Below are 40,564 nucleotides of genomic sequence, written 5' to 3' on the forward strand. Positions count from 1 at the left end.
CCGAGGCGCTGGCGCATGCCGAGCGAGTAGTGGCGCACGCGGCGCCTGGCCTCGGTCGTGGTGAGGCTGACCAGCTCCAGCATCTCGTCGACGCGAGAGCCGGGCAGGCCTATCGTGGCGGCGGCGACCGCGAGGATCTCGCGGCCGGTGCGACCGGCGTGCTGGGCGGAGGCGTCCAGCAGGACGCCCACCTCGAGGCCGGGGTTGGGGAGGTCCGCGAACCGTTCTCCCTTGATGGTCGCGGAGCCGGATGTCGGGACGGTCAGACCGACCATCGCGCGCATCGTGGTGGACTTGCCGGCGCCGTTCGGACCGAGGAAACCGGTGACGCGGCCGGGCTGGGCGGTGAAGGAGACGTTGTCGACGGCGGTGAAGCCGGCGTACCTCCGGGTCAGTGACTCAACAGTGATCATGGGGTCAACCCTCGCGGCGGCGACGTGAGGGCACATCAGGTGCCGACCCCGGCTGGGCCCCCGTGCAACCCCACCCCAACCCTGAGCCACTTCGGGGGCACCCTGAGGGTCAGGCAACCTTCAGGGGTCAGGCAACCTCCGAGCGTGGGGTCAGCGGAACCTTGATTCGGCCGAGCACGTAGCGGTCGCCGGCCCTCGACGTCAGCGCCAAGGACATCGGGGCGAGGTAGCCGCCGATCGAGTGCACGCTCAGCGCCAGCGTGTAGCGCCCGGCTGCCAGGCCCGGGACGGCGACCTTCGCCGCATGCGAGCGGGTACCGGGCAGCACCCGGCGCAGGTCGATCCCGAGTGGGGCGTGGCCCGCGACCGAGCCGTCACGGCGGCGGAACTCGAGTCGCGCCTGCCACGCGTCGTACGTCGGGGCGGAACCCAGGTTCGTCCAGACCGAGCTGACCTTCACGGTGCTCCGCCCGTGGACCACGCGAGGCAGGGTGAGGCTGCGGAGGGTGTAGCGGTAACCACTGCGCTTCACCGCGTCGCGCCAACCGGCGGCCTCTCGGGGCGTCATGAGGGCATATGAGACCTGGCGGTTGCCGCTCGAGATCTGCGACACGTGGAACTGCCGGACCTGCTGAGCGCCGAGACTGGGGCTCGTGGTGGTGGTGCCGCACCACTCGCTGATGACGGGCGCACGCTTCCACACCTGCTGGAGCTCGGAGCTCGACGGGATCAGCGAGAACATGTTGTGCTCGCCGAGGCAGTCGGTACGAAGACCGATCCGCCTGCTCAGGCCCAGCGCCGCCTCCACGAACGTGGGGTTCATCGTGTTCACCACCACGTGCTTTGTTCCGAACGCCTTCAGGACCTCTCCGATGACGCGCTTGCTGCTGGCGCTGGTGATGTCGGCCCCCTGGTGGTTGGTGTGTCCCTCACTTCAGGCGCCGTAGCCGCCGACGTCGACCCAGCCCAGCCGCGGGTCGTCGCCGTAGCGGGCGCCGAGTTCGGCCATCAGCTGTTCCCACTGCGCCAGGAACGCCTCGCTGTTCCAGTCCGGGATGTCGGTGCCGGGCTGGAGGGGGACGAAGCTCGGGGTGACTGCGGGGAGGTCGTCGCGGAGGTGCATCCAGCAGCCCGGGCAGCAGGCCATGACGCGGAAGCCGAACCTGCCTCCTCGGGCCTCGGCCGCGGCCAGACCGGCCTCGAACCACGAGAAGTCGTAGGCACCGTCGCTAACCTCGATCCGCCCCCAGTAGACCTGGTCGCGGTAGTGGACGTCCGGCGTGGCCCAACCCTCGGGGCCGTCGGCACCCAGCCAGGCATAGGGACCGCGCAACGAGTTGGGCAGGTGGGGTGCGCTCCACGGCAACGGCTCAGGGGTGAATGTCCTGTCCTCGGCGGTCGCGCTGCCCGGCATCGCCGGTGCGCTGAGGACCGCAGGGCGACGGTGAGGAGACGGACGACTGCCCGGTTGAGAGCACGACTGTCTGCACGCGGCATCGGGGGACCTTGTCACGAGGAGGGGGAGCTCCGACGTTACGCGGGTCGGGTCCGACGCGAAGCAGATCGGCCGAACGTGCATCATGTCTCCATGAGCCACACCGTGCCCGCCAGCTCCGGCACCCAGACGACCCGCCGCCTGGGGGTCGAGCACACCGGGATCGAGATCATCGACGAGGCCGACCGGACGGCCCGCCCACGCGACCTCTTCTGGCCGTGGTTCGCGGCCAACGTGAGCGTCTTCGGGCTCAGCTATGCCTCGTTCGTCCTCTACTTCGGGATCTCCTTCGCCCAAGGCGTGCTGGTGACGGTGGTGGGCATCGTCATCTCCTTCGTCCTGTGCGGGGTGATCGCCATCGCCGGCAAGCGCGGCTCGGCGCCGACGATGATCCTCAGTCGGGCCGCCTTCGGCGTACGCGGCCAGAAGGTGCCGGGCGTCATCTCCTGGCTGGTCTCGATCGGTTGGGAGACCTTCCTGGCCATCCTGGCCGTGCTTGCGACCGCGACGATCTTCACCAGGCTGGGCTGGGGCGGCGGCACCGGCACGAAGGTCGTGGCCGCCGTGGTCGTGGCTGCGCTCATCGTCGCCGCCAGCGTCGCGGGCTACCACGTCATCATGAAGATGCAGTCCGTGCTGACGTGGGTCACCGGCGTGGTCACGGTGCTCTACATGGTGCTCACGATCGACGACATCAACTGGGCGGCCGTCCAGGACATCCCGTCCGGGTCGACGCAAGCGGTGATCGGCGCGTTCGTGATGGTGATGACCGGCTTCGGCCTGGGCTGGATCAACATCGCGGCCGACTGGTCGCGCTACCAGAAGCGCACCGCCTCGGGATCGTCCATCGTGGCGTGGAACACCTTCGGCGGCGCGCTCGCACCCGTCATCCTGGTCGTCTTCGGCCTGGCGCTGGCCGGCTCCTCCACCGAGATCCTCGACGGCGTCGCCGGCGACCCCATCGGCACGCTCGCCACGTTGCTGCCGACCTGGGCGCTCGTGCCGTTCCTCCTCGCCGCCATCCTGTCGCTCGTCAGCGGAGCCGTGCTGGGCATCTACTCCTCGGGGCTCACGCTGCTCTCGCTCGGAGTGAAGCTCGAGCGCCCTCACGCAGCAGGCATCGACGGCGTTCTCCTCACCCTGGGCACGATCTACGTCGTCTTCTTCGCCGAGAGCTTCGTCGGTCCCTTCACCAGCTTCCTGATCACGCTCGGTGTCCCGCTGGCCGCATGGGCCGGGATCATGATCGCGGACCTCACGCTGCGCAAGCGCGACTACGACGACGCCGCCCTCTTCGACGCCAGCGGTCGGTACGGCGACGTCGACTGGGTCGCGATCGGCACCCTGGTCGGCGCGTCGGCCGTCGGCTGGGGCCTCGTGATCAACACCATCGAGGGAACGACCTGGAACAACTGGCAGGGCTACCTCCTCGGACCGCTCGGCCTCGGCGGCAAGGACGGGGCGTGGGCCTTTGCCAACCTGGGGGTCCTCGCGGCCCTCGTGATCGGCTTCGTGATCACCCTGGTCGCTCGCCGCTCCACGGTCGCCCGCCAGGAGGCCGCCGCTCCAGCAGCACCCTGAGGCGGTCTCGGGAACACCGGTCCGTCGCGCGCGGTTGTGGCAGGTATGCGCATCGACATCTGGTCCGACGTGGTCTGTCCGTGGTGCTACATCGGCAAGCGCCGGCTCGAGGCTGCGCTCAGCACCTTCGAGCACGCCGAGGACGTCGAGGTCGTCTGGCACTCCTTCCAGCTCGATCCCGGTGCGCCCACGAGCCCGACCGAGTCGACCAGCGTGATGCTGGCCCGGAAGTACGGGCAGAGCCCTGCAGGTGCTCGACAGATGCAGGACCAGGTGACGTCGGTGGCGGCCGAGGACGGCTTGGCGTTCCGGCTCCCGGAGACCCTCCACGTCAACACCCTCGACGCCCACCGCTTGATCCACCTCGCCCTCGACCAGGGCGGTCCGGAGCTGCAGGGAGTGATGAAGGAGGCGCTGCTGTCGGCGTACTTCATCGAGGCCCGCAACGTCGCCGACCACGACGTGCTCCGTGAGGTGGCGACCTCGGCCGGGCTCGACAGTGCTGCGGTCGACCGGATGCTCGCGAGCGACGAACACGCCAACGACGTCATCGCCGACATCGAGCAGGCACGTTCCCTCGGTGCCAACGGGGTGCCGTTCTTCGTGATCGACAGCGCGTTCGGTGTCTCGGGTGCCCAGCCAGCCGAGGTGTTCAGCCAGGTCCTGGAGCGGGCCTGGCAGCAGTCGCACCCGTCGCTGCAGCTGGTCGGCGACGGCGATGCCTGCGGACCGGACGGGTGCGCCGTCTGAGCCGGCGCACCTTGTACGCTGGGCCGAGCACAGCGTCGTGCAGACCTCGATCATCCGACATCGAAGGAACCCGCTGTGAGCAAGCCTGTCGTCCTCATCGCCGAAGAACTGAGCCCCGCCACCGTCGAGGCCCTCGGCCCCGACTTCGAGATCCGCACCTGCAACGGCGCCGATCGTGGGGAGCTTCTGTCTGCCATCACCGACGTCGATGCCATCCTCGTGCGCTCGGCCACCAAGGTCGACGCCGAGGCACTCGCTGCTGCCAAGAAACTCAAGGTCGTGGCCCGCGCCGGTGTCGGCCTCGACAACGTCGACGTCAAGGCGGCCACCCAGGCAGGGGTCATGGTCGTCAACGCGCCCACGTCCAACATCGTCTCCGCCGCCGAGCTGGCCGTCGCGCTGATGCTCGCCGCCGCGCGACACGTCAGCCCGGCTCACGCAGCGCTCAAGGGCGGGGAGTGGAAGCGCTCGAAGTACACCGGCATCGAGCTCTACGAGAAGACCGTCGGCATCGTCGGTCTCGGGCGCATCGGCGTGCTCGTGGCGCAGCGGTTGAGCGCCTTCGGGATGAAGGTCATCGCCTACGACCCCTACGTGCAGGCCGGCCGGGCCGCTCAGATGGGCGTGCGCCTCGTCGACCTCGACACCCTGCTCGCCGAGGCCGACTTCATGAGCGTGCACCTGCCCAAGACCCCCGAGACCGTGGGCCTGATCGGCGCCGAGCAGCTCACCAAGGCCAAGAGCTCCCTCGTGCTGGTCAACGCCGCCCGCGGTGGCATCGTCGACGAGGCGGCGCTCTACGACGCACTCAAGACCGGCCAGATCGCGGCCGCCGGGATCGACGTCTTCGCCAAGGAGCCGTGCACCGACAGCCCCCTCTTCGAGCTCGAGAACGTCGTCGCCACGCCGCACCTCGGGGCGTCCACCGACGAGGCCCAGGAGAAGGCCGGAATCGCCGTCGCGAAGTCGGTGCGCCTGGCACTCGACGGTGAGCTCGTCCCGGACGCGGTCAACGTCCAGGGCGGCGTGATCGCCGAGGACGTCCGTCCCGGCATCCCGCTCACCGAGAAGCTCGGTCGCGTCTTCACCGCCCTTGCCGGCGAGGTCGCCCAGCAGCTCGATGTCGAGGTCCGCGGTGAGATCACCGAGTTCGACGTCAAGGTGCTCGAGCTGGCGGCGCTCAAGGGCGTCTTCTCCGACGTCGTGGAGGACCAGGTCTCCTACGTCAACGCGCCACTTCTCGCGGCCGAGCGCGGCACCGCGGTGCGCCTGGTGACCGACTCGGAGAGTGCCGACCACCGCAACCTGATCACGATCCGCGGCACCCTCGCCGACGGCTCGCAGGTCTCGGTCAGCGGCACGCTGGTCGGCATCAGCCAGAAGGAGCGGCTGGTCGAGGTCAACGGGTTCGAGATCGACATCGAGCCCACCGACCACCTGGCGTTCTTCACCTATGCGGACCGACCCGGCATGGTCGGCACCGTCGGGGTCATTCTGGGCGACGCCGGCGTCAACATCGCCGGCATGCAGGTCTCGCGTCAGGACAAGGGCGGCGAGGCCCTGGTGGCGCTGTCGGTCGACTCCGCCATCCCGAGCGAGACGCTGGCCGAGATCGAGGCGGCCATCGACGCCGTCTCGGTGCGGGCCGCCGACCTCGTCTGAGGTCGCCGGCCGACCTCCGGCGATCAGGCAACGGTGAGGCGGTCGGGGAGCTCCCCGACCGCCGCACCCGACCTCGAGGAACCCTGGGCCGCTACTTGTGCCCAGGCCCGCGCAAGTCGGCTGACAGCCAGCTCGAGCTCGTCGGCCGATCGAGTCCACGGCAGCCGCACGAACTGCTCCAGGCCGCCTTCGACGGCGAAGACGCGTCCGGCCGCGACCACCACTCCGAGCCGCTCCGCCTCGACCACCAGCGCGCTGGCCCTGGGGGCGGGGAGCCGGCACCAGACCGCCAGCCCACCCGTGGGTCGGTGGAACGTCCAGTCGGGCAGCTGCGCGTCGAGGGCGTCGAGCAGCACGTCGCGCTGGCGACGCAGGCGCTCTCGGTTGGCCGCCCACACCGCGTGCCGGTCCTCGATCAGGTGCACGAGGGCGAGCTGCTCGAGCAGCGGCGCACCGAGGTCCAGGCTCATCCTCGCCTGGAGCAACGTCGGCATCATCGGCTCCGGCACCCGGAGCCAGCCGAGGCGCAGCCCGCCCCAGAACTGCTTGCTGGCGCTCCCGATGGTGATCGCTGCAGGGGAGTGGGCCGCGAACGGCGCCGGCATGTGCTGGCCGTCGAGGGCCAGGGACTGGTGGGCCTCGTCCACCACCGGCGTCACGCGGGCGGCCTTCAAGGCGGCGGCGTACTCCGCTCGCTGCTCGTCGCCCATGACCAGCCCGGTGGGGTTCTGGAAGTCAGGGATCAGGTAGGCGAGCCGGGGCGCCGCCTGGCGCACGATGGCAGCAGTGGCCGCGACGTCCCATCCGTCGGGGTCCACCGGCGCCGGGACCAGCCGGGCGCTGCGGTGTCCCAAGGCTTGGGTGGCGTTGGGGTAGACCGGGTCCTCCACGACCACGCGGTCGCCGGGTGCGGTCAGCGCCTGGGCCAGCACGGCCGCGCCCGCCAGGGCGCCGCTGGTCACCATGATCTGCTCGGGGGTCGTGGGCAGGCCTCGTTCGACGTACGTCGCGGCCAGGACCTCCCGCAGCCGGGCCAGCCCGGCGGGGTAATAGCCGTGGCTGGAGAGGTACGGCGGCAGGTCGGCCAGCGCCGCGGCGTACGCCGCCGACACGCCGGCCGGCGCGCTCGGGGCCGCGCAGTTGAGGTCGATGACGTCGGGGTCCTGCGACCACGGGGCGAAGATCCGGTCCGTGACGGACTGCGCGCGCAGCGGCAGCCGGGTCACCGTGCCGGAGCCGCGGCGGGACTCGGCGTACTCCCGATCGCGCAGCTCGTCGTAGGCCCGTGTCACCGTGGTCCGACTGACCCCGAGGGCGGCGGTGAGCTCGCGCTCGCTCGGCAGACGGGTGGCCGCAGGGATCCGTCCCTCACCGATGAGAAGCCGGAGGTGCTCAGCCAGGTCGACGTAGAGAGGGCGCTCGGCGCCGCTCAGTGGACCGACCAGAGTGGCCACTCGTCGTGCAGTGATCGTGCGCGTCATGCAGGCCACTCTCCCACGATTGGCTATCGGAGAGAAGGCCAATTGCTGTCAGACTTCCCGCATGAGTGCAACCGTTCATGCCCCCCGCGTCCTCGTCGACCTCGGCCCCGTCGCCCAGCTGCGCGCCGGTCGGCTGGGTCGCCGGATCCCCCAGCTCCTCATCGGTCTCGTCCTGTACGGCGTCTCGCTGGCCATGATGGTCCGCGGGACGCTCGGGCTGGCCCCGTGGGACGTCCTGCACTCAGGCTTCATCCGGCACGTGCCCATCACCTTGGGCCAGGCGGTGGTGCTGCTCAGTTTCGTGGTGCTCCTGCTCTGGATCCCGCTGCGGGAGAAGCCCGGCATTGGCACCATCGCCAACGCGGTCATCGTGGGCCTGGCGGCGGACGCAGGCCTGGCCGTGCTGGTCGAGCCCGACGCCCTGTGGATGCGAGTGGTCCTGCTCGTCGCGGGCGTGGTGCTCAACGCCTTGGCGACCGCGCTCTACATCGGCTCGCAATTCGGCCGCGGGCCGCGCGACGGCCTGATGACCGGTCTGGCACGCCGGACGGGCTTGTCCCTGCGCCTGGTGCGCACGGCTCTGGAGGTGTCGGTGGTCCTGGTCGGGCTGCTGCTTGGAGGCGTCCTCGGGGTGGGCACCGTCATCTACGCGCTGGCCATCGGGCCGCTGGCGCAGCTGATGCTGCCGCGGTGCACGGTCGAGGTCACGGTCAGGGCGTAGGTGCAGGTCAGCGCGCGTTCCAGTGCGCAGTGACTCGAGCCGCTGAGAGCGCAGTGCCATAGGTGGAGACGTTGTCGATGGATCCGCTGAACGCGCCAGTCCCCGTGCCGCCGCCCACGCGCACGTAGCCGTTGTAGGTGTCGACCCTGGAGGTCTGGCCACTGACCCGGGCAGAGCCATCGACGTAGATGACGGTGTTCTGACGCCCGCCGGTCGACGCCGTGGACACGACGACGACGTGGTGCCAGACGTTGTTGTTGTAGGAGAGCGGGGTCGCGATGATGCGCTGCTGATTGGTGGGCCAGTTGCCGTAGGTAATCTTCCCGGTCGAGCTCATCCACACGACGCGGTCCTCGACCGACTGGGCGCCGCCGTCGGAGCCGGCCGCGAACCCGGTCAGATAGCCGCCGTCGGCGTCTCCGGACCTGAACCAGAACTCGGTGGTGTGGGTGGCCGACGAGGGCAGCGGGTTGGCGCTGGTGAGGGCAAGTGCTCCGGTTGTGCGGACCGACGTGCCGGGATTGTTCAGGAGACCGCCGGCCTCGCCGCGGATCGTCGTGGGCTTGTAGGTGCCGAGGACGTTGGAGCCGGACCGGTCCTGGGCCGTGATGGCGGAGGCTGGCTCGTCGAGGAGCCAGAAGGTGGACGGGGAGTCCGTGAGCACCGCACCGACGTAGGGCTGCGTCCACGGACCGGGGGACCAGGTCATGCTCGAGTTCCTGGTGTTGCCGGTGAAGCCGGCGTTCGCGGTGGCCGTGAGCGTACCTAGCAGCACGGTGCACGCCGCGACGACCACGGGGGAGCACCGCAGGACGTGGTCGGGAGACCTGGGCGGAGGCGTCGGCGTGTTCTCGTCGCGGTGGGTGGTCGGCGGGGTGTCGTCGGGGTCGGACGGGCCGTCGCGCGTGAACAGGTCGCGGATCAGGCGCAGCAGGCCCCACTTCGGTGGTTCGCCCGCCAGGTTGCGCGTGGCGAGACCGAACGCGGCCATCGAGAACAGCAGCCACAGGACCAGGTTCAGCCACTGACCTGACTGGGCCCACGTGACGGGCAGCCCAACGTAGGGAGCCAGGATGACGGCGGTGGCGACCACGTCGGTGCGTGGCAGGGGTGTGATGTCGGTGACCTCGTTGGCGTCCCCGGCGGTGGTGTAGTCGCCGTCGTCGCGCCGCTCCACGATGCGGTGCACGATCAGGTCCGGCTCGGCCGCGTCAGAGGCGGGATCGTCGAAGACGAACACGCGACCGACCCGGATGGTCTGGTCGGGGGTGTACGGCTTGGCGACGACGACGTCGCCCACCTGGACGGAGGGCTCCATCGAGCCGGACTTGATGACGTAGGAACCCCACCCGAAGAGCACGGGCGCCAGGGCGATCGCGACGAGGACGAGCAGGTACGCGCGGTAGATGCGGGCCGCGAGCACGGAGAGGAGGTGAGCCCAGTCGCGCAACGGATGGCTCGCTACCGAGCTGGACTCGGTGGCGGCGTCGTCGACGTCGGGGGACGCGAGTGTGGCGGTCACGTGCTCACCTCCTGGCTGGCCTTCGGCGCGACCCAAGGTCGCGCGCGGAGGTCAGGGCCGGGTCAGTTGGACTGCATCTCCCACTGCATGTCGATGCCGGTCTTGGCGCCCTGCATCGCGTCGATCTGGGCCTGGGTCATGCCGGTGGTGTCGAAGCGCCAGGAGATCTGGTAGGTCTTCGAGGACACCCCGGCCGGGACGACCCAGCCACCGAAGCCGCCGGCGAAGGAGTTCACCTGGGCGATCGCGGACAGCGGCGCATCCGACACGTGGGCAGCGCCGACCTGCGTGAAGCCCGTGCAGTCGTCGAACGACCCACCGGAGCCGGAGACGATGGTGACCATGACCTTGTTCTCCAGGCCCGACGTCGAGGTGACCGGGTTGATCGCGTAGCCCTTGACGGTGCTGGGCACGGACGCGTCGGCGGTGACAACGATGCACTTGGTCTGCGTGTCGTTCGGCAGCATGTTCGCGACCCGGAAGCGCGCGGCGCCCCCGTCGTCGTCGGTCAGCTTGACCGAGCCAGTGGCCCACTCGTTGCCCGAGTTGCGGGTCTGGCCGGTGAAGGCGGCGTACGACGCCTGGTAGACCATGCCGGCCGCGAGGACGACGGCGAGGGGGGTGGCCGCGCCGACCATGAGCTTCTGGGCGCGGAGTGAGAGCTTCGACATGTGTTCTCCAACGAAAAGCGTCGGCCGAGTCATCGGCCACGCGACGGGGGGTCGCCCCGAACAGTAGGCAACCTGGGCGCCGGTGTCCGGCGAATGACCGAAGGAGTGGTCTAGACGATTACTGACACGGGTCCGCCGCGCGTGCATCCGGGGGCCGGACGGCCCTCAGCGACGTGTCGCCACGACCGCCGACGCGTCGGGTGCGATCATGACCTCGACGGCCGTGAACCGCTCGTCGGTCAGCCATTCCTCGCGCAAGGTGTCCACGCGGCCGTAGGAGATCGGCGGCCACATCTCGCAGGGGGTGAAGTCATCGAGCACCACGATCCCCCCTGGCTCGAGGAGGTCCACGACGGCGTCGACCCGGACCGACTCGGGGTCGCCGGAGTCGAGGAAGAGCAAGGAGTAGGGGCCGCGGTCGTGCAGGGTGGACCAGTCAGCCTCGAGCACCTCGACGCTCTCGTCGTCCTCGAAGATCTCGGCGGCCGCGGTCGCCAGTCGCGGATCGAGCTCGGCCGTCACGATCCTTGCGCCGTTGCGCACGCCACTGCGCAACCAGGCCGTGCCGACGCCGCACCCGGTGCCGAACTCGGCCAGGGTGCCGGTGCGCGTGGCGGCCAGCGCGGCGAGGAGCCGCCCGGTCTCGTTGCGGCAGAAGGCGACGTACCCCGCCTTTCGAGAGACGTCGAAGGCGCGGTAGACGATGTCGGGGAGAACTGGCGGCGCACTCATGAGGCAGCGAGTCTCTCATGACAAGACCCGCGTCTCGCATCGTGAACACGTGCGGCAATGCGGCTGCGGCTGGCCGGCCCCCGTCGTAGGCTCAGCGCATCATGCGGAGCGTCTACGTACTTATTGACTGCCGCGGCGAGGCCTAACAGACAAGGCCCACTCGTCGCGGTGTTCGGCGTGGACGTGGCCTTGTCAGCAGTGGTGGTTCACACCCTGCAGTGCCGCCCCTGACGCCTCTGTTCGACGCCTCCGTCGACGCCTCGCGGCGGATCTCGCTCCGACCCACCTCGCGCGATCCGCAGGCCATCGGCCGACCTCGCTCGTGCGATCCATGAGCGGGGTCGAGTGACACCCGCCGCGCGGCGCACGGACACCACCTCACTCGACCCACCTCTTCATTGGAGACTCCCGTGTACGACCTGTATCCCGACTGGGGACCCGCCCAGCACCACCCCGACAACCCGCGCAGCATCGAAGCCACCGTGACCGCGGTCCAGGAGTCGCTTGACCTGCGAGACAACGGCGGACAACGCCCCGACGACAACTAGGTTCGTCGCTATGACACTTGCACCAGACCTCGCCAGCCGCGGCGGCACCGTCCAGCTCGCCGTCATCCCGGGCGACGGCATCGGCCGGGAGGTCACCCCCGAGGCCCTCAAGGTCCTGGAGGCGGTGGACGCTCCGGTCAAGTTCGAGCAGACCCACTACGTGCTCGGCGCGGAGCACTACCTCGCCACGGGCGACGTGCTCCCCACCTCCGTGCTTGCCGAGATCCGGCAGCACGACGCGATCCTGCTCGGCGCGGTCGGCGGCAAGCCCAACGACCCCAACCTGCCCCCCGGCATCCTCGAGCGCGGCCTGCTGCTCAAGCTCCGCTTCGAGCTCGACCACTACGTCAACCTGCGGCCGAGCAGGCTCTTCCCGGGGATCCCGTCCCCACTGGCGGCCCCCGGCGAGGTCGACTTCGTCGTCGTACGCGAGGGCACCGAAGGTCCCTACACCGGCAACGGCGGCTCGCTACGGGTCGGCACGCCCGCCGAGGTCGCCACCGAGGTGTCGGTCAACACCGCCTTCGGCGTGGAACGCGTGGTCCGCGACGCCTTCGCCCGCGCCGAGCGCCGCCCCCGCAAGCATCTGACCCTGGTCCACAAGACCAACGTCCTGGTGCATGCAGGCTCGGTGTGGTGGCGTGTCTTCGAGCAGGTCGCCGCGGAGCATCCCGCCGTGACGACCGACTACATGCACGTCGATGCGGCCATGATCCACCTGACGACCAACCCGTCGCGGTTCGACGTGATCGTGACCGACAACCTGTTCGGCGACATCATCACCGACCTGGCCGCCGCCATCACGGGTGGCATCGGGCTCGCGGCGAGCGGCAACATCAACCCCGACCGCACCGCGCCCTCGATGTTCGAGCCCGTGCACGGTTCTGCCCCCGACATCGCCGGCCAGCAGCTGGCCGACCCGACCGCAGCGATCCTGTCGGTCGCGCTGCTGCTCGACCACCTCTGCCACCGGGAGGCGTCGGCCGCCGTGGAGGCGACCGTGCTGGCGGACCTGGTCGCTCGCGAGCCCGGCACGACGCGCCGTACCTCCGAGGTCGGCGACGCGATCGCGGCTCGTCTCAACCGTTAGCCTGACGCCATGGACATCAGCACCACCGCCAACCCGCACCCGGTCGACGACGCCCGGCTGGCCGAGATCCTGGCAAGCCCCGGCTTCGGCATCCACTTCACCGATCACATGGTGACGATCGAGTGGACGCCCGAACGCGGCTGGCACGACGCCCGCGTGACGCCGTACGGCCCGTTGACCCTCGACCCCGCGACGGCCGTCCTGCACTACGCGCAGGAGACCTTTGAGGGGATGAAGGCCTACCGGCACCCCGACGGCTCTGTGCACCTGTTCCGTCCCGAGGAGAACGGCAAGCGGATGATCCGCTCCTCACAGCGACTCGCGCTGCCAAAGCTACCTGTCGAGGACTTCGTCGCCGCCGTCGAGGCCCTGGTGAAGGTCGACGAGCGCTGGGTGCCGGACAACGCTGACGGTGGGGGAGAGAAGAGCCTCTACCTGCGACCCTTCATGTTCGCCAGTGAGGCCTTCCTCGGGGTGCGTCCGGCCCAGCACGTCACCTTCATGGTGATCGCGTCCCCCGCAGGCGCCTACTTCAAGGGCGGGGTCAAGCCGGTCACCCTCTGGCTGACCGAGGACTACACCCGCGCCGGTCGCGGCGGCATGGGCGCGGCGAAGACCGGTGGCAACTACGCCAGCTCGCTCGTGGCCCAGCAGGAGGCCACCACCCACGGGTGCGACCAAGTCGTCTTCCTCGACGCGCAGGACGGGACCTACGTCGAGGAGCTCGGCGGCATGAACATGTACTACGTCTTCGACGACGGTCGCATCGTCACCCCGGCGACCGGGACGATCCTCGAGGGCATCACCCGCGCCTCGATCATCGAGCTCGCCGGCAAGCTCGGCCACCAGGTCGAGGAGCGGAGGTTCTCGATCGACGAGTGGCGTGAGGGCGTCAGCAGCGGCGCGATCACCGAGATCTTCGCGTGCGGCACGGCTGCGGTCGTGACCCCCGTCGGGTCGTTGAAGTGGGCCGGCGGCGAGGTGCCCGCGCCGGCGTCCACCGAGCTCACGATGCGGATCCGCCAGGCGCTCGTCGACGTCCAGTTCGGCCGGGCCGACGACACCTTCGGCTGGATGCACCCGGTCGGCTGACGAGTTCCGCGTGCTGGGAGCGGTAATCTCGCTCCCGTGACGACCTCCCGCCCCGAGCAGGTCCCTCCGGGTCTGCGCGTCGGCGACTACGAGCTCCTGACCCGCCTCGGCGAGGGCGGGATGGGCGTGGTCCACCTGGCCCGCAAGCCCGGCGGGCAACGGGTCGCGCTCAAGGTGCTGCGACCGCACATCGTCGGGGACGACGAGGCACGCCGACGGCTGGCACGCGAGGTGTCGTCGCTGACCCGGGTGAAGTCGCGGCGGGTCGCGGAGATCGTCGACGCCGACCCCTGGGGCGACATTCCCTACGTCGCCACCCGCTACGTCCCCGGACTCTCGCTGCACGACCACGTCCACGAAGAGGGCAGCATCGGCGGCGACGACCTTGTCTGGTTCGCGAGCTGCCTGGCAGAAGCGCTGGCGGCGGTGCACGAGGTGGGCGTCCTCCACCGCGACATCAAGCCCTCCAACATCCTGATGGAGGGCCGGACCCCGATCCTGATCGACTTCGGGCTCGCTCGGGTCGCCGACGACCCCAAGCTCACCCACACCGGCTGGCTCCTCGGCACCCCTGGCTACCTCGCGCCTGAGATCCTCTTCGGCAAGGACGCGACGGCTGCCTCGGACGTGCACTCGTGGGGCGCCACCGTCGCCTTCGCCGGCACCGGTCGGGCGCCGTTCGGTCGCGGACCCTCGATGGCGATCATGGATCGCGTCCGTCGCGGCGAGCACGAGCTGTCCGGGCTCGACCCGGCCATCCGGCGTGTGGTCGAGGACACCCTGGAGCCCGTGCCCCGCAACCGGCCCTCCCTGGACGAGCTGCGCGACTGGTTCGCCACGCTCGGACCCGACCGTCCCAAGGCCCTCCCCGACGACCCGTTCACCATGCCGCTGGCGGTGGCTGCGATGGCCACGGCAACCGACCCGACCGAGGTCTCGTCCCGCATCCTTGGACCTGAGTCTTCACGAGACTCAGGTCCAAGAGAGCCGTCCTACGACACCTCTCCGCGGCCCCAGGCGACCCGAGTGCTGCCCGACGGCACCCCCACCGCCGCGGTCGGCACCTTCGAGAAGGTCCGCCGCGGTGTGCTCGTGGCCGCGGGACTCGGGGTCGTCGGCGGCGCCGTCGCCCTGGCGCCATACCTCGCGCTCCTGGTGCTCAGCCTGGTGATCTGGATCCTGCGCAGCGGCTCGATGGCGGCGAGCTCTGCCGGGCTGCGGCGTCAGACGCGAGGCACCAAGTGGTACGACGGCGTGCAGGTGCTGTTCGCCGCGCCCTGGCACGCGGTTGCCTCGATCCCCGGTGCCCTGTTGCTGGTGCTGTGGAGCACGGGCCTCGCCCTGGCTGCGGCGCTGCTCTGCTTCGCGGCCGGCGCTCCGATGCTCACGTCCCTCGGGATCGTCGGCGTGGTGCTGGGCGCGGGAATGTGGTGGGGGCCGGGCAGTCGTCGGGCGCGGTCCCCGGTGCAGCGGGTGTCGCACCCGATCAGCGCCCGCCCGCTGGTGTGGTTCTTCGCGGCCATCCTCACCTGTGCAGCGGCCACCGGACTCGGCGCGGTCGCGACCGCGCAGGGGCCCGACTGGACGCCCGCGAACGACCGGCCGTTCGCCGACTTCACCCTGCCGACCTACCTCCAGCCCTGACCTACCGGACCGGGGTTGACCGCGATCCGAGACCGGCGCGCGATCTGGCTCCGCGTGCCGTCGTTCGTGGCACAGTGGAGGCATGCACAGCACCCGCACCATCATCATTGCCTAGCGCGACGGGTCATCCCGCCGCGCCAACCTCCTGACCCCGGGAGGTTTTTTTGTGCCCCGATCCACCCGATGAGAGAGACCGCCTCCGATGTCGCAGCCGCTCGACCTGCAGGGCTCCTTCCACGTCTACGACACGACGCTGCGTGACGGTGCGCAACAGGAGGGGCTCAACCTCTCCGTCGCCGACAAGCTGACGATCGCGCGCCAGCTCGACGGACTCGGCGTGGGCTACATCGAGGGCGGCTGGCCGGGCGCGAACCCCAAGGACACCGAGTTCTTCCGCCGCGCCAGCCACGAGCTCGAGCTGAGGCACGCGCGCCTCGCCGCGTTCGGGGCGACCCGCCGAGCCGGGGTCGCCGCCGCGGACGACCCCCAGGTCGCGGCCCTGCGCGAGAGCGGTGCCTCGGTGGTGACGCTGGTCGCGAAGTCGCACGACCGGCACGTGGAGCTGGCGCTGCGCACGACGCTGGCGGAGAACCTGGCGATGGTTCGTGACACGGTCACGCACCTGCGCGAGCACGGTCAGACCGTCTTCCTCGACGCCGAGCACTTCTTCGACGGCTATCGCGCCAACCGCCACTACGCCCTGGAGGTGCTGCGGACAGCTGCGGAGGCCGGGGCCGAGGTCGTTGCCCTGTGTGACACCAACGGAGGCATGCTGCCGGTCTGGGTCTCCGATGTCGTGCAGGACGTCATCGACAGCACCCAGGCGCGGGTCGGCATCCACTGCCACAACGACACCGGGTGCGCGGTCGCGAACACCCTCGCCGCCGTCGACGCCGGGGCGACGCACGTCCAGGGGACGATCAACGGCTACGGCGAGCGCACGGGCAACGCGGACCTCGTCTCGGTGGTCGCGACCCTCGAGCTCAAGCTGGACAAGCAGGTCCTACCCGCCGGGCTCCTCGGCGACGCGACCCGCATCGCCCACGCGGTTGCCGAGGTCACCAACTTCCCGCCGGCATCACGACAGCCGTACGTCGGCACGTCGGCCTTCGCCCACAAGGCCGGTCTCCACGCCTCGGCGATCAAGGTCGACCCGTTCCTCTACCAGCACATGGACCCGGCCGGCGTCGGCAACGACATGCGCCTGCTCGTCTCCGACATGGCCGGCCGCGCGTCCATCCAGCTCAAGGGCCGAGAGCTCGGCTTCGACCTCACCGACAGCGTGGAGGACCGCGAGCTGGTGGCCCGCGTGACCGAGCGGGTCAAGGCCATGGAACAGGGTGGCTACACCTTCGAAGCGGCCGACGCTTCCTTCGAGCTGCTCCTCCTCGAGGAGGTCGAGGGCGGCCGTCCGTCGTACTTCGCCGTCGAGTCGTGGCGCGTGATCACCGAGACACTGACGCACGCAGGCCCGGGGGAGGAGGCCGTGTCCGAGGCGACGGTGAAGCTGACGGCCGAGGGTGTCCGCTTCGTCGTGACCGCGGAGGGCAACGGGCCGGTGAACGCCCTCGACGCCGCGCTGCGTACGGCCATCGGCCAGGCCTTCCCGGAGGTCGCGAAGTTCGAGCTGATCGACTACAAGGTGCGGATCCTCGACCAGGGCCACGGCACGGACGCCATCACCCGGGTGCTGATCGAGACCTCCGACGGCGAGTCGTCGTGGGTGACGGTGGGCGTCGGGCACAACGTGATCGAGGCCTCGTGGGGGGCCCTCATCGACGGTTTGACCTTCGGACTGCGCCGTCATCATCGATGATGGCGTCCATGTCTGACTCCGTAGCCATCCGCCAGCCGACCAGCTCCGACCGGGTGGTCGCCATCGTCCTCCTGGTCGGGCTCGGCCTCATCTCCCCGGTCATCAGCTTCGCGGCGCTGATGTTGGCGATGGCCTCCGACTCGTGCGGCTCATCTTCGGTGTGTGACGAGGGGGGGATCGTCGGGGGCGCCGCGCTGGCGGCGGTCGCGCCCTGGGCCGCGCTCGTCGGCGCCATCATCGTGGTGATCGTGCGGTCCCGACGGGGGCGAAGCGTCTGGTGGGTCCCGATCGTGGGGGCGCTCGTCGGAGCCGCCATCTTCGTCCTCGGAGCGTTCGTCACGTTCAACTCGGTGAACTGACTCCCCAGCGTTCTCAGACTGCGACGCGACGGACGAGATCGTCCCAGGCGGCCTCGATGCGCGCGAGGGAGATGCCCTCCTGGTTGACCTGCTGCTCGAGGATCGGAACCTCCAGCGGCGCCAGCAGTGACGTCGCGAGCAGCGCGATGTCACCGCGCACCCCCAGCTCGCCGAGCAGGTAGCGCACGTGCATGGCGCTGAAGGACACAGCGGCGTACGACCGTGCGCCGGCTCGACCGGCGGCACGGATCAGGGCCGCGTGGGTCAGGTTGAGGTGCAACCGGCTGTGACCGAACTCCAGCAACCGGCCCATCGGTGGCGCACCCGGGCCCAGCGGGGGCGGGCCGGAGAGCACGGCCGCCTGCCACTGGGTCTCCGACTCGTTCAGCACGGCCGCCATCAGTCCCTGCCGGCTCCCGAAACGACGGAACAAGGTGCCCTTGCCGACGCCCGCCTCGGTCGCCACGGCGTCCATCGAGACCGCGTCCACGCCGCAGTGGTCCACGAGCCGCAGGGCCGCGGCCAGGACCGCGTGCCGGTTGCGCGCCGCGTCCGCCCGCTCGGGCGGCGGGTCGTCGGCGAGGTGCAGCGAGATGGGCACGGGGCCAGCCTAGGAGCAGCGAAGTTGCGGGCAGAGGAATAGAAACGGACTGCAGTCCGGTTATGCCCACATGACTACTCCGAACCAGACCTCCGTGGCCGTCCTTCTCGGCAGCTTCCGCGCCGACTCCCTCAACCGGCGGATCGCCGAGCTGCTCAAGGCGCAGGCTCCGGCAGGCGTGAGCGTGAAGATCGTCGAGGGCCTCGACCAGATCCCGTTCTACAACGAGGAGCTCGACGGAGAGACAGCCCCCGAGGCCGCCGTCGCCCTGCGCGCGGCCGTGGCCGTGGCTGACCGAGTCCTCGCGGTCACGCCCGAGTACAACGGCACCATGCCCGCAGTCCTCAACAACGCCATCGACTGGCTCTCGCGGCCCTACGGCCAGGGCGCCATCACGGGCAAGCCCTTCGCGGCGGTCGGTGCCACCCCGACGCCGTACGGCGGCAAGTGGGCCCACGAGCACGCGCGCCACTCGGCCACGATCGCCGGTGCGACGGTCGTGGACACCATCGTGCTCGACCAGCCCGCCCTCGACGGTGACCTGCTGGCCGACGACGCCGCCGTGCAGCGCTTCCTCGGCGCGCTCAACGACCTGGTCTCCTACGAGGCGGACCCGGCTGCCGCCTGAGACGGTCCGAGGGACTGAACCATTCGGGCACGGCCGCGGCGAAAGCGTCGGGGCCGTGCCCGGCGACGTCTTCGGGGATCGTCGCCAGCAGGGGAACCCCGGTCACGCGGGGCAGGTCGAGGAGGTTGCACTCCTCCGCCAGGCCGGGTGCGGCCGGCCACGCGCCGATGACCAGGCCCGAGGGCTCGACGCCCCGGGCGCGCAGCGCCGCCACGGTGAGCTCGGTGTGGTTGAGAGTGCCCAGCCCGGCGTCGACCACGATCACCACCTCGGCCGAGAGCTCGGACGCGAGGTCCAGCAGCGTGCCGCCCGACAGGTCGAGCCGGACCAGTAGTCCGCCGGCGCCCTCGACGATCACGTGGCCCGAGTCCAGCGACCGGATGCGTGCCGCGTGCTCGGCCACTGTCGGCAGTGACACCCCGGCGCGTCGTGCTGCCGTCTCGGGAGCGAGCGGGTCTGCCAGCCGGACGAATTCGGTGACCTCGCACCTTGCGAGGCGGCGTACCTCCTCGGCGTCCCCCGGCTCGTCGCCCAGCACGCCGGTCTGCACCGGCTTCACCACGACGACGCCGGGGCCGCTGCGCACCGCGAGCGCTGCGGTGGCCACGGTCTTGCCGACCCCCGTCCCGGTGCCGGTGACGACGGTGATCCTCATCGGTGGCCCTCGACGACCTTGGCCAGCACGTCGCCGGCTCGGTCCCACGCCTCGTCAGTGACCCCGGCGCTGGTCGTGACACGCAGACGCGAGATGCCGTCGGGCACCGACGGCGGCCGGAAGCAGCCCACGCGCACACCGTGTTCGAGGCACTCGGCCTGGGCGGTCAGGGCGGCCTGGGGGGAGTCCATCGGCACGGAGAGTACGGCGCCGGCGGGCCGGTCGACGTCGAGCCGGCGCGACAACCCGTCCACCCGGGCGACCACGCGAGCGGGGAGCTCGGGCTGGGATCGCAGCAGGCGTAGCGCCGCGAGCGCGCCGCCGGTCGCAGCAGGTGCGAGACCGGTGTCGAAGATGAACGGTCGCGCCCGGTTGACGAGGTGGTGCACCAGGCCGGGGGAGCCGAGGACCACGCCGCCTTGGGCGCCGAGGGCCTTGGACAACGTCGCCGTCACCACGACGTGAGGCGCGGCGACGAGCCCGACCGCACGGACCAGGCCCTCGCCCGCGGAGCCGGCGACCCCGAGCCCGTGGGCCTCGTCCACGACGAGCAGTGCGTCGTGGGTCTCGCAGACCTCGGCCAGCCCGGTCAGCGGAGCGGCATCCCCGAGCACCGAGTAGATGGACTCCACCAGCACGATCGCCCGACGACGCCCCCGCAGCGCCAGCGCTGCCGCCACCGCCTCCACGTCGTTGTGCGGGGTGACCACGATCTCCGCGCGGGAGAGCCGAGCCGCGTCGATGAGCGAGGCGTGGACGTGGGCGTCGGAGACGATCAGGGTCTCGCGGTCGGCGAGCGCGGTGACCGCCGCGAGGTTGGCGTGGTAGCCCGTGGACATCACGAGCGCTGCGGGCTGACCCAGGAAGACGGCCAGCTCCCGCTCGAGTGACTCGTGCAGGGCCAGCGTGCCGGTGACCAGACGCGATGCCCCTGCTCCCGCGCCCCAGGTCAGGGCAGCCTCCGCAGCGGCTCTCACGACCTCGGGGTGGCGGCTCAGCCCGAGGTAGTCGTTCCCGGCGAGGTCGATGACGTCGTCGTCAGAGCCGCGCGGACGTAGGCGGCGGGTCAGTCCGGCCGCGTCCCGGCGGGCGGCCTCGTCGGTGAACCACTTCTCCCAGCCGCCCATCAGCCGGCCTCCACGGCCTGGAGCATCGCCGAACAGATCGTGTCGATCTCGGCGTCGGTGCAGGTGTACGGCGGCATCGTGTAGATCAGGTCGCGGAAGGGGCGCAGCCACACTCCCGCGCGCAGCGCCGCGTCGGTCGCCGCGACAACGTCGACGGAGTGGTCGAGCTGGATGACCCCGACGGCGCCCAGGACCCGGACGTCTGCGACGCCGGACAACCCCCGGGCCGCTTCGAGGCGAGGTGTCAGCCGCCGCGAGATCCGGTCGATGTTCGCCGCCCAGTCGGTGGTCGTGAGCAGGTCGAGGGACGCCAGCGCGACCGAGCAGGCGAGCGGGTTGGCCATGTAGGTCGGGCCGTGCATCAGCACGCCGGCCTCCGAGCGCGACAGCCCGTGCGCGACTCCACTGGTGCACAGGACTGCGGCCAGCGTGAGGTAGCCGCCGGTCAGTGCCTTGCCGACGCACATGATGTCGGGGCGTACGCCCGCAGCATCGGCGGCGAACATCGTGCCCGTGCGTCCGAAGCCGGTCGCGATCTCGTCGAGGATCAGCAGGAGGTCGTGACGATCGGCGACCGAGCGCATGACGCGCAGGCACTCGGCGGGGTAGGGCCACATGCCGCCGGCCCCTTGGAGGAGCGGTTCGACGATGATCGCGGCGAGCTCGTCGGCGTACTGCTCTGCGAGCGCCTCAAAGGCGGCGGCCCACTCGGTGGTGTCCTCGCCGAGCCTTGGGGGGCGTGGGGCGAAGACGTGCTCGGGCACGAAGCCGCGGAACATCGAGTGCATGCCCCCCTCGGGGTCGCACACGCCCATGCAGCCGCAGGTGTCACCGTGGTAGCCACCGAGCACGGTCAGCATCCGCGTCCGGCCGGGGCGACCTGCGCCGCGCTGGTGCTGCAGCGCCATCTTGAGGGCCACCTCGACACTGACCGACCCGCTGTCGGCGAAGAAGACGTGCTCGAGTCCCTCGGGGGCGAGCTCCACCAGCCGCTGTCCGAGGCGGATCGCCGGTTCGTGGGTGAGCCCGCCGAACATCACGTGCGCCATGTCGTCGAGCTGGTCGCGGGCAGCGGCGTTGAGCGCGGGGTGGTTGTAGCCGTGGATCGCGGACCACCACGACGCCATGGCGTCGACCGGCGTGGAGCCGTCGGCGAGCTCGAGGCGTACGCCCGAGGCGCCGGTGACGAGCCGGACCGGGGCCGGGTCGCTCATCGAGGTGTAGGGGTGCCACAGGTGCTGCCGATCCCAGTCGAGCAGCTCGGAGGTCATCGGCTCAGGCGTTGGGCAGCACGGCGGTGCCGGCACCACGGCGACGGATCGTGGGGTCGTGCGCCTCGATGGGGCGCGGGGCCTGGGCGGCGTGCTCCTCGCTGCCCAGCACGACGAATCCGTTGTCGCGGATCAGCTCGAGGTCGGTCTCCGCCGCCTGGCCCTCGGAGGTGAGGTAGTCGCCGAGGAAGATCGAGTTGGCGACGTGCAGGGCCAGGCCCTGCAGGGACCGCATGTGCATCTCGCGGCCGCCGGCGATGCGCACCTCCCGGTCGGGACACACGAAGCGGGCCATCGCAAGGATCTTCAGGCACCGTCTCGGGTCGAGCTCCCACGTGTTCTCGTAGGGCGTGCCGTCGAAGGGCATCAGGAAGTTGACCGGGATCGAGTCGGACTCGAGCTGGCGGAGGGCGAAGAGCGCCTCGACGAGCTGTTCGTCGGTCTCGCCGAGTCCGGCGATCAGGCCGCTGCACGGCGAGAGACCCGCACCCTTGGCCTTCTCGACGGTGTCGACCCGGTCGGCGTACGTGTGCGTCTGCACGATCTGGTCGTGGTGCGACTCCGCTGTGTTGATGTTGTGGTTGTAGGCGTCGACACCGGCCTGCTTGAGCCGCTCTGCCTGGCCGTCCTTGAGCAGGCCCAGGCACGCGCAGACCTCGACCTGGGGGTGCTCGGACTTGATCGCCCCGACCATGTCGGCGACGCGTTCGACGTCCTTGTCGCTCGGGCCGCGGCCAGACGAGACCATGCAGACCCGCGTCGCGCCACCGCGGAGCCCGGCCTCGGCCTGCTGAAGAGCCTCGTCGTTCTTGAGCCAGGAGTACTTCAGGATCGGCGCCGTCGAGCCGAGGGCCTGCGAGCAGTAGTTGCAGTTCTCGGGGCACAGGCCGGACTTGAGGTTGACGAGGTAGTTGACCTTCACCGTGTTGCCGAAGTGGGCCCGGCGCAGTCGACCGGCAGCCGCCACGACGTCGAGGAGCAGGTCGTCGCCGGCCCGCAGCACGGCCAGCGCATCGTCCTCTGTTGCCGGTGTGCCGGCCAGGATGCTCGTGGCCAGCTGGTCGAAGGTCGTCGTCATGGTTGCTCCCGGCACCGGTGGGACTGACCAACGGTGGTCAGGTGAACGGCGTTCAGGTTAGGTTGGTTGCCCCGGCCCGTCAAACAGTCCAGGAGTGCGATGCGCCACCACCGCAGCGATGTCGTCGAACGTGCCCTCACGGTCCTCGACGACTTCGGTCTCGCCTCGCTGACCATGCGCCGGCTCGGCGCCGAGTTGGGGGTCCAACCCAGCGCGCTCTACCACCACTTCCTCAACAAGCAGACCCTGCTGGCCGCGGTCGCTGACGAGATCCTGACGCGCGGCCGCCGCCCCCGCACGGCCTCGACCTGGGACTGCCAGGTGGCCGAGGTGTGCCGCGAGCTCCGCGACTCCATGCTGGCCTTCCGCGACGGTGCCGACGTGGTCGCGACCGTCTTCGCGTTCGGGATGGGGGCCTCCGGTCCGGCCGAGGAGCTCGAGGAGCTGTTGGCAGGCGCCGGCCTGCCTGACGGCCTCGTCGCCGTGGGATCCCGCACGCTGGTCCACTTCGTGTTCGGGCACACCTTCGAGGAGCAGACGGCGCTCCAGGCCAACAGCCTCGGAGCCATCGACCTGCCGGCGCGCGCCAGCCAGTTCGACCTCGGGCTCCAGCTGGTCCTCGACGGCCTGCGCTCGCGCGTGGGACAGGCCCTCAGTCCGACACGCTGACGTCGGCGCCGTGCAGCTCCGCAAGGAGCACGGCCCCGGCCAGGTCGAGCTTCGTCCCCCGCAGCTGGGCCGTCGCCAGGTCGACCCCCTCCAGGGTGGCCCCGCGCAGGTCGGCGCCGAACAGCTTCGTCTCCCGCAGGGTGGCCCGGTCGAGCCGGGCACCCCGCAGCAGCGTCGACGAGAGGTCGCTCATCGACAGGTCGGCCTCGCGGAGGTCGACGCCGCTGAGGTCGAGCTTGCTGAGGTTCGTCGACCGGATCGTGACGGATTGCCACTGTCCCGCCCGCACGGTGATCGGTCGCAGGGTGCAGTCCGCGAAGACCGTGCCGACGAGCTTGCAGCCGTCGAGGACAGCGCTGAAGAAGTTGGACCGGCGCACGTCGCAGGCCACGAACGCCGTCGAGGTGTGCACGCTGGCGTTGAACGAGCAGTTGTGGAAGACGCACTTCTCGAAGACCGCCCCGTCGGTGGTGCACTCGCTGAAGTCCACGCCGGTGAAGGTGCACTCGATGAAGCGCGCAGCGCCCAGCCCGTCGGCGTACCAGTCATCGTCCCTGAAGTGGCGGCCGTGGGCCTCCATGGGCGCCGGTGTCGCACTGGTCACGCGCGCCACGCTAGCGGTCGTGCTGGTCGCGCGCCGGTAGGGTCGCCCCGTGATCGCGTCGCATGCCCATCGCTTCATCTTCCTGAAGACTCGCAAGACGGCGGGCACGAGCGTCGAGATCGCGTTGTCCAAGGTCTGCGGTCCCGACGACGTCATCACCCGGATCAGCCCCGAGGACGAACAGCTCCGTGAGCACGCCGGAGGGCTGGGTCCGCAGAACTTCGAGTCACCGCCGCTGCCCCGCCAGGCCTTCAACCACATGAGCGCCCGCCTCGCCCGCGACGTGGTGGGGGTCGCGGCCTGGCGCAGCTACTACAGGTTCGCGATCGAGCGGAACCCGTGGGACGCCGTCGTCTCGCTCTACTACTGGAAGTACAAGGACCTGCCCGAGCTGCCGGACTTCGAGCAGTACGTCAACGAGGAGTGGATCGAGCAGCTGGCGAACAACCGCCGCATGTATCGCATCCGCGGCCGGCTGGCCGTCGACCGGGTGCTCCGCTACGAGCGGCTCACCGAGGAGCTCGACGAGGTCTGGGAGCTCCTCGCGCTTCCGGGCTCGCCGGACCTGCCGCGGGCCAAGGCCAACGCCCGCCCCGTCGGCCACTACCGCGAGCTCTACACCGACGCCTCCCGCAAACGCGTCGCCGAGGTCTTCGCCGACGCCATCGAGGCGTTCGACTACACCTTCTGAGCGGCCAGCAGCCGCTCGCACTCCTCGATCAACCGCCGGCGCAGGGGCGCGCCGCGCTCCGCGAAAGCCCGCTGCTCCCGGACGTAGGTCGCCTTCCCCTCCGGCGTCTCGATGCGGATCGCCTCGAAGCCGAGAGCGGCCAGGTCGTACGGCGCAGCGCGCATGTCCAGCTCCCGGATGTCCCGCGCTAGCTCGAAGCAGTCGGCGACGAGGTCGCTGCTGATCATCGGCGTCAGCCGGAACGCGTGCTTGTAGAGGTCCATCCCCGCATGCAGGCACCCCGGTTGTTCGTACGCCGCCCGGTCGTCGCTCGCCGGTTGCAGGGTGTTGCGCGGACGGGCCGGCTCGGTGAAGAACCGGAACGCGTCGAAATGGGAACACGCGACCTGGTGCGCCTCGACCACGTCGTCAGTGCCGCCGGACCCCAGGCGCAGCGGCCAGTCATTGTGCCGCAGCTCGTCGGGCGACTGGCGGTAGACCATGGCCCACTCGTGCAGCCCGAAGCAGCCGGCGTGCGCCGGCCTGGACTCGGTCGCGCGCAGCAGGTTCAGCACGCCTCGCAGGAGCGGCGCCTGCTTCGCGACGTGGTCGTCGGTGACGGCTCCGTCCGAGTAGCCCTTGAGCCCGTCGTACTCCGGCGCGTCGGCCAGGCGTGCGCCGTACCCCGGATGCCAGCGGCGCAGCTGGGCCGGACGCTGGACGTAGTACGTGAAGAGGAAGTCGTGGACGGGGTGCTTGACCGAGGAGCCGCGGCGCGCCAGGTGCGGCTCGATGGACGCGTCGACGCGAGCGGCGTGGGCGGCCGCGCGGGCCTGCCACGTCGCCCGGTCGAGCACGGCCATAGTCACGTTGACAGCCTAGACAGACTGCGGGGATGCCGACCGAGGACCTCTCCTTCCCCTCCCACCTGTCTCCCGAACGGCGCGAGCTGCTGACCTCGGTGGCGCAACGGGTCGATCGCGAGCACGGTGACAACCTCGTCGGCCTGGTGCTGACCGGGTCGGCTGGGCGCGGGCTTGCGACCGAGCGGTCGGACGTGGATCTCTTCGTCGTCCTGTCGACCGTCCCCGACGGCTACGTCACGTCCAAGTCGCCGGCGATCGACGAGGTCCCGATGGCCCTCCAGGAGCTCGACGAGGTGCCCGTGTTCGGCACCGACTACTGGTGGTACCGGTGGTCCTTCGCCTGGGCGCCGATGCTCCTCGACCGGACGGGCGGAGCGTTGCCTGACGCCGTACGTCGGCAGGCCCTCGTCTCCCCGGAGGAGGCCGACTCCATCCTGATCGAGCACGACCGGCTCGACGGCTGGTTGAACTACGCCTACCGTGCCCTGAAGTCGGATCGTGACGGGCGTGACCTGGAGCGGCGGCTCGACGCGACGGAGTCCGTGCCGTGGCTGCTCGACACCGTCTTCAGCCTCGCCGGGCGGGTCAGGCCGTACCACAAGTACCTCCCGTGGGAGCTGCGCGAGCACCCGATCGAGGGCTGGCCGGCCGAGGTGTTGCTTCCGCTGCTGACCAGGACGCTCGACGGCGATCCGTCCGCGATCCGGGAGACGTTCGCCCTCGTCCGGGCCCAGTGCGAGGCGTTCGATGCTGCACGCGGACACAGCAGGACCGTCGACATGATCGAGGGCTGGGGAGTCGAGCTGTCCTACTTCGAGCTGCACAAAAGCAGCTGATTCTCGAGTTTCCACACACCGAGAACGAGGTCTTGCCGGCTGCCGCAGATTGCCGGACTCCGTGGTGCGACGCGCCCATCCGCCACGTCGACCACCCCGACCCGCACGCGAGGTGGCTCCACCAGCGCGAGGAACTCGCAGGGACTCTGCGAGGCCTGCAACCAGGCCAAGGACGCGGCCGGCTGGCGAGCAAGACCCGGACCGGATCGCTCGATCCGGACCACGACCCCGACGGGCCACACCTACGTCACCCGGCCACCGCCGATCGCGACCATTCGTCAAGGCGCGGTGGCTGCCCTGCGGATCGACTACGTGCTCTCGGCCTGGGCGGCCCGTCCGCCCACTGGCAAGGCCGGGACTGCGTGGAGCGGACGGCGAGGATCGAACTCACAACCTTCAGGTTGGAAACCTGATGCTCTGCCAGTTGAGCTACGTCCGCGTGACGCCGGGGGCGCCGGCGATGCATCGTCGCTCACGATATCGCGCCCGCCGGCGATCATCGCCAGTGCCCTCGAGGTCCGTCGCCGGACCCTAGACTCGGGCCCGACCGACCGAGGGGGATGCATGGAAGAGCCGGCCGACCACACATCGCTGGACGCCGTGGTGGCGCAGTTGCAGCTCCTGCGTCGCGAAGCGGGACAGGCCTCCTTCGGTGACATCGCTCTCGGCTCAGTCGCGTGCGGCGGTCCCGGGGGATGTCCGCCGAGCAGTCCCGCGTCGGCAGGACCACCGTGTACGACGTGTTTCGCACCGGCCGCAAACGTCTGGACGCCGATCTGGTCGCCGACATCGTGCTTGCGCTGGTCCCGGATGAGGAGCTCGCCGCCGCACTGGCGGAGCAGTGCCGCGCGGCGCAGGTGGGCGCCCGCCCGGTCGTGCGCCCCCAGGACCCCGCACCAGCACAGGATCCGGTGTCGGCACCTCCCCGGGAGTCGGCCGAGACGTCGACCCGTGCGTCCCTGAGCTCCCGCGTCGTCCTCGCGATCCTGCTCAGTGGTGTCGCCATCAACTTGCTGGGCCGCGGACTGGTGGACCTCCTCGGACTGCCGATCTACCTCGACATGGTCGGCACCGCCATCTCCGCCATCGTCCTCGGGCCGTGGTGGGGGGCGCTGGTCGGGGTGGCGACCAACGTGTCGGGTGTCGCTGTCAGCGGTCCCGAGTCGCTGTGGTTCGCTCCGGTGAACGTCGCCGGCGCGCTGCTGTGGGGCTATGGCGTACGCCGCTGGGCACTCGCTCGGTCGATCCCTCGATTCTTCGCGCTCAACGTCCTGGTCGCTGTGTGCTGCACCGTCATCGCAGCCCCCATCCTCGTGCTCGCCCTGGACGGCTATGGCCAGCACAAGTCCGGCGACATCACCGACTCGATGCTCGCCATCAGCCACTCGCTGTGGCTCTCGGTGTCCGTCTCCAACTTGCTGACCTCGGTCAGCGACAAGCTGATCGCGGGTTTCGTCTTGCTCGCCCTGGTGGAGGGACTCCCGCCCGCCCTGCGATCGTGGGTACCGGAGAGCTGGATGCGGGATGCGACCCCGGAAGACACGGTTGTTCGGGCTTGTTCGGGGTTGCCGAATGCGGCCTGAAGAAGTGCCTGGTCTCTGAACACTCGTCCTCATGCATGCTCGCAAGGGAGGCATCGTCGTGACGAGGAGACCCGCCCATGCGTGCGCGCCAGACTGATCAGCTTGACTTCGATGGCGGCTGCTGTTGCCGTGCTCGCGCCGATGGCGCCGGCGAGCGCACTGCCGAGTGTGACGGGCGAATACTCGACCGCGACTTTGACGGTGTCGACGTTCATCAAGTCTGACGAGTGCCGCGACGTGCTCTCGGTCAAGTGGACGGTCGATCTGCAGGGGATCGGCAACGCGGTCCAGGCGCAGGGATACACGAACTACTCCGACAAGAGCCAACCCGTCTACACGAACACCGAGTGGGGGTCGTGGTTACACCGTCACCGGCCCGAACAACTTCTATTACAGCTACGACAAGTACGAACAGGACTTCCCGATCAGTGAGGACACCGGGACCGTCGAGGTCTGCCCGTCTGATTTCGGCACCGGCTCGGTAACGCCCGGCACCTACACGATCAGCACGAGGATGCATGCCAACGTCGGCAAGATCTGCAGTGCCGGACAGACCAGCGACGACCAGTGCCCCGAGTACGAGAACGTCTACACGAAGGCGACGACGCAGACAGTCGTGCTCGACTTCTCGCCGGAGTGCTACGCGGCCAAGGCAGCCGTCCCGAGGTACACCGCCAAGCTCAAGGCAGCGCGCAAGGCGCTCGAGCGCGCCAAGGCCGCCCACAAGCCTGTGCCCGTGATCCGCAAGAAGAAGCGTGCCGTCGCCGGCGCGAAGGCAAAGCTCGTCAAGGCGCGGTCTGACGTCGAAGGCCCCTGCTGACCCCTCTTGATCTGCGCTCCGGGGCTGGCACGGGGGTCCGGCCCCGGAGCGCTGCACGTCGCGATGCACCTCGGCGATAGGGTCGAGATCGTGCGTATCGCGAGATTCACCGCTGGGGAAGAGCCGATGTACGGCGTGGTCACGGGCGAGGTCGACGAGTTCGGCCAGCCCTCCGAGGACACGGTCATCGTGGCGATAGCGGGCGACCCCCTCTACCTCGGTGTCAAGCTGCTGGACCAGGAGTTCAAGCTCGAGGACGTCCGCCTGCTGGCACCGGTCCTGCCGCGGAGCAAGGTCGTGGGCATCGGCCGCAACTACGCCGCCCACGCCGCGGAGATGGGCAGCGACGTCCCGGCGGAGCCGTTGATCTTCATCAAGCCCAACACGAGCGTGATCGGCCCGGGGGATCCCATCTTCTATCCGAGCCAGTCGAGCAACGTCCACTTCGAGGGTGAGCTCGCCGTCGTGATCGGCCGCATCTGTCGCGACGTGCCAGTCGAGCAGGCCACCGACGTGATCTACGGCTACACGATCGGCAACGACGTGACGGCGCGCGACCTGCAGAAGGCCGACGTCCAGTTCACCCGCGCCAAGGGCTTCGACTCGTTCTGTCCGCTCGGACCGTGGATCGAGACCGACCTCGATCCGCAGGTCTTCGCCGACGGGGTCAAGATCCAGACGCACCTCAACGGCGACCTCAAGCAGGACGGGTCCACCAGCGACCTGATCTTTGACGTCCCGACCCTGATCGCCCACGTCTCGAGCGTCATGACGCTCCTGCCGGGCGACGTGATCCTCACCGGCACCCCAGCAGGTGTCGGGCCCATGGAGGTCGGCGACGAGGTCGAGGTCTCCATCGCCGGCCTCGGCACCCTCACGAACAAGGTGGCACAGCGTTGAGCACTTCACCGACGACCCGTCCCGTCCGGGTCCGCATGGCTCCCTCCCCGACGGGCAGCCCGCACGTCGGGCTGGCCCGCACCGCCCTCTACAACTGGGCGTTCGCGCGCCACCACGGCGGCACCTTCGTCTTCCGGATCGAGGACACCGACAAGGAGCGCAACACCGTCGCGTCCTACGACTCGCTGATCGACCTCATGCAGTGGCTGGGACTGGACTGGGACGAAGGCCCGCTCAAGGGCGGAGACTTCGGTCCCTATCGGCAGTCCGAGCGCTCGGACATCTACACCGACGTCCTCGCGCGGTTGCGCGAGAGCAGCCACACCTACGACTGCTTCTGCACCAACGACGAAGTCACCGCGCGCCGCAAGGCGAGCGGCTCGAAGGTGATGGGCTACGACGGGTTCTGTCGTGAGCTCAGCGACGAGCAGCGCAGTGCCTTCGAGGGCGAGGCTCGCGAGCCCGTCGTCCGCTTCCGGATGCCCGACGGGTCGATCACCTGGACCGACCTGGTCCGCGGCGACATCACGTTCGAGACCCAGTTCGTGCCGGACTACGCCCTGGCCCGCGCCAACGGCGACCCGCTCTACACCCTGACCGCGCCGGTGGACGACGCCACCATGCACATCACCCATGTGCTGCGCGGCGAGGACCTGCTTTCCAGCACCCCCCGGCAGATCGCGCTCTTCGACGCCTTCAAGGCGATCGGTCTCGCTGACGAGACCCCGGAGTACGGCCACCTGCCCTACGTGATGGGGGAGGGCAACAAGAAGCTCTCCAAGCGTGACCCCCAGGCCCACATGGCGCTCTACCGTGAGCAGGGCTTCCTCCCGGAGGGCCTGCTGAACTACCTCGCCCTGCTCGGGTGGGCCATCTCCGGAGACCGCGACGTGTTCACGCTGGAGGAGATGGTCGAGGCGTTCGAGATCGGGGACGTCAACCCCAACCCGGCCCGCTTCGACGTCAAGAAGGCCGACGCCATCAACTCCTCGCACATGCGGCTGCTGTCGATCGAGGAGATGACCGAACGCGTGCTGCCGTTCCTCGCCGACGCTGGCGTCGTCGACCCGACCAACCTCGCCGACCGTCAGCTGCTCGACCAGGCCATGCCGCTGGTCGGGGAGCGGATCAACAAGCTGACCGAGGTCGTCGACATGCTCGGCTTCCTGTTCGTCGCCGAGTCGGACTTCACGCGGACCGACGGGCTGGACGACGCGGGCCGCGAGGTCGTCACTGCGGCGTACGACGCCGTCGTCGCTCTTGACACATGGAGCACCGCGGCCATCGAGGAGGCGCTCCGCGCCAAGCTCATCGACGACCTGGGGCTCAAGCCCCGGCACGCCTTCGGGCCCGTCAGGATCGCCATCTCCGGTCGCAAGATCAGCCCGCCGTTGTTCGAGTCGATGGAGCTGTTGGGCCGGGAGCGATCGATCGCGCGGTTGACCGACGCGATGTCCGGCTGACGATGGCCCCGCCAGCCGAGTACCACCGCCTCCAGCTCCTGGGTCGTCCGGGCCCCTGGCGACCCCTCGTCGGCATCATGCTGCTGGCGATCGCAGTCGTCGTCCTCGCGCCCTTGGTGGCGCTCGTGCCGTTGATCGCTGTGCTGGTCGCCACTGGCGAGCCGGTGGGTGCCGGGATCGAGTCGACGTGGGATCTCGAGGACGTCACCCCGATGGGCCTCGCCTACGTCAACCTGATCCTCGCCTCGGCCATCCCGGTGACCATCCTCATCAACCTGGCCCTGCACGGCCTCGCGCCGGGCTGGCTCGTGTCGGTGGCACGTCGCGTCCGCTGGCGGTTCTTCCTGGCCTGCTTCGGACTCTCGGTGCTGGCCCTGATCGCCACGGTCGTGGTGTCGAGCCTCGTGCCGCAAAGTGGCTCGGGAGCCGAGCTGAGCGGTCACGCCAACGCCTTCACCACGACGACCCGGAACTTCCTGCTCGTCGTCCTCATCCTGACGCCCCTGCAGGCAGCAGGGGAGGAGTTCGCCTTCCGCGGCTACCTGATGCAGGCGCTCGGCGGCCTCTTCCCCAGTCGGGCGCTGGCTGTCGTGCTCTCGGCCCTGCTCTTCGCGCTCGCTCACGGGTTCGCCCAGGACCTGCCCATCTTCGTCGACCGGTTCGCGTTCGGGCTCGTCGCAGGAGCCCTGGTGATCCTCACCGGAGGACTCGAGGCGGCCATCGCCATGCACGTCCTCAACAACTTCCTGGCCTTCGGGCTCGCGCTCGCCTTCGCCGACATGAGCAGCGCCCTCAACCCCACCGGTGGGTCGTGGTGGAGCCTGCCCGGGACGCTCACCCAGTCGCTCGTCTACCTCGCCCTCGCCACGTGGTTGGCCCGTCGAATGGGCCTCGCAACGACCGCCACCCCAGCCGTTTTGGAAGCGCCGCGCGGTGCCATGTAAGGTTTCTTCTTGGTCCGGACGGCGCATCGCCCGGTGCCGAATGTGCACGTCATTGGGATATGGTGTAATTGGCAACACGACTGGTTCTGGTCCAGTTATTCTAGGTTCGAGTCCTAGTATCCCAGCGAAATTCCCCGAGTCTGTGGGGATTTTGATCGGTTCTGATCCCGTGGATATAGTTCCGATCGCACCAAGCAGTGCTTGCCCCCGTTGTGTAGCGGCCTAGCACGCCGCCCTCTCACGGCGGTAGCGCCGGTTCGAATCCGGTCGGGGGTACACACAACCAGTGGCGGCGTGCCGAGCACGCCGCCACTGCGTCGTTTCTGGACGGCGGTAGCGCCGGTTCGAATCCGGTCGGGGGTACACACCGAGAAGCCAGTTCACAGGACTGGCCTTCTTGCTATTTCCCCTCCATCCGTGCCGTGTCCGAATTCCGCTAGAACCAGCTCCCCGCGTGCGAGAGACTCAGCGCATGCGACGTACCGACCTGGACGACGAGTCCTGCTACCGGGCGGTCAAGAGCAAGGACCGCCGCTTCGACGGCGTCTTCTACACCTGCGTCGCCACCACCGGGATCTACTGCCGTCCCAGCTGTCCGGCCCGCACGCCCGGCTTCGCCAACGTGGCGTTCCGGCCGACAGCAGCGGCCTGCCAGGCGGCTGGGTTCCGAGCCTGCAAGCGCTGCTTGCCTGATGCCACCCCGGGAAGCCCCGACTGGGACGTTGCCGCCGATCTGGCAGGACGCACGATGCGCCTGATCGCCGACGGACTGGTGGACCGCGAAGGTGTCGACGGCCTGGCCGCCCGGGTCGGCTACACGTCACGTCACCTCGGGCGGCTGCTGACCCAGGAGCTGGGCGCGGGTCCGCTGGCCCTCGCCCGGGCCCGGCGCGCCCAGACTGCCCGGATCCTGATCGAGACGACCGACATGGGTTTCGCCGACGTCGCGTTCGCGGCCGGCTTCAGCAGCGTGCGTCAGTTCAACGAGACCGTGCGCGAGGTCTATGCAGTGTCTCCGACTCAGCTACGGGGGCGGCGCAGCCGACCGCGCGGGCCGGACGGCACCGTGGTGATGCGCCTTCCTGTCCGCACGCCCTACGCCGGGACGGCCCTCCTCGACTTCCTGCGGCTGCGTGCGATCCCCGGCGTGGAAGTGGTGGACGACGAGACGTACGCCCGGACCCTGGCGCTGCCTCACGGACCCGGCACCGTGACCCTCACGCTGCCCGACGTGGCGGACGAGGGCAGCACGGCCTTCGTCAGGGCGGAGCTGGCCCTGACCGACCTGCGTGACACCGCTGCCGCAGTCGAACGCGCCCGCCGGCTGCTCGATGCCGACTGCGACCCCGTGGCGGTCGCCGACGCCTTCGCGGGCGACCGGCTCCTGGGACCGCTGGTCCGAAGAACACCGGGACTGCGCGTCCCGGGGCACGTCGACGGCAACGAGGTCGCGGTCCGAGCCGTGCTGGGGCAGCAGGTGAGCGTGGCCGGCGCACGCACGATCGCCGCGCGGCTCACCCGGGAGCACGGGGCGCAGATCGAGACGACCGTGCCCGGGCTGACTCGTCTCTTCCCCAGCATGGACGCCTTGGCGGCCGTCGACCCTGAAGACCTGCCGATGCCCCGCGTCCGGGGACGGGCCCTCACGTCGCTGTGCGCTGCGCTGGCGGACGGCACCGTCGTCCTCGATCGCGGCGACGACCGCGGCGCCGTTCGCCAGGCCCTGCTCGACCTCCCGGGGATCGGACCCTGGACGGCCGACTACATCGCCATACGCGCCCTCGGGCACCCCGACGTCCTCCTCGCCACCGACGTCGGAACGCGCGACGCGCTGCGGGCACTGGGGGCCCCCGGCGCCGTTGACACCGAGGCCTGGCGGCCGTGGCGCTCGTACGCGCAGACCTACCTGTGGCAATCGTTGGTGCAACCTCGAGGAGACAACTGACATGTGGACCGTGTTGCCATCGCCCATCGGCGACCTGCGCATCGTCGAGCGGGACGGCAAGATCAGCGCGATCGAGTTCTCCCCCTTCCAGCCACCCGCGGACGGGCGCCCGCTCGGTGCCGAGAGCGAGACGCACCCGGTCCTTGCCGAGGCCGTGCGGCAGCTCCGCTCCTACTTCGACGGGGGGCTGACCGAGTTCGACCTGCCTCTCGCTCCCCGCGGCACCGACTTCCAGCAGCGCGTGTGGGTGCAGCTGATCACCATCGGATACGGCCACACGGCGTCGTACGGCGAGATCGCCGGTCGCCTCGGGATGACGAACGCGGCCAGTCGGGCCGTCGGACTGGCCAACGGCCGCAATCCGATCCCCATCGTGATCCCGTGCCACCGGGTCATCGGGGCGAACGGCACGCTGACCGGCTATGCCGGCGGGATCGAGCGGAAGCAGACGTTGCTCGAGCTGGAGCAGGACGCGCTGTTCTGAGGTGGTCGCCGTGCCGTGGGGCGGTGGTGGCGGTGCCTCAGACCTCGTTGGCCTTGATGTTGTCGGCAGGTATGGCGTCAGGCCCCGCCTCGCCCGCCTCCGGCCGACCCGACTCGCCGTCCGGCGCGCCGGCGGTTGCATCGCCGGGGGAGATCGCGTCGGGCGTGCCACTCATGCCGGACACCTCGGAGACCTGGCCCTCGACGGCTGCGTCGTCCTTGTCACTGCTCATGATCACTCCTCGGGTTGGGTGAGATCGACCGTACCCGTGACGTGGTTCTCGATGCCTCAGTCGGCGGCCGCTCGCCGCAGTGACTCGGAGAGGCGTTCGGCGGCTGCCAGGACAGCCGGGGCGTGCATGCGCCCGGGCTGGCGGGACAGGCGCTCGAGCGGACCGGAGACGGAGACCGCCGCGATGATCTTGCCGCCGGGGGACCGGACCGGAGCGGACACCGAGGCGACCCCCTGCTCGCGCTCGCCGATGGACTGCGCCCAGCCGCGCCGCCGGATCCCGGAGAGTGCGGTCGCGGAGTAGGCAGCGTTCTGGAGTCCTCGGTGCATCCGCTCGGGGTCCTCCCACGCGAGCAGCACCTGTGCGGCCGACCCGGCGCGCATGGTGAGCTGGGACCCGACCGGGATGGTGTCGCGCAGACCGGAGGGACGCTCGGCGGCGGCCACGCAGACGCGGTGCTCTCCCTGGCGACGCCACAGCTGGGCGGACTCCCCGGTGATGTCGCGCAGGCGGGCCAGGACGGGACCCGCGGCGGCGAGCAGGCGGTCCTCGCCGGCAGCAGCGGACAGCTCGGCCAGCCGCGGCCCGAGGATGAAGCGACCCTGCATGTCCCGCGCCACGAGGCGGTGGTGCTCGAGGGCGACCGCGAGCCGGTGCGCGGTCGGTCGGGCGAGGCCGGTGCCGGCGACGAGCCCGGCGAGAGTGGCGGGTCCGGCCTCGAGTGCCGACAGCACGAGGGCGGCCTTGTCGAGCACGCCGACGCCGCTAGAGTTGTCCATATGGCAATACTGCCGTCTCAGATCATGGGATGCAAGCGGTAGTGTCGGACACCACGGAGCAGCGCCGCCTCGACATGGCGGCGGACGGCACAACGTCGCACGAAGGAGCACGAGATGGGCAGGACCCTGGCCGAGAAGGTGTGGGACGAACACGTCGTCCGTAGTGCCCCAGGGGAGCCCGATCTTCTCTACATCGATCTCCACCTCATCCACGAGGTGACCTCGCCCCAGGCCTTTGACGGACTGCGCCTCGCGGGCCGCCAGGTGCGTCGCCCCGACCTGACGCTGGCCACCGAGGACCACAACGTTCCGACGCTCGACTGGGACAAGCCGATCGCCGACCCGGTCTCCAAGACGCAGGTCGACACCCTGCGGCGCAACGCTGCTGAGTTCGGCGTACGCCTGCACCCGCTCGGCGACATCGAGCAGGGGATCGTGCACGTGGTCGGCCCTCAGCTCGGGCTGACCCAGCCCGGGATGACGATCGTCTGCGGTGACAGCCACACCTCGACCCACGGTGCGTTCGGCGCGATCGCCTTCGGCATCGGCACCTCCGAGGTCGAGCACGTGCTCGCCACCCAGACCCTCATGCAGGCGAAGCCCAGGACCATGGCTGTCACGATCAACGGATCCCTGCCCGCCGGCGTCACGGCCAAGGACATGGTGCTGACCCTGATCACCCACACCGGCACCGGTGGCGGTCAGGGCTACATCGTCGAATATCGCGGACGGGCGATCGACGAGCTGTCGATGGAGGGCCGCATGACGGTCTGCAACATGAGCATCGAATGGGGTGCCAAGGCTGGTCTGATCGCTCCCGACCAGACCACCTTCGACTACATCGAGGGCAAGCCCGAGGCGCCGAAGGGCGCCGACTGGGACGCAGCGGTCGCTCACTGGAAGACCTTGGTCACCGACGCCGACGCGGAGTACGACCAGGAGATCGTCCTCGACGCCTCGACCATGACGCCCTTCGTCACGTGGGGCACCAATCCCGGTCAGGGCGTGCCGCTCGGTGGAGTCGTGCCGACGCCGGCTGACTTCGAGGAGGAGTCCGACCGGATCGCCGCCGAGAACGCCTTGACGTACATGGGCCTGGAGGCCGGGACCCCCATGCGCGACGTTCATGTCGACACCGTCTTCGTCGGCTCGTGCACCAACGGTCGCATCGAGGACCTGCGTCTGGCCGCCGAGATCATCGAAGGCCACAAGGTCGCCGACGGCACTCGCCTGCTCGTCGTGCCGGGATCGGTGCGGGTCCGCCTCCAGGCGATGGAGGAGGGCCTGGACAAGATCTTCACCGAAGCCGGCGCCGAATGGCGTGGCGCGGGCTGCTCGATGTGCCTGGGCATGAACCCCGACCAGCTGGCCGTCGGCGAGCGCAGCGCCTCGACGTCCAACCGCAACTTCGAAGGGCGTCAGGGCAAGGGTGGTCGCACCCACTTGGTATCCATCCCGGTAGCGGCCGCCACAGCTGTGCGCGGCACGCTCTCGTCACCGGCTGACCTCGTCAGTGTGGAGGTCTGAGTCATGGAGAAGTTCACCGCACACACCGGTGTCGCCATGCCGCTCAAGCGCAGCAACGTCGACACCGACCAGATCATCCCGGCTGTCTACCTCAAGCGAGTCACGCGCAGCGGCTTCGAGGACGGGCTCTTCGGCGCCTGGCGCAACGACCCGGACTTCGTGCTCAACCGGCCCGAGTACGCCGGCGCCTCGGTGCTCGTGGCCGGGCCTGACTTCGGCACCGGCTCGTCGCGCGAGCACGCCGTATGGGCGTTGCAGAACTACGGCTTCAAGGCCGTCATCTCCTCGCGCTTCGCAGACATCTTCCGTGGCAACTCCGGCAAGTCCGGACTGGTCGCCGCGCAGGTCGGCGAGAAGGTCGTGCAGCGCATCTGGGACCACCTCGACGAGTTCCCCGGCGCGACGGTCACCGTCGACCTGGAGAGCCGCACCGTCAGGGCCGGCGAGGGTCCCGACGCCATCGAGGACTCCTTCGACATCGACGACTACACGCGCTACCGACTCCTCGAGGGCCTCGACGACATCGGCATCACGATGAGTCACGGAGACGACATCGAGGCCTACGAGAGCACCCGCCCGAGCTGGAAGCCCGTCACCCAGCGGCTCTGAGCGCGTCTTCGCGTCGACGCCCCTGCTGAGAAAACCGGGCGAAACGCGCCTCGGTGATTGTGACCCATGCCACAAGTGCCTAGCGTGCCGAGCAGTAGCCGGGCACCAGCACGGCGACATCGGTTCATTGGAAGGGAAGCTAGTGAACAAGACACAGCTCATCGACGCCCTCGCCGCGCGTTACGAGGGGAACCGCAAGCAGGCCGCGCACGCGCTGGAATCAGTGCTCGACACCATCACGCGGGAGGTGGCTCGCGGCGAGAAGGTCGCCATCACTGGATTCGGCTCCTTCGAGAAGACCGTCCGCGAAGCTCGCATGGTGCGCAACCCGCAGACCGGGAAGCAGATGAAGTCCAAGAAGAAGGCTGTTCCCAGGTTCAAGGCCGGCCAGGAGCTCAAGAACGTCATCTCGGGTGCGAAGAAGCTGCCCAAGCTGACGGCGGCCAACATGCCCAAGCCACCGTCGGTGCGCGCCGTGGCCGCGGCCGCCTCCGCTCCGGCGAGGGCAGCCGGGGCAGCCGCCAAGAAGGCCACGACGAAGGCGCCGGCCACGAACGCCAGCACGGCGGCCAAGAAGGCGCCCGCCAAGAAGGCGCCCGGCAAGAAGGCGAGCGCGGCGAGCTCGAGCACGGCGAAGAAGGCCACCACCGCCACGAAGGCCGGTCCGGCGAAGAAGACCAGCGCGGCTGCGAAGAAGGCGCCGGCGAAGAAGACGAGCACGGCCAGCACGGCGAAGAAGTCCAGCACCGCCAAGAAGAGCAGCCCCGCGAAGAAGTCCTGATCGCCCCTCGCTGATGGCGGGTCACCGTGTGACCCGCCATCACGTGAGGTGTTCGGTCCTGGCCCATGCCTGAGCCGTGTGCGGTCCCACGCCGAGCAGCAGGGCCTCAGCCAGGTCGGCAGGATCGTCGACGTCGAGGCGCAGCGACGGGGCCGGCACCGCGATCTCGTCGGCTCCGCGCAGCAGGTGCAGATCGGCGGAGCTGTCGCCGAAGGACGGGTCGAACTCGCCGTACGGAGCGGCATACAGCGTCGTCCCGGTGCCGTCGGCGTCGCGGACGAAGGACGGTCCCTGTGCCTGGGCGAGCGCTGCCGCGAGGTCATCGCTCACCAGGCAGGGCAGGTCGGCGCACAGCGCGACTGGAACAGCGCTCGGCCATCGGCGTACGCACTCGGCTGCAGCCTGGCGCAGGGTCGCGTTGAGGTCGTTGCTGACCCCGTCGGGGATCACCTCGCAGCCGTCCGTGCTCAGGACGGAGGCGAAGCGATGGTCGTCGGTGACGACGAGCACGGCGTCGACGTACGGCGTGCGCTGGGCTGCGGCCACCGTGTCGCGGGCGAACGCGGTGGCGAGGTCTCGCCGGTCGGCGGGGCTGAACGTGTCGAGGCGCGACTTGCCCCGGGCAGGCGGCTTCACGGGGACGATCACGACGAAGGAAACGTCGGCAGGCATCAGTGGCATTGGGACGATCCTCGCATCGTTACGAGTAGCCTGCTCAGCGACGATCAGGAGGGTCCCGGCGTGTCGGTCCGAAAAGTGCAGAGTGAGCGTGGCTGGGCGGTGAACTTCGTCGCTGCCGTGGTGAAGCCGACGGCACCGCTGGTCACGAAGCGCACCTGGATCGACGGGGAGAAGATTCCGGCCAGTGGCGGGTGCCTCCTGGTGGTCAACCACATCTCGCACGTCGACCCACTGCTGACGGCCCTGTTCGTCTGGGACCACGGACGGATCCCGCGCTACCTGGCCAAGTCCTCCCTCTTCCGCACCCCGTTCGTGGGCAAGGTGCTCAGCTCGGCCCACCAGATCCCGGTCGAGCGACTGTCCAAGAACGCGATCGGCGCCTACGACGCGGCCGTCAAAGCGGTCAACGACGGAGAGTGCGTCGTCGTCTATCCCGAGGGGACACTGACGCGCGATCCGGGGCTCTGGCCGATGGCGGGCAAGTCGGGCGCTGCCCGGATCGCCCTGGGGACGGGAGTCCCGGTCATCCCGGTCGCGCACTGGGGCGCCCAGGACATGCTCTACCCCTACGCCTCCCGGCCCGACCTCTTCCCGCGCAAGCGCATCACGATGAAGGCCGGCGACCCGGTGCCGCTTGATGACCTCCGCGCCCGTCCGCAGACCCCTCAGCTCGTCCACGACACCACGGAGCGGCTGATGAGCTCGCTCACCGACCTCGTCGCGGAGCTGCGCGGCGAGGAGCCCCCCGTCACCCGGTTCGACCCCCGCACCGCGGGCGTCCGGCCAACCGGGAACCCGAACAGGAAAGAGCGCCGATGACCAAGATCGCCGTGTTCAGCGCCGGCTCGTGGGGGACGGCGTTCTCCGTCGTCCTGGGTGACGCGGGCAACGACGTCACCCTGTGGGCACGACGCGAGGAGGTCGTGGACGCGATCAACAAGAACCGGGAGAACACCGAATACCTCCCAGGCGTCGAGCTGCCGGCGAGCGTCAGCGCGACGACCGATGCCGAGCAGGCAGCGGCCGACGCGGACGTCGTGGTGCTGACGGTGCCCTCGCAGAGCCTGCGCGAGAACCTCACCGCGTGGGCTCCGCTAATCCCCGACAAGGCCGTGCTCGTGTCCCTCATGAAGGGTGTCGAGCTCGGGTCGCTCAAGCGGATGAGCGAGGTGATCGCCGAGGTCACCGGCGCGCGAGCCGAACGCATCGCCGTCGTGAGCGGTCCCAACCTGGC

General features: G+C 69.8%; 44 protein-coding genes and 4 tRNA genes. 30 read left to right on the forward strand and 18 right to left on the reverse strand.

Features of this window, described 5'->3' with window-relative positions; genetic code table 11:
• The 3 genes from JWN68_RS09975 to JWN68_RS09985 all read right to left on the reverse strand — a co-directional run.
• Nucleotides 1-413 (reverse strand): ATP-binding cassette domain-containing protein (locus JWN68_RS09975; RefSeq protein ID WP_297738257.1); only part of this gene is annotated, 413 nt, incomplete at its 3' end.
• A gap of 127 nt (nt 414-540) precedes the next feature.
• Nucleotides 541-1,236 (reverse strand): DUF4832 domain-containing protein, encoded by a 696-nt coding sequence (locus JWN68_RS09980; RefSeq protein ID WP_297738339.1) that lies wholly within the window; start codon nt 1,234-1,236, stop codon nt 541-543.
• A gap of 111 nt (nt 1,237-1,347) precedes the next feature.
• Nucleotides 1,348-1,827 carry a hypothetical protein gene (locus JWN68_RS09985; RefSeq protein ID WP_297738259.1) on the reverse strand — a complete coding sequence of 160 codons (480 nt, stop codon included), beginning with the start codon at nt 1,825-1,827 and terminating at the stop codon, nt 1,348-1,350.
• 174 nt (nt 1,828-2,001) lie between these two features.
• Between JWN68_RS09985 and JWN68_RS09990 the strand changes: the two genes are divergently transcribed.
• The 3 genes from JWN68_RS09990 (at nt 2,002) to serA (ending at nt 5,901) form a co-directional block, all read left to right on the forward strand.
• Nucleotides 2,002-3,489 carry a cytosine permease gene (locus tag JWN68_RS09990; RefSeq protein ID WP_297738261.1) on the forward strand — a complete coding sequence of 496 codons (1,488 nt, stop codon included), beginning with the start codon at nt 2,002-2,004 and terminating at the stop codon, nt 3,487-3,489.
• A 45-nt stretch (nt 3,490-3,534) separates the two neighbouring features.
• Nucleotides 3,535-4,239, forward strand: coding sequence for a DsbA family oxidoreductase (locus JWN68_RS09995; protein ID WP_297738263.1), 705 nt, complete (start codon nt 3,535-3,537; stop codon nt 4,237-4,239).
• 75 nt (nt 4,240-4,314) lie between these two features.
• On the forward strand, nt 4,315-5,901 hold the full coding sequence (gene serA / locus JWN68_RS10000; protein WP_297738264.1) for a phosphoglycerate dehydrogenase: 1,587 nt from the start codon (nt 4,315-4,317) through the stop codon (nt 5,899-5,901).
• A 23-nt stretch (nt 5,902-5,924) separates the two neighbouring features.
• On the opposite strand, the gene JWN68_RS10005 is transcribed toward serA, so the two are convergent.
• Entirely contained in the window at nt 5,925-7,382 is a 1,458-nt protein-coding gene (locus JWN68_RS10005) for a PLP-dependent aminotransferase family protein (protein ID WP_297738266.1), read from the reverse strand.
• Between the two features lie 61 nt (nt 7,383-7,443).
• Between JWN68_RS10005 and JWN68_RS10010 the strand changes: the two genes are divergently transcribed.
• Complete coding sequence (locus JWN68_RS10010; protein WP_297738268.1) at nt 7,444-8,103, forward strand: hypothetical protein; 660 nt, start codon at nt 7,444-7,446, stop codon at nt 8,101-8,103.
• A gap of 7 nt (nt 8,104-8,110) precedes the next feature.
• Here the strand turns inward: JWN68_RS10010 and JWN68_RS10015 are convergent, their stop codons facing one another.
• The 3 genes from JWN68_RS10015 to JWN68_RS10025 form a co-directional block, all read right to left on the reverse strand.
• Complete coding sequence (locus JWN68_RS10015) at nt 8,111-9,625, reverse strand: signal peptidase I (RefSeq protein WP_297738270.1); 1,515 nt, start codon at nt 9,623-9,625, stop codon at nt 8,111-8,113.
• A gap of 62 nt (nt 9,626-9,687) precedes the next feature.
• Nucleotides 9,688-10,296, reverse strand: a complete 609-nt coding sequence (locus JWN68_RS10020) for a hypothetical protein (RefSeq protein ID WP_297738272.1) — start codon at nt 10,294-10,296, stop codon at nt 9,688-9,690.
• A 165-nt stretch (nt 10,297-10,461) separates the two neighbouring features.
• The gene (locus tag JWN68_RS10025) at nt 10,462-11,028 is read right to left on the reverse strand and encodes a class I SAM-dependent methyltransferase (protein ID WP_297738274.1); all 567 of its coding nucleotides are present in this window, start codon (nt 11,026-11,028) and stop codon (nt 10,462-10,464) included.
• 410 nt (nt 11,029-11,438) lie between these two features.
• Between JWN68_RS10025 and JWN68_RS10030 the strand changes: the two genes are divergently transcribed.
• The 6 genes from JWN68_RS10030 to JWN68_RS10055 all read left to right on the forward strand — a co-directional run bounded on the left by JWN68_RS10030 (nt 11,439) and on the right by JWN68_RS10055 (nt 17,577).
• Nucleotides 11,439-11,576, forward strand: coding sequence for a hypothetical protein (locus JWN68_RS10030; RefSeq protein WP_297738276.1), 138 nt, complete (start codon nt 11,439-11,441; stop codon nt 11,574-11,576).
• A 10-nt stretch (nt 11,577-11,586) separates the two neighbouring features.
• Nucleotides 11,587-12,666 (forward strand): 3-isopropylmalate dehydrogenase, encoded by a 1,080-nt coding sequence (locus JWN68_RS10035; protein WP_297738278.1) that lies wholly within the window; start codon nt 11,587-11,589, stop codon nt 12,664-12,666.
• Nucleotides 12,667-12,675: 9 nt separating this feature from the next.
• The gene (locus tag JWN68_RS10040; protein ID WP_297738280.1) at nt 12,676-13,758 is read left to right on the forward strand and encodes a branched-chain amino acid aminotransferase; all 1,083 of its coding nucleotides are present in this window, start codon (nt 12,676-12,678) and stop codon (nt 13,756-13,758) included.
• Between the two features lie 36 nt (nt 13,759-13,794).
• Entirely contained in the window at nt 13,795-15,402 is a 1,608-nt protein-coding gene (locus JWN68_RS10045; protein WP_297738282.1) for a serine/threonine-protein kinase, read from the forward strand.
• Between the two features lie 202 nt (nt 15,403-15,604).
• Entirely contained in the window at nt 15,605-17,218 is a 1,614-nt protein-coding gene (gene cimA / locus JWN68_RS10050) for a citramalate synthase (RefSeq protein ID WP_297738284.1), read from the forward strand.
• A gap of 8 nt (nt 17,219-17,226) precedes the next feature.
• The gene (locus tag JWN68_RS10055) at nt 17,227-17,577 is read left to right on the forward strand and encodes a hypothetical protein (protein ID WP_297738286.1); all 351 of its coding nucleotides are present in this window, start codon (nt 17,227-17,229) and stop codon (nt 17,575-17,577) included.
• Between the two features lie 13 nt (nt 17,578-17,590).
• Here JWN68_RS10055 and JWN68_RS10060 read toward each other — a convergent pair whose 3' ends face one another.
• Entirely contained in the window at nt 17,591-18,178 is a 588-nt protein-coding gene (locus JWN68_RS10060) for a TetR/AcrR family transcriptional regulator (protein WP_297738288.1), read from the reverse strand.
• Nucleotides 18,179-18,248: 70 nt separating this feature from the next.
• On the opposite strand from JWN68_RS10060, the gene JWN68_RS10065 reads away from it, so the two are divergent.
• Nucleotides 18,249-18,806, forward strand: a complete 558-nt coding sequence (locus tag JWN68_RS10065) for an NAD(P)H-dependent oxidoreductase (protein ID WP_297738290.1) — start codon at nt 18,249-18,251, stop codon at nt 18,804-18,806.
• Here the strand turns inward: JWN68_RS10065 and bioD are convergent.
• Genes bioD through bioB form a run of 4 tightly spaced genes read right to left on the reverse strand, consistent with a single transcriptional unit; the run spans nt 18,763 to nt 22,937 of the window.
• Nucleotides 18,763-19,461 (reverse strand): dethiobiotin synthase, encoded by a 699-nt coding sequence (bioD, locus tag JWN68_RS10070; protein WP_297738292.1) that lies wholly within the window; start codon nt 19,459-19,461, stop codon nt 18,763-18,765. The genes JWN68_RS10065 and bioD overlap by 44 nt on opposite strands.
• Nucleotides 19,458-20,588, reverse strand: coding sequence for an 8-amino-7-oxononanoate synthase (locus tag JWN68_RS10075; protein WP_297738294.1), 1,131 nt, complete (start codon nt 20,586-20,588; stop codon nt 19,458-19,460). Before JWN68_RS10075 ends, bioD begins: the two co-directional genes overlap by 4 nt.
• Nucleotides 20,588-21,859 (reverse strand): adenosylmethionine--8-amino-7-oxononanoate transaminase, encoded by a 1,272-nt coding sequence (locus JWN68_RS10080; protein ID WP_297738295.1) that lies wholly within the window; start codon nt 21,857-21,859, stop codon nt 20,588-20,590. The genes JWN68_RS10075 and JWN68_RS10080 overlap by 1 nt, the downstream gene beginning before the upstream one ends.
• A 4-nt stretch (nt 21,860-21,863) precedes the next feature.
• Entirely contained in the window at nt 21,864-22,937 is a 1,074-nt protein-coding gene (gene bioB / locus JWN68_RS10085) for a biotin synthase BioB (protein ID WP_297738297.1), read from the reverse strand.
• Nucleotides 22,938-23,036: 99 nt separating this feature from the next.
• On the opposite strand from bioB, the gene JWN68_RS10090 reads away from it, so the two are divergent.
• The gene (locus JWN68_RS10090; RefSeq protein WP_297738299.1) at nt 23,037-23,606 is read left to right on the forward strand and encodes a TetR/AcrR family transcriptional regulator C-terminal domain-containing protein; all 570 of its coding nucleotides are present in this window, start codon (nt 23,037-23,039) and stop codon (nt 23,604-23,606) included.
• On the opposite strand, the gene JWN68_RS10095 is transcribed toward JWN68_RS10090, so the two are convergent.
• On the reverse strand, nt 23,590-24,210 hold the full coding sequence (locus JWN68_RS10095; protein ID WP_297738301.1) for a pentapeptide repeat-containing protein: 621 nt from the start codon (nt 24,208-24,210) through the stop codon (nt 23,590-23,592). The genes JWN68_RS10090 and JWN68_RS10095 overlap by 17 nt on opposite strands.
• A gap of 49 nt (nt 24,211-24,259) precedes the next feature.
• Here JWN68_RS10095 and JWN68_RS10100 point away from each other — a divergent pair, with 49 nt between their 5' ends.
• A complete protein-coding gene (locus JWN68_RS10100) occupies nt 24,260-24,901 on the forward strand; it encodes a sulfotransferase family 2 domain-containing protein (RefSeq protein WP_297738303.1) in 642 nt (213 codons plus the stop codon).
• On the opposite strand, the gene JWN68_RS10105 is transcribed toward JWN68_RS10100, so the two are convergent.
• Complete coding sequence (locus tag JWN68_RS10105; RefSeq protein ID WP_297738341.1) at nt 24,889-25,743, reverse strand: 3-methyladenine DNA glycosylase; 855 nt, start codon at nt 25,741-25,743, stop codon at nt 24,889-24,891. The genes JWN68_RS10100 and JWN68_RS10105 overlap by 13 nt on opposite strands.
• Nucleotides 25,744-25,775: 32 nt before the next feature.
• Here JWN68_RS10105 and JWN68_RS10110 point away from each other — a divergent pair, with 32 nt between their 5' ends.
• Nucleotides 25,776-26,582 (forward strand): nucleotidyltransferase domain-containing protein, encoded by an 807-nt coding sequence (locus JWN68_RS10110; RefSeq protein ID WP_297738306.1) that lies wholly within the window; start codon nt 25,776-25,778, stop codon nt 26,580-26,582.
• Between the two features lie 363 nt (nt 26,583-26,945).
• Here JWN68_RS10110 and JWN68_RS10115 read toward each other — a convergent pair.
• A tRNA-Gly gene (locus JWN68_RS10115) sits at nt 26,946-27,021 on the reverse strand.
• A gap of 238 nt (nt 27,022-27,259) precedes the next feature.
• On the opposite strand from JWN68_RS10115, the gene JWN68_RS10120 reads away from it, so the two are divergent.
• The 11 genes from JWN68_RS10120 (at nt 27,260) to JWN68_RS10170 (ending at nt 34,721) form a co-directional block, all read left to right on the forward strand.
• Nucleotides 27,260-28,165 (forward strand): ECF transporter S component, encoded by a 906-nt coding sequence (locus JWN68_RS10120; RefSeq protein WP_297738308.1) that lies wholly within the window; start codon nt 27,260-27,262, stop codon nt 28,163-28,165.
• Nucleotides 28,166-28,246: 81 nt separating this feature from the next.
• Nucleotides 28,247-28,597 carry a hypothetical protein gene (locus tag JWN68_RS10125; protein WP_297738311.1) on the forward strand — a complete coding sequence of 117 codons (351 nt, stop codon included), beginning with the start codon at nt 28,247-28,249 and terminating at the stop codon, nt 28,595-28,597.
• Between the two features lie 82 nt (nt 28,598-28,679).
• The gene (locus JWN68_RS10130; protein WP_297738313.1) at nt 28,680-28,985 is read left to right on the forward strand and encodes a hypothetical protein; all 306 of its coding nucleotides are present in this window, start codon (nt 28,680-28,682) and stop codon (nt 28,983-28,985) included.
• Between the two features lie 90 nt (nt 28,986-29,075).
• Nucleotides 29,076-29,885, forward strand: coding sequence for a fumarylacetoacetate hydrolase family protein (locus JWN68_RS10135; protein WP_297738315.1), 810 nt, complete (start codon nt 29,076-29,078; stop codon nt 29,883-29,885).
• Nucleotides 29,886-29,920: 35 nt separating this feature from the next.
• Nucleotides 29,921-31,348 carry a glutamate--tRNA ligase gene (gene gltX / locus JWN68_RS10140; RefSeq protein WP_297738343.1) on the forward strand — a complete coding sequence of 476 codons (1,428 nt, stop codon included), beginning with the start codon at nt 29,921-29,923 and terminating at the stop codon, nt 31,346-31,348.
• Nucleotides 31,349-31,350: 2 nt separating this feature from the next.
• The gene (locus JWN68_RS10145; protein ID WP_297738317.1) at nt 31,351-32,292 is read left to right on the forward strand and encodes a CPBP family intramembrane glutamic endopeptidase; all 942 of its coding nucleotides are present in this window, start codon (nt 31,351-31,353) and stop codon (nt 32,290-32,292) included.
• Nucleotides 32,293-32,345: 53 nt separating this feature from the next.
• Nucleotides 32,346-32,417: transfer RNA gene (locus tag JWN68_RS10150), tRNA-Gln, on the forward strand.
• Nucleotides 32,418-32,495: 78 nt separating this feature from the next.
• A tRNA-Glu gene (locus JWN68_RS10155) sits at nt 32,496-32,568 on the forward strand.
• A gap of 6 nt (nt 32,569-32,574) precedes the next feature.
• Nucleotides 32,575-32,655: transfer RNA gene (locus JWN68_RS10160), tRNA-OTHER, on the forward strand.
• Nucleotides 32,656-32,764: 109 nt separating this feature from the next.
• The gene (locus JWN68_RS10165; protein ID WP_297738319.1) at nt 32,765-34,237 is read left to right on the forward strand and encodes a DNA-3-methyladenine glycosylase 2; all 1,473 of its coding nucleotides are present in this window, start codon (nt 32,765-32,767) and stop codon (nt 34,235-34,237) included.
• Nucleotide 34,238: 1 nt separating this feature from the next.
• Nucleotides 34,239-34,721 (forward strand): methylated-DNA--[protein]-cysteine S-methyltransferase, encoded by a 483-nt coding sequence (locus JWN68_RS10170; protein ID WP_297738321.1) that lies wholly within the window; start codon nt 34,239-34,241, stop codon nt 34,719-34,721.
• 37 nt (nt 34,722-34,758) lie between these two features.
• On the opposite strand, the gene JWN68_RS10175 is transcribed toward JWN68_RS10170, so the two are convergent.
• Nucleotides 34,759-34,953, reverse strand: coding sequence for a hypothetical protein (locus JWN68_RS10175; RefSeq protein WP_297738323.1), 195 nt, complete (start codon nt 34,951-34,953; stop codon nt 34,759-34,761).
• 56 nt (nt 34,954-35,009) lie between these two features.
• The gene (locus JWN68_RS10180; protein WP_297738325.1) at nt 35,010-35,732 is read right to left on the reverse strand and encodes an IclR family transcriptional regulator; all 723 of its coding nucleotides are present in this window, start codon (nt 35,730-35,732) and stop codon (nt 35,010-35,012) included.
• Nucleotides 35,733-35,846: 114 nt separating this feature from the next.
• Here JWN68_RS10180 and leuC point away from each other — a divergent pair, with 114 nt between their 5' ends.
• The 3 genes from leuC (at nt 35,847) to JWN68_RS10195 (ending at nt 38,649) form a co-directional block, all read left to right on the forward strand.
• Nucleotides 35,847-37,259: a 3-isopropylmalate dehydratase large subunit gene (leuC, locus tag JWN68_RS10185; protein ID WP_297738327.1), complete on the forward strand. Its 1,413-nt coding sequence runs from the start codon at nt 35,847-35,849 to the stop codon at nt 37,257-37,259.
• A 3-nt stretch (nt 37,260-37,262) separates the two neighbouring features.
• Nucleotides 37,263-37,868, forward strand: coding sequence for a 3-isopropylmalate dehydratase small subunit (gene leuD, locus JWN68_RS10190; RefSeq protein WP_297738329.1), 606 nt, complete (start codon nt 37,263-37,265; stop codon nt 37,866-37,868).
• Between the two features lie 142 nt (nt 37,869-38,010).
• Nucleotides 38,011-38,649: an HU family DNA-binding protein gene (locus tag JWN68_RS10195; RefSeq protein ID WP_297738331.1), complete on the forward strand. Its 639-nt coding sequence runs from the start codon at nt 38,011-38,013 to the stop codon at nt 38,647-38,649.
• 39 nt (nt 38,650-38,688) lie between these two features.
• On the opposite strand, the gene cofC is transcribed toward JWN68_RS10195, so the two are convergent.
• Nucleotides 38,689-39,330, reverse strand: a complete 642-nt coding sequence (cofC, locus tag JWN68_RS10200) for a 2-phospho-L-lactate guanylyltransferase (RefSeq protein WP_297738333.1) — start codon at nt 39,328-39,330, stop codon at nt 38,689-38,691.
• Between the two features lie 60 nt (nt 39,331-39,390).
• Here cofC and JWN68_RS10205 point away from each other — a divergent pair, with 60 nt between their 5' ends.
• Both JWN68_RS10205 and JWN68_RS10210 read left to right on the forward strand, forming a co-directional pair.
• Complete coding sequence (locus tag JWN68_RS10205) at nt 39,391-40,149, forward strand: lysophospholipid acyltransferase family protein (protein WP_297738335.1); 759 nt, start codon at nt 39,391-39,393, stop codon at nt 40,147-40,149.
• A partial coding sequence (locus tag JWN68_RS10210) for a 2-dehydropantoate 2-reductase N-terminal domain-containing protein (RefSeq protein WP_297738337.1) occupies nt 40,146-40,564 on the forward strand: 419 nt, incomplete at its 3' end. The genes JWN68_RS10205 and JWN68_RS10210, both read left to right, overlap by 4 nt.

Source organism: Nocardioides sp., assembly GCF_025964975.1.
Taxonomy (GTDB): domain Bacteria; phylum Actinomycetota; class Actinomycetes; order Propionibacteriales; family Nocardioidaceae; genus Nocardioides.

Excerpts from the sequence above, each read along its gene's own strand:
- JWN68_RS10055 (WP_297738286.1), top strand. The coding sequence starts at position 17,227 with ATGTCTGACTCCGTAGCCATCCGCCAGCCGACCAGCTCCGACCGGGTG.
- cimA (WP_297738284.1), top strand. The coding sequence starts at position 15,605 with ATGTCGCAGCCGCTCGACCTGCAGGGCTCCTTCCACGTCTACGACACG.
- JWN68_RS10025 (WP_297738274.1), bottom strand. The coding sequence starts at position 11,028 with ATGAGTGCGCCGCCAGTTCTCCCCGACATCGTCTACCGCGCCTTCGAC.
- JWN68_RS10180 (WP_297738325.1), bottom strand. The coding sequence starts at position 35,732 with ATGGACAACTCTAGCGGCGTCGGCGTGCTCGACAAGGCCGCCCTCGTG.
- JWN68_RS10105 (WP_297738341.1), bottom strand. The coding sequence starts at position 25,743 with ATGGCCGTGCTCGACCGGGCGACGTGGCAGGCCCGCGCGGCCGCCCAC.
- leuD (WP_297738329.1), top strand. The coding sequence starts at position 37,263 with ATGGAGAAGTTCACCGCACACACCGGTGTCGCCATGCCGCTCAAGCGC.
- JWN68_RS10005 (WP_297738266.1), bottom strand. The coding sequence starts at position 7,382 with ATGACGCGCACGATCACTGCACGACGAGTGGCCACTCTGGTCGGTCCA.
- JWN68_RS10165 (WP_297738319.1), top strand. The coding sequence starts at position 32,765 with ATGCGACGTACCGACCTGGACGACGAGTCCTGCTACCGGGCGGTCAAG.
- gltX (WP_297738343.1), top strand. The coding sequence starts at position 29,921 with ATGGCTCCCTCCCCGACGGGCAGCCCGCACGTCGGGCTGGCCCGCACC.
- JWN68_RS10175 (WP_297738323.1), bottom strand. The coding sequence starts at position 34,953 with ATGAGCAGTGACAAGGACGACGCAGCCGTCGAGGGCCAGGTCTCCGAG.
- JWN68_RS09990 (WP_297738261.1), top strand. The coding sequence starts at position 2,002 with ATGAGCCACACCGTGCCCGCCAGCTCCGGCACCCAGACGACCCGCCGC.
- JWN68_RS10065 (WP_297738290.1), top strand. The coding sequence starts at position 18,249 with ATGACTACTCCGAACCAGACCTCCGTGGCCGTCCTTCTCGGCAGCTTC.
- JWN68_RS10170 (WP_297738321.1), top strand. The coding sequence starts at position 34,239 with ATGTGGACCGTGTTGCCATCGCCCATCGGCGACCTGCGCATCGTCGAG.
- JWN68_RS10040 (WP_297738280.1), top strand. The coding sequence starts at position 12,676 with ATGGACATCAGCACCACCGCCAACCCGCACCCGGTCGACGACGCCCGG.
- JWN68_RS10075 (WP_297738294.1), bottom strand. The coding sequence starts at position 20,588 with ATGGGCGGCTGGGAGAAGTGGTTCACCGACGAGGCCGCCCGCCGGGAC.
- bioD (WP_297738292.1), bottom strand. The coding sequence starts at position 19,461 with ATGAGGATCACCGTCGTCACCGGCACCGGGACGGGGGTCGGCAAGACC.
- JWN68_RS10010 (WP_297738268.1), top strand. The coding sequence starts at position 7,444 with ATGAGTGCAACCGTTCATGCCCCCCGCGTCCTCGTCGACCTCGGCCCC.
- JWN68_RS09980 (WP_297738339.1), bottom strand. The coding sequence starts at position 1,236 with ATGAACCCCACGTTCGTGGAGGCGGCGCTGGGCCTGAGCAGGCGGATC.
- JWN68_RS10130 (WP_297738313.1), top strand. The coding sequence starts at position 28,680 with ATGCATGCCAACGTCGGCAAGATCTGCAGTGCCGGACAGACCAGCGAC.
- JWN68_RS10080 (WP_297738295.1), bottom strand. The coding sequence starts at position 21,859 with ATGACCTCCGAGCTGCTCGACTGGGATCGGCAGCACCTGTGGCACCCC.
- cofC (WP_297738333.1), bottom strand. The coding sequence starts at position 39,330 with ATGCCACTGATGCCTGCCGACGTTTCCTTCGTCGTGATCGTCCCCGTG.
- JWN68_RS09995 (WP_297738263.1), top strand. The coding sequence starts at position 3,535 with ATGCGCATCGACATCTGGTCCGACGTGGTCTGTCCGTGGTGCTACATC.
- leuC (WP_297738327.1), top strand. The coding sequence starts at position 35,847 with ATGGGCAGGACCCTGGCCGAGAAGGTGTGGGACGAACACGTCGTCCGT.
- JWN68_RS10145 (WP_297738317.1), top strand. The coding sequence starts at position 31,351 with ATGGCCCCGCCAGCCGAGTACCACCGCCTCCAGCTCCTGGGTCGTCCG.
- JWN68_RS10110 (WP_297738306.1), top strand. The coding sequence starts at position 25,776 with ATGCCGACCGAGGACCTCTCCTTCCCCTCCCACCTGTCTCCCGAACGG.
- JWN68_RS09985 (WP_297738259.1), bottom strand. The coding sequence starts at position 1,827 with ATGCCGGGCAGCGCGACCGCCGAGGACAGGACATTCACCCCTGAGCCG.
- JWN68_RS10090 (WP_297738299.1), top strand. The coding sequence starts at position 23,037 with ATGCGCCACCACCGCAGCGATGTCGTCGAACGTGCCCTCACGGTCCTC.
- JWN68_RS10035 (WP_297738278.1), top strand. The coding sequence starts at position 11,587 with ATGACACTTGCACCAGACCTCGCCAGCCGCGGCGGCACCGTCCAGCTC.
- bioB (WP_297738297.1), bottom strand. The coding sequence starts at position 22,937 with ATGACGACGACCTTCGACCAGCTGGCCACGAGCATCCTGGCCGGCACA.
- JWN68_RS10020 (WP_297738272.1), bottom strand. The coding sequence starts at position 10,296 with ATGTCGAAGCTCTCACTCCGCGCCCAGAAGCTCATGGTCGGCGCGGCC.